The sequence below is a fragment of the Desulfurispirillum indicum S5 genome, from assembly GCF_000177635.2.
Taxonomy (GTDB): domain Bacteria; phylum Chrysiogenota; class Chrysiogenetes; order Chrysiogenales; family Chrysiogenaceae; genus Desulfurispirillum; species Desulfurispirillum indicum.
On sequence record NC_014836.1, the window covers coordinates 115,344 to 162,500 of the forward strand.

General features: G+C 57.8%; 48 protein-coding genes and 1 tRNA gene (2 of these 49 running past the window's edge). 31 read left to right on the forward strand and 18 right to left on the reverse strand.

Going from position 1 to position 47,157, the window contains the following annotated elements; genetic code table 11:
• A protein-coding gene (locus SELIN_RS13600) for an oxygen-binding di-iron domain-containing protein (protein WP_013504755.1) crosses the window boundary here: on the reverse strand, positions 1–31 show its beginning. Its footprint begins 1,943 nt before the window's first position; 31 of the gene's 1,974 nt are visible here — the first part of the coding sequence; the start codon lies at positions 29–31; its stop codon lies off the left edge, out of view.
• Between the two features lie 195 nt (positions 32–226).
• Between SELIN_RS13600 and SELIN_RS00540 the strand changes: the two genes are divergently transcribed.
• The 4 genes from SELIN_RS00540 (at position 227) to SELIN_RS00560 (ending at position 3,759) form a co-directional block, all read left to right on the forward strand.
• On the forward strand, positions 227–592 hold the full coding sequence (locus SELIN_RS00540; RefSeq protein WP_013504756.1) for a CidA/LrgA family protein: 366 nt from the start codon (positions 227–229) through the stop codon (positions 590–592).
• Positions 589–1,290, forward strand: a complete 702-nt coding sequence (locus tag SELIN_RS00545; RefSeq protein ID WP_013504757.1) for an LrgB family protein — start codon at positions 589–591, stop codon at positions 1,288–1,290. Before SELIN_RS00540 ends, SELIN_RS00545 begins: the two co-directional genes overlap by 4 nt.
• A 670-nt stretch (positions 1,291–1,960) precedes the next feature.
• Positions 1,961–3,361 (forward strand): dihydrolipoyl dehydrogenase, encoded by a 1,401-nt coding sequence (locus tag SELIN_RS00555; protein WP_013504758.1) that lies wholly within the window; start codon positions 1,961–1,963, stop codon positions 3,359–3,361.
• A 62-nt stretch (positions 3,362–3,423) separates the two neighbouring features.
• Positions 3,424–3,759: a hypothetical protein gene (locus SELIN_RS00560; protein WP_013504759.1), complete on the forward strand. Its 336-nt coding sequence runs from the start codon at positions 3,424–3,426 to the stop codon at positions 3,757–3,759.
• A gap of 19 nt (positions 3,760–3,778) precedes the next feature.
• On the opposite strand, the gene SELIN_RS00565 is transcribed toward SELIN_RS00560, so the two are convergent.
• Positions 3,779–4,426: an HAD family hydrolase gene (locus SELIN_RS00565; RefSeq protein ID WP_013504760.1), complete on the reverse strand. Its 648-nt coding sequence runs from the start codon at positions 4,424–4,426 to the stop codon at positions 3,779–3,781.
• Complete coding sequence (locus SELIN_RS00570) at positions 4,407–5,222, reverse strand: histidinol-phosphatase (protein ID WP_013504761.1); 816 nt, start codon at positions 5,220–5,222, stop codon at positions 4,407–4,409. The genes SELIN_RS00565 and SELIN_RS00570 overlap by 20 nt, the downstream gene beginning before the upstream one ends.
• 394 nt (positions 5,223–5,616) lie before the next feature.
• On the opposite strand from SELIN_RS00570, the gene SELIN_RS00575 reads away from it, so the two are divergent.
• Both SELIN_RS00575 and SELIN_RS00580 read left to right on the forward strand, forming a co-directional pair.
• Positions 5,617–5,868 (forward strand): RNA recognition motif domain-containing protein, encoded by a 252-nt coding sequence (locus SELIN_RS00575; protein ID WP_013504762.1) that lies wholly within the window; start codon positions 5,617–5,619, stop codon positions 5,866–5,868.
• 103 nt (positions 5,869–5,971) lie between these two features.
• Positions 5,972–6,226, forward strand: coding sequence for an RNA recognition motif domain-containing protein (locus SELIN_RS00580; RefSeq protein ID WP_013504763.1), 255 nt, complete (start codon positions 5,972–5,974; stop codon positions 6,224–6,226).
• 229 nt (positions 6,227–6,455) lie between these two features.
• Here SELIN_RS00580 and SELIN_RS00585 read toward each other — a convergent pair whose 3' ends face one another.
• Together SELIN_RS00585 and SELIN_RS00590 are read right to left on the reverse strand one after the other, a co-directional pair.
• A complete protein-coding gene (locus SELIN_RS00585) occupies positions 6,456–7,184 on the reverse strand; it encodes a FadR/GntR family transcriptional regulator (RefSeq protein ID WP_013504764.1) in 729 nt (242 codons plus the stop codon).
• A gap of 176 nt (positions 7,185–7,360) precedes the next feature.
• A complete protein-coding gene (locus tag SELIN_RS00590) occupies positions 7,361–9,058 on the reverse strand; it encodes an L-lactate permease (protein ID WP_013504765.1) in 1,698 nt (565 codons plus the stop codon).
• 281 nt (positions 9,059–9,339) lie between these two features.
• Here SELIN_RS00590 and SELIN_RS00595 point away from each other — a divergent pair, with 281 nt between their 5' ends.
• From SELIN_RS00595 to SELIN_RS00610, 4 genes are read left to right on the forward strand one after another with little or no spacing between them, the layout of a single operon-like run.
• Positions 9,340–9,819 (forward strand): LutC/YkgG family protein, encoded by a 480-nt coding sequence (locus tag SELIN_RS00595; protein ID WP_013504766.1) that lies wholly within the window; start codon positions 9,340–9,342, stop codon positions 9,817–9,819.
• Positions 9,820–9,825: 6 nt separating this feature from the next.
• Positions 9,826–11,940, forward strand: a complete 2,115-nt coding sequence (gene ldhH / locus SELIN_RS00600; RefSeq protein ID WP_013504767.1) for an L-lactate dehydrogenase (quinone) large subunit LdhH — start codon at positions 9,826–9,828, stop codon at positions 11,938–11,940.
• Positions 11,941–13,797, forward strand: coding sequence for a methyl-accepting chemotaxis protein (locus SELIN_RS00605; RefSeq protein ID WP_049871061.1), 1,857 nt, complete (start codon positions 11,941–11,943; stop codon positions 13,795–13,797).
• Between the two features lie 26 nt (positions 13,798–13,823).
• Positions 13,824–16,787, forward strand: a complete 2,964-nt coding sequence (locus SELIN_RS00610; RefSeq protein WP_013504769.1) for an FAD-binding and (Fe-S)-binding domain-containing protein — start codon at positions 13,824–13,826, stop codon at positions 16,785–16,787.
• On the opposite strand, the gene SELIN_RS15045 is transcribed toward SELIN_RS00610, so the two are convergent.
• From SELIN_RS15045 to SELIN_RS00630, 5 genes are all read right to left on the reverse strand, one after another.
• A complete protein-coding gene (locus SELIN_RS15045; protein ID WP_156787996.1) occupies positions 16,771–16,920 on the reverse strand; it encodes a hypothetical protein in 150 nt (49 codons plus the stop codon). The genes SELIN_RS00610 and SELIN_RS15045 overlap by 17 nt on opposite strands.
• The gene (locus SELIN_RS00615; RefSeq protein WP_013504770.1) at positions 16,898–17,668 is read right to left on the reverse strand and encodes a class II glutamine amidotransferase; all 771 of its coding nucleotides are present in this window, start codon (positions 17,666–17,668) and stop codon (positions 16,898–16,900) included. Before SELIN_RS00615 ends, SELIN_RS15045 begins: the two co-directional genes overlap by 23 nt.
• A gap of 1 nt (position 17,669) precedes the next feature.
• Positions 17,670–18,578, reverse strand: a complete 909-nt coding sequence (locus SELIN_RS00620) for an AEC family transporter (protein WP_013504771.1) — start codon at positions 18,576–18,578, stop codon at positions 17,670–17,672.
• Positions 18,579–18,642: 64 nt separating this feature from the next.
• On the reverse strand, positions 18,643–21,057 hold the full coding sequence (locus SELIN_RS00625; protein WP_083805851.1) for a U32 family peptidase: 2,415 nt from the start codon (positions 21,055–21,057) through the stop codon (positions 18,643–18,645).
• Between the two features lie 84 nt (positions 21,058–21,141).
• Entirely contained in the window at positions 21,142–21,552 is a 411-nt protein-coding gene (locus tag SELIN_RS00630) for a hypothetical protein (RefSeq protein ID WP_013504773.1), read from the reverse strand.
• 141 nt (positions 21,553–21,693) lie between these two features.
• Between SELIN_RS00630 and mnmG the strand changes: the two genes are divergently transcribed.
• From mnmG to SELIN_RS00660, 6 genes are all read left to right on the forward strand, one after another.
• Entirely contained in the window at positions 21,694–23,586 is a 1,893-nt protein-coding gene (gene mnmG / locus SELIN_RS00635) for a tRNA uridine-5-carboxymethylaminomethyl(34) synthesis enzyme MnmG (RefSeq protein WP_013504774.1), read from the forward strand.
• Positions 23,583–24,194, forward strand: a complete 612-nt coding sequence (gene rsmG, locus SELIN_RS00640; protein WP_013504775.1) for a 16S rRNA (guanine(527)-N(7))-methyltransferase RsmG — start codon at positions 23,583–23,585, stop codon at positions 24,192–24,194. Before mnmG ends, rsmG begins: the two co-directional genes overlap by 4 nt.
• 33 nt (positions 24,195–24,227) lie before the next feature.
• Positions 24,228–24,887 (forward strand): ParA family protein, encoded by a 660-nt coding sequence (locus SELIN_RS15390; RefSeq protein ID WP_013504776.1) that lies wholly within the window; start codon positions 24,228–24,230, stop codon positions 24,885–24,887.
• A gap of 15 nt (positions 24,888–24,902) precedes the next feature.
• Positions 24,903–25,649, forward strand: a complete 747-nt coding sequence (gene tpiA, locus SELIN_RS00650) for a triose-phosphate isomerase (protein ID WP_013504777.1) — start codon at positions 24,903–24,905, stop codon at positions 25,647–25,649.
• A gap of 150 nt (positions 25,650–25,799) precedes the next feature.
• Positions 25,800–26,087 (forward strand): preprotein translocase subunit SecG, encoded by a 288-nt coding sequence (gene secG / locus SELIN_RS00655; RefSeq protein WP_013504778.1) that lies wholly within the window; start codon positions 25,800–25,802, stop codon positions 26,085–26,087.
• 19 nt (positions 26,088–26,106) lie between these two features.
• Positions 26,107–27,267, forward strand: a complete 1,161-nt coding sequence (locus tag SELIN_RS00660) for a murein transglycosylase domain-containing protein (protein ID WP_013504779.1) — start codon at positions 26,107–26,109, stop codon at positions 27,265–27,267.
• Positions 27,268–27,290: 23 nt separating this feature from the next.
• Here SELIN_RS00660 and SELIN_RS00665 read toward each other — a convergent pair whose 3' ends face one another.
• The 7 genes from SELIN_RS00665 to SELIN_RS00700 all read right to left on the reverse strand — a co-directional run bounded on the left by SELIN_RS00665 (position 27,291) and on the right by SELIN_RS00700 (position 33,271).
• Positions 27,291–27,689 (reverse strand): hemerythrin domain-containing protein, encoded by a 399-nt coding sequence (locus SELIN_RS00665; RefSeq protein ID WP_013504780.1) that lies wholly within the window; start codon positions 27,687–27,689, stop codon positions 27,291–27,293.
• A gap of 83 nt (positions 27,690–27,772) precedes the next feature.
• A complete protein-coding gene (locus SELIN_RS00670; RefSeq protein WP_013504781.1) occupies positions 27,773–28,168 on the reverse strand; it encodes a secondary thiamine-phosphate synthase enzyme YjbQ in 396 nt (131 codons plus the stop codon).
• 63 nt (positions 28,169–28,231) lie between these two features.
• Positions 28,232–28,894, reverse strand: coding sequence for an isoprenoid biosynthesis glyoxalase ElbB (gene elbB, locus SELIN_RS00675; RefSeq protein WP_013504782.1), 663 nt, complete (start codon positions 28,892–28,894; stop codon positions 28,232–28,234).
• Between the two features lie 56 nt (positions 28,895–28,950).
• Positions 28,951–29,418, reverse strand: coding sequence for a protein-export chaperone SecB (locus SELIN_RS00680; protein ID WP_013504783.1), 468 nt, complete (start codon positions 29,416–29,418; stop codon positions 28,951–28,953).
• 1,518 nt (positions 29,419–30,936) lie between these two features.
• On the reverse strand, positions 30,937–31,662 hold the full coding sequence (locus SELIN_RS00690) for a GAF domain-containing protein (RefSeq protein ID WP_013504785.1): 726 nt from the start codon (positions 31,660–31,662) through the stop codon (positions 30,937–30,939).
• Positions 31,662–32,525 (reverse strand): HDOD domain-containing protein, encoded by an 864-nt coding sequence (locus tag SELIN_RS00695; protein ID WP_013504786.1) that lies wholly within the window; start codon positions 32,523–32,525, stop codon positions 31,662–31,664. The genes SELIN_RS00690 and SELIN_RS00695 overlap by 1 nt, the downstream gene beginning before the upstream one ends.
• Entirely contained in the window at positions 32,522–33,271 is a 750-nt protein-coding gene (locus SELIN_RS00700; protein WP_013504787.1) for a hypothetical protein, read from the reverse strand. The genes SELIN_RS00695 and SELIN_RS00700 overlap by 4 nt, the downstream gene beginning before the upstream one ends.
• A 186-nt stretch (positions 33,272–33,457) precedes the next feature.
• Between SELIN_RS00700 and SELIN_RS00705 the strand changes: the two genes are divergently transcribed.
• From SELIN_RS00705 to SELIN_RS00760, 12 genes are all read left to right on the forward strand, one after another.
• A tRNA-Leu gene (locus tag SELIN_RS00705) sits at positions 33,458–33,543 on the forward strand.
• Positions 33,544–33,595: 52 nt separating this feature from the next.
• Positions 33,596–34,372 carry a purine nucleoside phosphorylase YfiH/LACC1 family protein gene (locus SELIN_RS14365; RefSeq protein WP_013504788.1) on the forward strand — a complete coding sequence of 259 codons (777 nt, stop codon included), beginning with the start codon at positions 33,596–33,598 and terminating at the stop codon, positions 34,370–34,372.
• Complete coding sequence (locus SELIN_RS00715; protein ID WP_013504789.1) at positions 34,360–35,028, forward strand: YggS family pyridoxal phosphate-dependent enzyme; 669 nt, start codon at positions 34,360–34,362, stop codon at positions 35,026–35,028. Before SELIN_RS14365 ends, SELIN_RS00715 begins: the two co-directional genes overlap by 13 nt.
• A 40-nt stretch (positions 35,029–35,068) precedes the next feature.
• On the forward strand, positions 35,069–35,890 hold the full coding sequence (proC, locus tag SELIN_RS00720) for a pyrroline-5-carboxylate reductase (protein WP_013504790.1): 822 nt from the start codon (positions 35,069–35,071) through the stop codon (positions 35,888–35,890).
• Between the two features lie 19 nt (positions 35,891–35,909).
• The gene (locus SELIN_RS00725) at positions 35,910–36,167 is read left to right on the forward strand and encodes a YggT family protein (protein WP_156787997.1); all 258 of its coding nucleotides are present in this window, start codon (positions 35,910–35,912) and stop codon (positions 36,165–36,167) included.
• 15 nt (positions 36,168–36,182) lie between these two features.
• Positions 36,183–36,920: a DivIVA domain-containing protein gene (locus SELIN_RS00730; protein ID WP_013504792.1), complete on the forward strand. Its 738-nt coding sequence runs from the start codon at positions 36,183–36,185 to the stop codon at positions 36,918–36,920.
• Positions 36,907–37,185 (forward strand): DUF167 domain-containing protein, encoded by a 279-nt coding sequence (locus SELIN_RS00735; RefSeq protein WP_013504793.1) that lies wholly within the window; start codon positions 36,907–36,909, stop codon positions 37,183–37,185. The genes SELIN_RS00730 and SELIN_RS00735 overlap by 14 nt, the downstream gene beginning before the upstream one ends.
• Positions 37,182–38,225: an S-methyl-5-thioribose-1-phosphate isomerase gene (gene mtnA / locus SELIN_RS00740; RefSeq protein WP_013504794.1), complete on the forward strand. Its 1,044-nt coding sequence runs from the start codon at positions 37,182–37,184 to the stop codon at positions 38,223–38,225. The genes SELIN_RS00735 and mtnA overlap by 4 nt, the downstream gene beginning before the upstream one ends.
• Positions 38,226–38,338: 113 nt before the next feature.
• Entirely contained in the window at positions 38,339–38,722 is a 384-nt protein-coding gene (gene gloA / locus SELIN_RS00745; protein ID WP_013504795.1) for a lactoylglutathione lyase, read from the forward strand.
• Between the two features lie 6 nt (positions 38,723–38,728).
• Positions 38,729–39,127 carry a DUF1622 domain-containing protein gene (locus SELIN_RS00750; protein ID WP_013504796.1) on the forward strand — a complete coding sequence of 133 codons (399 nt, stop codon included), beginning with the start codon at positions 38,729–38,731 and terminating at the stop codon, positions 39,125–39,127.
• A 74-nt stretch (positions 39,128–39,201) separates the two neighbouring features.
• Entirely contained in the window at positions 39,202–40,494 is a 1,293-nt protein-coding gene (locus SELIN_RS00755) for an MFS transporter (protein ID WP_013504797.1), read from the forward strand.
• Between the two features lie 86 nt (positions 40,495–40,580).
• Positions 40,581–42,434: an SLC13 family permease gene (locus SELIN_RS00760; protein WP_013504798.1), complete on the forward strand. Its 1,854-nt coding sequence runs from the start codon at positions 40,581–40,583 to the stop codon at positions 42,432–42,434.
• An 81-nt stretch (positions 42,435–42,515) separates the two neighbouring features.
• Here the strand turns inward: SELIN_RS00760 and SELIN_RS13605 are convergent, their stop codons facing one another.
• The gene (locus SELIN_RS13605; RefSeq protein ID WP_013504799.1) at positions 42,516–44,498 is read right to left on the reverse strand and encodes a methyl-accepting chemotaxis protein; all 1,983 of its coding nucleotides are present in this window, start codon (positions 44,496–44,498) and stop codon (positions 42,516–42,518) included.
• Positions 44,499–45,003: 505 nt separating this feature from the next.
• Between SELIN_RS13605 and SELIN_RS00770 the strand changes: the two genes are divergently transcribed.
• From SELIN_RS00770 to SELIN_RS00780, 3 genes are all read left to right on the forward strand, one after another.
• Positions 45,004–45,276: a LapA family protein gene (locus tag SELIN_RS00770; protein ID WP_013504800.1), complete on the forward strand. Its 273-nt coding sequence runs from the start codon at positions 45,004–45,006 to the stop codon at positions 45,274–45,276.
• A complete protein-coding gene (locus SELIN_RS00775) occupies positions 45,269–46,591 on the forward strand; it encodes a M48 family metalloprotease (protein ID WP_013504801.1) in 1,323 nt (440 codons plus the stop codon). The genes SELIN_RS00770 and SELIN_RS00775 overlap by 8 nt, the downstream gene beginning before the upstream one ends.
• Positions 46,592–46,701: 110 nt before the next feature.
• A protein-coding gene (locus SELIN_RS00780; protein ID WP_013504802.1) for an ion transporter crosses the window boundary here: on the forward strand, positions 46,702–47,157 show its 5' portion. It continues 366 nt past the right edge of the window; 456 of the gene's 822 nt are visible here — the first part of the coding sequence; it begins with the start codon at positions 46,702–46,704; its stop codon lies beyond the right edge, outside the window.

Consider the following 47,157-nt stretch of genomic DNA (forward strand, 5'->3'; position numbering starts at 1 on the left):
CAGGGAGGCCCTGACTGAAGCTGGAGTGCATAATGAATCCTCGGGCAGGGAAAATCATGGTCGCGCAAAGTCGACACCTGATATACTCTTTATATGTACGCCATGAAATACATTGCGTCAATTCCTCTTGCCCAACGAAATCGGTAATAATTATTCCTGATTTTATAGGGGCAGGTGTTGACGCCCCAAGGTGCGTATCGTTACATTTCATTTCTGGAGGGGGCCTATGCTGGGTGGCATACTCTTGATACTGTTTTGTCAATTGGGAGGGGAAGTACTGGTTCGTTCCCTGGGGCTGCCGTTGCCCGGGCCGGTGGCTGGCATGGTGCTGCTGCTGGGTGTGGTTATTGTCTATCGCGATGTTCCGGCCACCCTGCGCAGTGCCACTGACGGGCTGCTGCGCTATCTTGCCCTGCTCTTTGTGCCCATTGCCGTGACAGGAATCATGGCGCACCGGGTCTTTATGTATGAAATCTGGTTTCCCCTGACCGTGGCCATTCTCGGCAGCACCATCCTGGGCATTATCACGACCGCCCTGGTTTTTCGCCTGCTGATGCGACGCCAGCAGCGCTCCGGGAGGTCAGCGTCATGATGGAATGGGTGCTCGAAAGCTCGCTGCTGTGGCTGGGCATTACCATTACGGCCTTCTTACTGGGCAGCTGGCTCAATATCAAAGCCAGGCGAAATGCCCTGGTTAATCCGGCGCTGATCAGCATTTTTCTCGTCTGCGTTGCCCTGGTGGCCACGGGGGTTTCCCATGAGGAGTACTTCGCCTCCGTCTCCCTGATCCACTTTCTGCTGGGGCCTGCCACGGTGGCTTTGGCCATTCCCCTGTACGACCAGTTTGCCCAGATACGCCGCCTGCTGGTGCCCATCATGGTGGCCTGCCTGTGTGGCCTGACCGTCTGCGCCGTTTCAGCGGTGGCCATCGGCATGTATTTTGATCAGTCCCGGGAGCTGCTGATTTCTCTGGCGCCAAAATCGGTTACCACCCCGATTGCCATGGGCATCAGCGAAACCCTTGGTGGTCTTGGATCACTGACCGCGGCTCTGGTTATTATCACGGGCGTCTCCGGCAGTATTGTGGGGCCGCTGGTGCTGAAGCTGATCCGGGAGAAAGACGAGAATACCCAGGGCTTCACCATGGGTCTGGTGGCCCACGGCTTTGGAACTGCTTACGCTTTCAGCATCAGCCCTGCGGCCGGAGCTTTTGCTGGTCTGGCCATGGGATTGACAGGCCTTTTCAGCGCTTTCTTGCTGCCACTGTTTTTACAGTTGATGGGAGTGTGAAAACCCGCTCTTCAATGGTAAGTTTCTCAACTTTCGCACCCCCGAAACGGCAGGTTGTCGGCGCTGACCCACATGCAATGCTGGAATGGCCGAAATGGTTCTGCTCAGACTGCATTTCTTTTGCCACTTTGGACCCGCCCAAAGTGGCTGGGAAGCGTTCCCCAGTGCTGTCCTTTTCAGCCGTCCGCTTGCCTGGAACTGGGGACCGCAAACAACCGCCCTCCGTGGCTTTTGGTTTGCGGTTGCCGCCCTCGTGGCGGCAACCCTGCGGATCCATCGCGTTATGCAGGCAAGACCCGAACGGGACACCTGCAGGAAGCAGGTGGTCCGGCAGCACTGCAGGGAAGCAGGGGTCAGGCAACGCAGCAGATGGGGCTCTTTGAGCAGCCTGCTGCCGGATCTCCAGGACAGGCGAGCAGGCGAACCGGAAGAACGGGCGTTCGGGGGGCGCGTTTTTGTACCCTTTTTGACCGCGCAAAAAGGGTAATATCTGGAAACAGAAAGAGGAATACCAGATGATTCAAGTAATTAAAATCAATACGGTTTTAGTGATGTAAAGGCTAGGATAATAATGCCTTAGTCCAAGGCAGCAAGATGCGAAACTTGAGTAAGTTTGTCATGTTTAATCACCCGCTGGGCGAACCAGCAACGGAAAGGGAGGGAAGAGGCCATGCGTGAAGTTGATGTAGCCATTATCGGAGCCGGATCTGCCGGATTGACGGCTTTCAGCGAGGTCAATCGGGTCACGGAGAATGTGGTGATCATAGAAGCCGGTGTGGGGGGCACGACCTGTGCCCGTGTCGGCTGCATGCCCTCCAAGGTGATGATTCAGGTTGCCGAAGATTTCCACCGGCGCGAATACCTGGCCACCGAGGGCATCATGGGTGCTGAGCACCTGCGTCTGGATATTCCTGCTGCCATGGCCCATGTGCGCAAAATGCGTGACCGTTTTGTGGCCAGTGTCATGGGCGGTACGGTGGCACGGGCGGGGGATCGCTATATTCGCGGTAAGGCCCGATTTTGCGGGATGAATATCCTGGACGTAGACGGACAGAAGATCAAAGCCGGCAAAGTCATTCTTGCCACCGGATCACGCCCCTTTGTCCCCGAGGGCTGGGAGCGCTTGCCAGTGCCGGTCTATACCAGCGATACCCTTTTTGAGCAGGAAGACTTTCCCGCCTCCCTGGCGGTCATGGGAACCGGTGTTATTGGTCTGGAGCTTGGCCAGGCACTGGCACGCATGGGAGTTGAAGTTACTGCCTTCGGACGCTCTGGACGGGTAGCCGGCATCACGGATCCCGAACTGAACACCTCTGCTGTAACAGCCTACAGCAGGGAATTTCCACTGCGCTTCTCGCGCGATATCCGGGTTGAACCCATCGCGGGAGCTTCAAAGGTGCGTATCGTCTGGCCGGAAGGCTCGGTGGAGGTCGATGGTATCCTGGCGGCACAGGGGCGTCGCCCGAACCTTGATGATCTGGGACTGGAGCCGCTGGATATCCCCCGTGACGAACATGGCATTCCCCTGTTTGACCCCCAGACCATGCAGGTGGGTGATCTGCCACTGTTTATCGCCGGCGATGTGACGGGCAGCCTGCCGGTGCTCCACGAAGCCTCCGATGAAGGGCGCATTGCCGGTTACAATGCCGTGAATTCCGTGCAGCGTTTCCGGCGCAAGACGCCTTTGCTGGTGGTCTTTACCGATCCCAATGTGATGCAGGTGGGGCAGACGTACCAGCAGCTGCGTGATGCTGGTACCCCTTTCGAGGTGGGGCAGGTGAGTTTTGAAGGACAGGGGCGCAGTCTGGTTATGGGTAGAAATTGTGGGTTGCTGCGCGTTTATGGGCACCGTGACAGCGGTGCGCTGCTGGGAGCGGAAATGATGGGCCCGGCTGGAGAGCACATCGCCCATGAGCTGGCCTGGGCTATGGAGCGTGGGCTGGACGTGTTTGAGATGATTCGTCTGCCCTTTTACCATCCTGTGGTGGAGGAAGGTCTGCGCACAGCGTTGCGGGAGCTGGCCGCCCGGGTGGATAGGCGAAAGGCCCGCTGGGAACTTTCTTTTGCCTGAGCTTCCCCGGCCGTGTATAATCCGCTAAGATTCTGTGACCAAAGCTTTCCGGAGGGCGTATCATGGGACTTTTTGAGCTTGGTGGCTATATACTCTTTGTGCTGATGATGGCCTTTGCCGTCATTGTCATCCATCTCAAGGACAAGCGCATTGCCCAGTTGCGAGACGATCGAAATCGCTATCTGCAGGAGCGCAACGAAGCGGTGGACTATGCCAACAAGCTCAGTGGTCAGGTGGATCTGGACTTCTCCCGTCAGGAGGAGAAGATTCAGCGGTTCCAGCGAGAGCGCGATGTCCTGCTGGAGCTGGCCAAGGAGAACCTGCCCGGTGATCAGTACGGTGTCCTGAACCGCGCCTTTGAACAGCGGGTCAGCAAGATGAAGCCGGTCAAGGACTGAGCGCTTCTTTCAATCCCACTCAGGGTAGCAGATGTAATAATTCTTCAGGGGTTTCCAGGATGGGAACCCCTTTTTTCTGAAAAAAGGCCCTGTCATAGGCACCCCAGCCAGCGCAGATGAATTCGGCACCGGCGCTGTGAGCACTGTGCAGATCATTTTCGGAATCGCCGATATACACGGCTTTGCGCGGTGAGATACTCCATTGGCGGCACACTTCCAGCATGGGGTCCGGATAGGGCTTTGGCCGGGCAATATCATCGACACAGATAGCCGGGTCGAAAAAGCGGTCAAGGTCAAAGCGGTTTTCCATGAGCTTGTACTTGAAACGCAGATTGTTGGTAACAACACCCATGCGCCCATAACGCTGCCGAAGCCGCACCAGCACCTCTTCCATTCCATCGTAAAACCCCAGCTTCTCTTCATGGTTCGCGTAATTTTCGTACCACTGGCGTATACCGTGCTGGGGGTCGTGGTATCCCAGTTTTTTCAGGGTAACGGCTCCTGGACTGCCCATGACCCAGTCAAGCTCATCGGGATCCAGCTCCAGGTTCAGCAGCTGGCGGGCGGTGTCCACCAGGGAGTAGACGATGACATCCCGGCTGTCCAGCAGGGTTCCATCCACATCAAAAATCAGACCTTCCAGAGGCTTATGCCAGAAGTGGGACATACTGTCGTTTCCTTTTCTCAAAACGTACCAGGGTGGTGATGTCCGCTTCGCGGGCCATCCGCTGTGCCAGGGGGAAATCGCGACCCACATGCTCGGGGCAGTGGGCATCACTGGTGATAATGACCGGCAGCCTGTACTTCCCGGCCATCTGCAGGATCTCCGGCGCGGGATAGATCTGCCCGGCAGGCTTGTACAGGCCGGCGGTATTGATTTCCAGTACCATGTCATAGTCTTTCATCAGGCGTATCGTACTCTCGTATACCGCTGTCATGATGACATTGCGGGGTGGCCGGTAGCCGAATACCTTGATCAGGTCGAAGTGGCCGATGATATCAAAAAGCTGGCTGCGGATGGCCATCTGCAGAATTTCATAGTAACTGTAGTAGACATCCACCACATCGCGTTCTTTCCACTCATGGGCAAAACGAGGCAGGTCGAATCCCCAGTCGCCGATCCAGTGGACACTGCCGATGATATAATCCCAGTGGACTGATTCCAGGAAGGCGCGTATACCCGCTTCGCGGGAAGGGATATAGTCCATCTCTATTCCGGTTTTCACTGCCATGCCCTGCTGGCGGGCCTGCTCAACGGCATGTACGTACTCGTGAACATCGTAGTGAAAGGCTGCGTCCGCCCAGGAGGTTTCCAGCAGGCTGCTGGCCTGGCTGAATCGGTAGGCGTGCTCGCTGAAACCCAGTTCGCTCAAGCCGCGTTCCATGGCAGTGTCGTAGTACTGGCGGATCCACTGTGCCGTGTAGGGGCCACTTTCGAGGTGGACATGATAGTCGTGCAGCATCGGGCGTCCTGTCAACAGGCTGCTGAAACCATTTACGGTGCTGTCCGCCGGACGCTCACGCGCAGCAGCGCACTTTGCGTGCACTTCGCACCAAGCCTGGCGTGCGCCTGCATCTGTGGGTTTTCAACGGCCTGCCTGATGTAAAGTATTCCAAGTGCTCAGGCAAGGTTCTGTGATAGCCGCAGATCATAGCGGCAAACCCGTGGGAATTCAAGAGAGCTCCCTGGAAAGACGCTGCCAGGAAAATATTTGCATGGATTACGGTTTTTTGGTGACAGCTGACATTCTTTCTGTTACAAGATGTACCCATGTTGTTTTTCCGCTCGCAGGACAAGTCTTTTTGCCTTTCTTGTATCGTGAACACCAACGATTACACTTTTTAAGGATCTATTGAATGATGAAATCTATCTATGCCGGTAACTTGCCTTTCACGACGACTGAAGACGAACTCGGAAACCTCTTTGCTCAATACGGAGATGTTTACTCTGTAAAACTCATCTCTGACCGTGAAACTGGCAGACTGCGCGGCTTTGGTTTCGTTGAAATGGAAGAGAAAGACTGCGAAGCGGCAGTTGAAGCTCTCAACGGTTTCGAATTCGGTGGCCGCAAGCTGCGCGTCAACGAAGCTCGCCCTAAAGGCTTCTGAGCAACACTTCTCCGTAACCTCAAGGCACTGGCTCAGCTGTTGGGCCGGTGCTTTTTTTCTTTCCCACCTGTCGCCCCGGCGATACTACTCCCAAGGATTCAGAATGTCTGTGAAATCTATCTATGCTGGAAATCTGCCTTTCACCACTACCGAAGACGAACTCGGAAACCTCTTTGCACAATACGGTGACGTGTACTCCGTAAAACTTATCTCTGACCGTGAAACTGGCCGCCTGCGTGGTTTTGGTTTTGTTGAAATGGATGAGAAGGATTGTGCTGCTGCAGTTGAAGCTCTCAACGGCTATGAGCTGGGTGGCCGCAATCTGCGCGTCAACGAAGCTCGCCCCAAAGGTTTCTGAGGAAAATTTTCCTGAAATCATGAAAGCCCTGACTCTCCGGAGTCAGGGCTTTTTTTGCGTGTGCTACGGGGTGCTGAAAAATTCCTGTATGGGGCGCTGCTTGCTGGACACTGCGCGAGCAATGCTTCATTTTGGCGACCTGAGTGTTTTCAATTGCCTGCTTGTTTTGAGGTATCTGAGCAAGCTGCCTCATGTCGCAGTTCTTTCTCGTCCTCAGGAGGAGATGTCGTCACTCTTTGGGGGAAAATATTTTGCGGGTTTGATCCTCAATGTACTTCATATGGTCCAGCATGGCCAACGTGGCTCGTTCCGGGTCGCGATCCCGTATGGCTTCGAAGACGGCACGGTGTTGACGGTAGAGTAGATTGTGATGGTTCGGATCCTGAAACATCCGGGAGCGTACCTCAAAGGAGACCTGTTCCACCCAGTGGTGGATGGTGTTCATAATATGTACCAGCAGTACATTGTGGGTGGCGTGGCTGATGGTGGAGTGAAAGCTGGCATCCGGCTCGTGGCCTACCTGGGTTTGCTCGCAGGCGATGCGCATCTCCTCGAGATACTCCTCCATCTGCGCTATTTCCTCATCGGTTGCCCGTTCAGCGGCAATGCGGGCGGCCCAGGTTTCCAGCACTTTACGCATTTCCACCGCATCAAATATGGATTCGTCACGCTTGAAAAACTCATCAATGGCGATACCCATGGAATTTTGTGTCATGGAGCGCACAAAAGTGCCACTGCCCTGAACATTGTAAACAAACCCCTGGGCCTCCAGGCGATGAATGGCTTCGCGCAGGCTGGGGCGGCTGACCCCCATATTGGCAGCCAGCTCCCGTTCCGGTGGCAGCTTTTGTCCCGGCTGCAGCTTGCCTGACAGAATAAGTTCTTTTATCTGCTTGTATATTTCGTCGCTGATGCGCTTTGGTTTGATTTTTTCAAACATTTCCATGGTCTGGCTCATTGGTGGCTCCGAAGACAGTTCCCGCGTGGGTATTCAGTGCATGTAGAGAGAGGAATCCTCAAAGATTAGACCTGGAGCCGTGGGCTGTCAAGCAATTTGCCGATGCTTTTCGGGCCCGGCAAGCGACACTGCTGCTTACCGGGCCCGGGTGGTGGGTGGGTTGTTTTTGGTAGTTTTTAGCCCATCAGCGGATCGGCTACCCCCAGCACGAAGACGGCAATCAGGGCGATAATGCCGGCAAAGACCAGGTAATAGAGTGTGGGTATGGCGGTCATGCGCAGGGTGCGCCCTTCGCGGCCCAGCAGGCCAACGGTGGCGGAAGCGGCAACCACATTGTGGATGGCGATCATGTTTCCGGCGGCAGCGCCTACGGCCTGCATGGCGACCAGCAGCGCGCCAGAGATACCCAGCAATTCACCGACACTGAACTGGAATTGCACCAGCATCAGGTTGGATACGGTGTTGGAGCCGGCAATAAAGGCTCCCAGGCCACCGACAGCAGGGGCGAAGAAGGGATAGATATTGCCCACGGAGTTAGCCACCAGCTGGGCCATGGCAATGGGCATGGAGGGCAGGTCGGCTGCATTGACGCCGGAGTTTATGAGGATGCGCACCATGGGTATGGTGAAGATGAGCACGAAACCTGCGCCCAGCAGCGTGCGGGAGGACTCGCCCACGGCTGCCTTCATCTCCTTGAAGCTCATGCGGTGCAGGAAGTAGGTGATGAACACCACCATCACCATGATACCACCAGGCAGGTAGAGGGGCTGAATGCTACCGGAGACACCCGCTTCGCCCAGAATATTGGACCAGCCAAAGCTCAGGAAGCTTGTGAAGAATGACTTGACTTCAGGCACCACGCGGGAGATCACCAGGATAAGCGCCAGCAGCAGGTAAGGAGTCCAGGCCATGACTCCGGACATGGGGGCGCGTCCAGCCAGGGCGTCCAGCTTGATTTCAATGCTGCCCATCCAGTCAACGGGCCACTCTTTGGGGGCGGCAAAATCCCATGACTTCTTGGGCACCAGGAATCCGGCTTTGGCGGCGGGAACAACCACAGCCAGGCCTACCAGGGCGCCGATCAGGGAGGGGAACTCTGGTCCGAGGAAGACGCCGGCAGCGGCGTAGGGCAGCACAAAGGCGAGTCCGGCAAAGATGGCAAAGGGTGCGATGGAAAGCCCTTCGGTCCAGGACTTGTTCTTGCCGAAGAAGCGGGTGAGCATGATGCACATGAGCAGGGGCATGAACAGGCCCACGATGGCGTGAGTGATGGCGACCTGGGAGGTGATGAGCTGGTAGAAGACTTCCCAGCTGGACTGATTTTCGATCAGGGTGGCGCTGATGCCTTCGCGGTCAAGGCCAGCACTGACGCCAATGACGATCGGTGTTCCCACGGCACCAAAGGAGACGGGGGTGGACTGGATCATCATGCCCATGGTGACGGCTGCGAGGGCGGGGAAGCCAATGGCCACCAGCAGGGGCGCCGCGATGGCGGCGGGAGTGCCGAAGCCGGAGGCGCCTTCAATGAAACAGCCGAAGAGCCAGGCGACAATAATGACCTGAACTCGGCGGTCGGCACTGACGCTGGAGAATCCGCCCCGGATGGCCGTGACGGCTCCGGAGTGTTTCATGGTGTTCAGCAGCAGGATGGCGCCGAAAATGATCCACAGAACTGAGGCGGTCAGGATCAGACCTTGGAGGGAAGAGGCGACAATGCGGGTGAAACTCATCTCCCAGGCGGTCAGACCAATGGCTGCAGTGGTGAGGAAGACGACGGGCATGGCGCGGCGTGCCGGCCAGTTCAGTCCCACCAGCAGCACAGCGGCTAAAATGAGTGGGGTGAAAGCGAGGAGTGACAATAGAGTCTGGTTCATGGGCTCTTTCCTTGTCCGCGGGCGTTTGCCCGGCTTAAATTGGTAATACCAATAGGTTGTTGATGGGAAAAATAGGGAATTGCCGTGGCGATGTCAAGAAACTTTTTTGCAAAATAAAAATTGGTTCTATTTTTTCATATTGGAGAATGTGGTGCCTGCATTGTAGTTAGCGGCTATTCTGTGCGGTTCGGCTGAACTGTTGGGGTGTTCATCGAACGGTGTTGACAAAATAATCATGGGGTATATCATGTTGGTATTACCAATTGAAACGGCGGTGCCCTATGCTTGAAAAATTTCTCCAGCACTGTGCAGTGGCTGCCATGCAGACCCGGGTTATCCCGGCGGCAGAGCTGACATCATCCATAGAATCCTTTCTGCAGGAAGGGGGTGTGGTCTGCGCCCCTCGCTTTGAGATACCGGAAGTCTCCACCCCAGTGGATCGTGCCGGTATCCCTGTATGTATTCTCGAAGCCGACTGGGCTATCGGTGAAACCGGTACTTTTGTCATCAACCAGCGTAATCCGGAAGTTCGCCTGGCCAGTTGTATGGCCGAAACCCTGGTGGTGATCCTGGAGCGCTCACGCCTGGTGGAAAAGCTGGAAGACGTGGCTGCCTATATGGAAGAGAAACTCTCCGGTGCCGAAGCGGGCTTTGTGGCCTTTATCTCCGGTGCCAGCCGTACCGCCGATATCGAGCGGGAACTGACCATCGGCGTGCATGGGCCGCGCTACATGCATGCCCTGATTCTGGAAGACAGGTAGGAAACCATGAAGAGAAATATCCCCCAGCAGATCCGAGAAAAAATTGACGACAAGGTTCTCTACCAGGCGCTGCGAAATTTCGGGCGCAACTATCGCATCTCCCGTGACAAGGCGTACAGCGCCCATGACTTTGCCGCCCTGCGTACTGAGCTGTCAGCGGTAAAGCAGAACTCCTGCCACAACATCGACACCCTCTTTCAGCAATTCAAACAGAACGCCGAAGCTGGTGGGGCCATGGTCCACCAGGCAGCCACTGCTGAAGAAGCCAACCGCATCATTGCCACAATCTGCCAGCAGGCTGGTGCCACCATGGCGGTGAAATCCAAGTCCATGACCAGTGAAGAGACCCACCTCAACAGCGCCCTGGAAAAAGAGGGTGTGGAGGTGGTGGAGACCGATCTGGGCGAATACCTGCTGCAGGTGGGCAAACAGCATCCCTCCCACATGGTCATGCCGGCCATCCACATGACCCGTGGCCAGGCCCGTGATATTTTCAACGATGGCCTGCAGGCAGGTCTCAGCGAAGATATCCCCGCCATGGTGGAGTTTGTTCGTCACCACCTGCGCCCATCCTATTTTGAAGCCGGAGCGGGCATCACCGGTGCCAATGTGGCCGTCGCTGACAGCGGCGCCATCGGCATTGTCACCAACGAGGGCAACGCCCGCCTGACCACCACCCTGCCCCCGGTGCACATCGTCCTGCTGGGCTACGAAAAGCTGGTCCCCAGCTTCACCGATGCCCTCAAGGTTATCCGCATGCTGCCCAAGTCGGCCACTGGGCAGACCATCAGCACCTACGTCACCTGGATTCAGGGGCAGGAAGTTACTCCTGCCGGTGAGGCCAAGCAGATGCACTACGTTTTCCTGGATAATGGCCGCCTGAAATACAAGAATGATCAGGACGTCAACCAGGCCCTGGGCTGTATCCGCTGTGGCAGCTGTGCCAACGTCTGCCCCGTCTATGAGCTGCTGGGCGGCCATGTCTTTGGTGACGTGTATATTGGTGCCATCGGCCTGATCTACACCTCCATGTTCGGCGACGCCAAGCTGGCCAATGCCCTGCAGAAGCTGTGTTCTTCCTGCATGGCCTGCAGCGCCAATTGCCCCGCCGGCATCGATCTGCATGCCATTATCGCTCATCTTCGCTTGCGATATGGCAAGGAACACGGCGTACCTCTGCTCAAGCGCGCCATCTACGGCGGCATGCTGGCCAACCCCTCCCTGTTCCGCGCTGCCATGAAAACCGCTTCCTTTGCGCAGAAGCCCTTGGTGGACAAGCACAGTGGACTCATGAACCTGCCCCTGCCCGGCAGCCACAACTTCCGCAAGTTGCCGCGCTTTGAATCCGCCACCTTCAGCGATCGCATGAAGCAGCATCCAACGAAAATATCCACCAAGAAGGTTTTCTTCTACCCCGGCTGCGCCGTGGAATATTTCTATCCCCAGATGGGAACCGCTCTGGTGAACCTGCTGGAAAAGGCGGGCTATCAGGTGGATTACCCCGACAAGGCCGTCTGCTGTGGCCTGCCAGCCCACTTCGGCGGCGATGCACAAAGCGCCGGGAAAACCGTGGACCAGTGCCTGGATCACTTCCGCAATCCCGATGACTACGAAGCCATCCTGGTGCTCTGCCCCAGCTGCGGCTCAGCCATGCAACATGAGTTTCCCCACTACGCCGCCGCCGGGCAGCACGAAGAACTCAGCCAGCGCGTTGCCGCCAAGACCATGACCCTGGCCTCCTTTGTGGAAAAGGCCGGACTGCAGTTCCAGTCAGGCGGCCACCAGAAAGTCACCTACCATGTCCCCTGCCACATGGGTCGCGGCATGGGCTCCAGCGCTGCCGACCTGCTGAAGTCCCTGCTGGGTGAACAGTTCGCCCCCATGGAACACGCCGATGTCTGCTGTGGCTTTGCCGGCTCTTACTCGGTAGACTACCCGCAGGTTTCCGCTGGAATCCTGGGCAAAAAACTGGAGCACGCCGCTGCCACTGGTGCCTCCACCCTCATAACCGACTGCCCCGGCTGCGTCATGCAGATCGGGGGTGGTGCCGCCAAACAGGAGATGGACATGCAGGTGGTGCACCTGAGCACCTTCCTGGAAAATCTGGAGAGCAGGGGCTAGGTGGCCCCTGAGGGCAGCCCCATGACGCGCATGGCTCAGGTATTCTACCAGTGGCTCGAAAAGCGATTTTTCTCCACGTTAACCCGTAAGATCGTCGGAAATCTCAGCGTACTGCTGATTCTGCAGGTGCTGACCTTTGTCGTCTACACCCGCGGGCTTGGCGCCATCGAGGCAGCGGTGGTGACCGCGCCAGGGGGCGCTCCGGAAGTCGGGCAGCAGGTGAGCTCTCTGGTGGGCGATCTGTTTATCCGGGGAGCCGTGTTGACTCTGGTCAGTGTGCTGGCCATGGCGGGGGCCGCTCTTTTCCTGCGCTACCTGATACGTCGTCCCATCATCGGAATGACCCGCAGTTTCCGTGAGTCCACGGAGCGTCGTGACCTGTCCCGGGATATCGTTCCCTACACGGTGGATGAAATCCGTACCATGGGCACCGGGTATAATGGCTTCATGACCATGCTGCGCGCGATGATCGGTTCTTTGCGGGAGCAGGGTGTCAGAACGGCAATGGAGACCATGAAAGTGGTGTGGAATATGGGCAGGACTATCCAGAACACCCAGCACCAGGAAGAGTATGTCAGGGGAGTCCTGATCGCCAGTGACGAAAGCGTCCGCGCCATTGAGGACATCTCCAGCAGCGTGCAGGGAATTTCCCAGTCAACCAGCCGCAACCTGGAGAGCGCCCGCAGCTCCCTGGATGAACTTTCCGAAGTATCCCACGGTATTGCCCGGGTGTCGTCCATGCTCAACGAGTTCGGTCGGACGGTGGATCGCCTGGGGGAGAACTCCCGCACCATCAATAACATCGCCCTGATCATCAACGATGTTTCCGAACAGACCAACCTGCTGGCACTCAATGCTGCCATCGAGGCCGCCCGCGCTGGTGACAACGGGCGCGGTTTCGCCGTGGTGGCTGATGAAGTGCGCAAGCTGGCCGAGAAGGTCCGTGAGGCCACGAGTGAAATTTCCGCGAACATCCAGAATATGAATGCACTGGTACAGCGCACCGCAGAGGAGACCTCCGGCATTCGCACCCAGATGGGAGCGGCCAGTGTCGTGGTGGAAAAGACGGCCGGGGAATTTCGCCATATGGTGCAGGATTTTGAGCAAACCAATACCCAGCTTATGATGATAGCCTCTGCCATTGAAGAGCTTTCCACCACCAACGGCGAAGTTCGTCGCCAGGTGGCCGACATCAGTGCCCTGAGCAGCAGCGTGAAGGAGCAGATGGAAGACGCCGGCATCTGTCTGGATGCGCTTTCGGCTATCACCGAAAGCATGCAGGCCGATGTGCTGAGTTTTCACCTGGGGCAGGGGGTGTTTGAGGAAATCCTGCAGGTCACGCACCTCTATCACCAGGAGGCACACGCTATCATGACGGATCTCCTGGAGAGTGGTGCCAACCTTTTCGACCACACCTATGCCCCGGTTTCCGGCACCAATCCCCAGAAGTACCGCACCTCGTACACCGATGTGTTTCTGGCCCGCCTGCAGGGGTTGTTTGACGAAGCCCGCGCCGCCATTCCCGGCTGCTGTTACGCTCTGTGCATTGATGCCAACGGCTATCTGCCCACCCACCACAGCAACGTCTCTTTGCCGCCAAGCGGTGATCGGGAAAGGGATATTCAGTACAGTCGCCATATGCGCATCTACAATAACACGCCGACCGAACGTCGTCGCGCCAGCCACCAGGAACCCTTTTTGCTGCAGACCTATCTCAGGGATACCGGGGAAATTCTCAATGATCTTTCCATACCGATTTTCCTTGAGAATCGCCACTGGGGTGCCTTTATTGTGGGTTTTGAACCGCAGGCGCTCCTGACTTCCGCCACCGTGACCAAACCGTTGCTGACCAGCTAACACATTACATACAATAAGGAAATGACATGAACCTTTCGGTGAGACCAGGCGATATCGCCAAACTCCCCTCCACCTATCAGGAGTTCTATCGGGAGATCGCCCCCCATTTTGCTCCCCAGGACATTATCGCTGACCCCTTGCGCACTCTGGCCTATGGCACTGATGCCAGCTTCTACCGCCTGATTCCCAAACTGGTGGTGAAGGCCGGCTGCAACGAGCAGGTGGTTGTCCTGCTGCAGGTGGCTTCCCGTCTGAACATTGCCCTGACGTTCCGCGCGGCGGGTACCAGCCTTTCGGGCCAGGCCATCTCCGATTCCATACTGGTCATGCTCGCCGAGGGATGGTCCCACTGTGATGTGGACGCCCATGGCTGCGCCATCACCATGGGGCCGGCGGTCATTGGCGCCGAGGCCAACCGTGTCCTCAAACCCTTCAGCCGCAAAATCGGCCCCGATCCCGCCTCCATCAACCACGCCATGATCGGCGGTATTGCCGCCAACAACGCCAGCGGCATGTGCTGCGGCACGGCTGACAACAGCTACAAGACCGTGCAGGACATGACCATCATCTTCCACGATGGCACCGTGCTGGATACGGCCGATCCCGATTCCGTGGCGGCCTTTCGCCTGAGCCATGGCCACCTGATCAGCGCTGTGGAGAGCATGCGCGATGACATTGGGGCAGACGCCGAACTCAGCGCTCTGATCCGTCACAAGTTCAAGATCAAGAACACCACCGGTTACGGCATCAATGCCTTCGTGGACTTTGATGACCCCATTGATATCATCAAACACCTGATGATCGGCTCCGAAGGCACCCTGGGCTTTATCGCACGTATTACCTATCGCACGGTCCACGACCACAGCCACAAGGCCTCGTCCCTGGCCCTCTTCCCCGATATCCGCCAGGCGTGCCTGGCGGTCATGCGTCTGAACCGCGATCTGGTTTCGGCGGCGGAGCTGATGGATCGCAAGTCCCTGCAATCTGTCGAAGACAAGGCGGGCATGCCCGAGTACCTGCGCACCCTGGACAGCGAAGTGTGCGGACTGCTCATCGAAGTGGAAGCCGAAAACCACGACGCCCTGCATAGGAAGATTGACGCCGCAGTGGCCGCCCTGGAAGGCATTCCCACCGCCCGCCCCCTGGAGTTCAGCACCGACAAGGCCGTGTGCGCCCAGCTGTGGAATATCCGCAAAGGGCTCTTTCCCGCCGTGGGCGCCATGCGCACCATGGGTACCACCGTTATCATTGAAGATGTGGCCTATCCCATGGAGCACCTGGCCGACGCCATCAGCGGCCTGCGCGCCATGCTGGATGAATACGGCTACACCGATTCCATCATCTTCGGCCACGCCCTGGACGGCAACGTACACTTTGTCTTCACCCAGGACTTTGCCAAGGAAGAGCAGGTACGCCAGTACGACGCCCTGATGCAGGAAGTGTGCAACACGGTGACTGGCCAGTACGGCGGCTCCCTCAAGGCCGAGCACGGCACCGGGCGCAACATGGCTCCCTTTGTGGAAATGGAGTGGGGCAAACAGGCATACAGCTATATGCTGCGCATCAAGCAGACCTTTGACCCCCAGGGTATCCTCAACCCCGGTGTTATCATCAACGAAGACTCCCTGGCCCACCTCAAGGACCTCAAGCACCTGCCCGCCACCCATGAAATCATCGACAAGTGCATCGAGTGCGGATTCTGCGAAGTGAACTGCCCCTCCCGCAACCTGACCCTGACACCGCGCCAGCGCATCACCACTCAGCGCTATATCACCAGCCTGCGCGCCATCGGACAATCCGGCGAGCTGCTGAAGCGGGTGGAAGATGACTACCAGTATATGGGCGAAGCCACCTGCGCCGCCGACGGACTGTGTGCCACCACCTGCCCCGTGGCCATTGACACCGGCTCCCACACGAAAAACCTGCGCAGCACTCAGAACAAGACCATGGGCAGACGCATTGCCGGCCTGTGCGCCCGCAACTTCGCCCCCCTCACCAAGGGCATAGCCCTGGCCCTGGGCTTCTCCCACATTGCCCACCGCGTTCTCGGCAAATCCCTGCTGGGTGGACTAAGCCGCGCCGTGCGCAGCCTCAGTGGTGGGAAAATTCCCGCCTGGGATCCCTGGTTTCCCAAAGCGGCCTGGTTTCGCCCAGTCAATACGAAAAAAGTTGAAGCAACCCATGCTCCGAGAGTGAGCCAGGATGGCGAACGGCAGACACTTGAGCCAGGGAAGGAAGCGAACGTGTCTGGGAGGAGCATGGGTGACGAAGCGCCCAGGCAGGTCGTATACTTCCCCGCCTGCGTAAGCCGCAGCATGGGCCCCGCCCACGGCGACCTCGACCAGCGCAGCCTGACCGAAGCCATGCTCAGCCTGCTGGAAAAGGCGGGATACGAGGTGATTTATCCGGCAAACCTGGACGCTCTGTGTTGTGGAACTCCCTTTGAGAGCAAGGGTTTCATGGAAGAGGCCGATGCCAAGAGCAGCGAGCTGGAAAAGGCCCTGCTGGCAGCCAGCGACAGTGGACGTATTCCCGTGCTGTGCGACACCAGCCCCTGCCTCTATCGCATGCGCCGGGTCATGGATGCCCGACTGAAGTTGCTGGAACCCGTGGAATTCATTCACGACCACCTGCTTGGGCACCTGAACATTGAGCCCCTGCCCGAAACCGTGGCCATTCACATTACCTGCAGCGCCACCAAGATGAACCTGCAGCCGAAATTCCAGGCCGTGGCAGCCGCCTGTGCCCGCAGCGTGGTTTCCCCCCCGGAAATCAAGTGCTGTGGCTTCGCCGGCGACCGCGGGTTCAACTACCCCGAGCTCAACGCCTCGGCCCTGGCGCCCCTGAAGGCAGCCCTGCCCGCGGACTGTAAGAGCGGATACTCCAACAGCCGTACCTGCGAAATCGGCCTGGCTCGCCACAGCGGCATCAGCTACCAGTCCATCGTCTATCTGGTGGATCGGGTGGCACGGCCTAGAAGCGATAGTTGAGGGAAGCTGTTATCAGCGTTTTTTCATAGCGGTAGAGGGGAATGTTGGAATCGTTCTCCAGATACTGCACTCTGCCATCCAGGGTGATGGCAGGCGTCAGCTCACGGGAGTCAGAATTTTCGGGGAATACCATCCTGGAAGAGCAGCAGTTCGCCGGGCCAGATCATGGTCCAGGATTCGTTATAGGTAAGTGGGGTGGTGGCGATGACGGTCACCCGGTCGGCGGGGGTGGTCACCTGGCTGAAATCCAGGGTAATGTCCTGATCCACCAGGTGGGCGGACTGGAAGGGATGCTCGCGAATAATATAGTTGAGTTTGGTGCTGCAGTGGGCAAAGAGCCACTGTCCGTTGGAGAGCAGAAAATTGAAGATGCCGTGGGTGGCAATGTGGCGGGTAATTTCGGCCATGGCCCTGTACAGCGCTTCCGCGTTGGGGTTTCCCTGGGGAAAGCTCTGGAACAGGTGCTCCAGGATCAGGCAGAAGGCGCGCTCGCTGTCGGTGTCGCCCACGGGGTTGTAGCGTCCACCCAGGGTCGGATGGAAATGGTTCAGTTCGCCGTTATGGGCAAAGAGCCAGTATTTTCCCCACATCTCCCGCACGAAGGGGTGGCAGTTCTCCAGGGTGACATGGCCGTGGGTGGCTTTGCGGATGTGGGCAATGACATTTCTGGATTTGATGGGATACTGTTTCACCAGGGCGGCGATGGGCGACTGACTGGCGGGCAGGGAGTCCAGGAAGGTGCGGCAGCCGCCGTCCTCAAAAAAGCCGATGCCCCAGCCGTCGGTGTGGTGGTCGGTCAGCCCGGCCCGGGCGGCGAAGCCCTCGAAGGAAAAACAGATATCGGTGGGGACATTACAGTTCATTCCCAGGAGTTGACACATACTACACCCATCCCAGAGCCAGCCACCACAGGGGCAGCGTGATAAAGGAAAACACAATCCCAACCCCAAGAAGCAGGGGAACCAGTTGAGGACGCAGGCCGTACTCCATGGCCAGGATGCCTCCCACGATCATGGGTGGCATGGCTGCTTCGAAGATGGTGACCTGCACGATCTCCCCTCTGCCTCCCAGCAGCAGGACAAAGAGGACGAATATAGCCAGGGGAGCCAGCAGCATCTTGAAACCAAGCCCCAGGGCCAGCTCCCGCTCAAGGCCCCGGAGTCCCCGCACGGTAAAGAGGGTGCCCACCGAGACCATGGCCAGCATGGGAACGGTGCTGCCGATGGTGCTGAGGGTATCCGTCCACCACAGAGGATAGGCAATGGGTCGCAGGAGCAGGGCCACAATGGCGGCAATGGCGGGTGGGAAGGTGAGGATCTTGCGGGCAATGGCTGAGGGGCGGATGTTGGCGCGGGAGGAAAAGATTCCTGCGGTGACAATGCCGGCGGTGGAGAGCACCAGAAAGCTGCCGGCCTGATCGGCGATAATACCCACCGCCAGCATATGGGAGCCGTAAAATGCGTCGATCATGGGCAGGCCGATAAAGGAAGTGTTGCCCATGCCCCCCAGCAGAATCAGGCAGCCCACGGTGGCGCGATCCAGCTTCAGCAGTTTGCCGACGACGAGGAAGAAGGGGATGGCCAGGCCGAAGGTCAGCCAGGGCATGGCCACGGTGAACAGCAGTTCCCGCTGAAACTCCAGGCTGTGTATCTGCAGCAGTACCAGAGCGGGCAGGCTGATATAGATGATGACGGTGTTGATCACCTGGGGGGCATTCTCGGCGATGCGCCCGGTGTGGCGCAGGATGGCTCCACCCATAAAGCACAGCACAACCATCAGCAGGCTCTCCATGGTACTCCTTTCGTCACTCTTCGCGGTACAACGGCACTTGCGCCCATATTATCCAGGTTCGCCATCAAGGCATTGGCGCGAACGCTCCTGCCTGCTGCAATGCCTTGCCTGTCAGCAGGCGGGCGGCCTCTTCCAGAATGCCTCGTGCCTGTGCCGGGGTTTCGTCCAGGAACTCCAGTCGAATATCACGAACCCCCCGGCCAAGCAAGCCCGGAAGTGTGTGCAGTTGGTTCAGGCTTTGGCCGTGGTAGATGGTATTGGCGCAGGTGGCGTCGGCCTGAACCATGTGCCGTTGCCCTTTGCGGTCGCGGATTTCCAGGAGATGGTGCTGGCACAGGAGCCCACAGGCGGGTTTCGGGCGGCCAGCGGCCAGGTGCCCGCTGAAGAGGCAATAGCCCATGTGAAACATGGCCGGGTGAAAATGCACCGGTACTTCCATGCGACCGGGGTCTGCCTGCTCAAGAAGCAGCCAGAGCTGGTTCTCCTCCAGCTCTGGCGAGGGGCAGAGGCGATGGAGCCCCTTTTCGAGGAAATACCGGAAGCTCAGGGGGTTGGTGATGTTCAGGCGCATATCGCCCACCAGGGTGGGGTGGGCATTCTGCCCCAGCACGAAGCCCAGGGAGCTCAGGCTGCGAATCAGCAGGGTATCGGGACTGTGGTTGAGAATCGCCTCCATGGATGGCCCGTCGTGGGGCTTGAGCAGGGCTGGAGTGCACAGGCCGGTGGCATATCCCAGGTCGCGCAGCCGCCGCAGGGCGCTTGTGGGGTCCTGGCCCGCAGGCAGGTCAAGGTAAACGGTTCCCATGGGCAGCTGGATTCCTGGCAGGGCATCCAGCTGCGCTTCATTCCGCAGCAGCAGGTGCAGGCGGGGTGCAGCACATTGCGGAGCATGGGTCACTGCCGGAAGCGGCAACACCACGCATGGAGGTGGGGTGCCGTGGGAGCGCCGGGCGATGAGCGCTTCCACCGCAGCACGGCGGAGCTCCTTCAGCTCGCTGTTGGGCAGAAAGAGTCCCGGCTCCACATCCACCTCCCACTGTTCGATGGCAAAGGGGGTGCGGCCCAGGGCACCCAGGTGCTTGCGCAGGGTGGTTTCATCCAGGGGAGCGCGGCTGGCGGGTTCCAGCGCAATTTGGCTGCTGTTGCGCACATGGTGGCCATCTTCATCGTGCAGGTGCAGTTCCAGTGGCGCTCCTGCGCGGCCCTGCAGACGGGCGCGCAGGGGAATGGTGCGCTGGCGCTGCTGATCTGTCCAGCTGCGCTCCAGCTCTTTTTCCACCGCCGGGGCGCTGGTGATAAAGACATCGGCCCCTGGCGTAATGGTGTGGGCGGGGAACTCCCGTCCCATGGTGAGGGTCAGCTGTGTGCCGGCCTGTGCCACACCATAGACAGACCCGCCGTGCTCGGCCTTGCCCTGGACCAGCAGCAGGCCATCGCCAGCCTGGGGGGTGTAGCGGCACACCTGATGGATCAGCAGCTGCTGTCCCTGTACGGCGTGGACAGAACCCAGGCGCAGTCCGCGATCGCCGGAGTAGTCCGGTTCCATGAGGGTGCGCTGGAAGGTCTCTTCCAGCCAGCCGCTGGAAAACCGACGGCCGAAGGTCAGGGCCATGGTTTCGTGGGGGGGTGGCATATGCGCTTGCCACTGCCATCTCCCCAGGGCCGACCCATAGGCCTGCAGCACGGCGGCCACATAGTGGGGGGATTTCAGGCGGCCTTCAATTTTCAGGGATTGGATGCCCATGCGGGCCAGGGTGCTGGCCTGGCCTGTGGTGCACAGGTCGGTGGGGGAGAGCAGATAGCGCGCCGGACCCTGCTCCTGGCCGTCCAGGAGCAGATCGTAGGGCAAGCGGCAGCTTTGGGCGCACTGGCCCCGGTTGGCGGAGCGCCCTCCCATGGCGAAGGAGGCGAGGCACTGCCCCGAGCAGCTGATGCACAGGGCGCCATGCACGAAGACTTCCAGTTCGCGGGTGGTGTGCTGACGGATGGTTTCCAGCTCCCGCAGGCTCAGTTCACGGGCCAGGATAAAGCGGCGGATGTCCAGATCCTCCAGCGCCTCCATGGCCCAGGAGCTGGTGATGGTCATCTGGGTGGAGGCGTGAATGATCTGGGAGGGGCAGATATGGCGGATCAGGCGGGCCAGCCCGATATCCTGTACGATGATGGCATCGGGGCAGAGTCCGATGAGTTCCGGGATCAGGTGGCGGGCGCTCTCCAGCTCGCCGGGCAGCAGCAGGGTGTTCCAGGCCACATAGGCCTTCAGGCCGTACAGGTGGCACAGGGCAATGCTTTCCCCCAGTTCCGCCATATCCATGGTGTTGGCGCGCGCGCGGGCGTTAAAGCCGGGCATGCCCATATAGATGGCATCGGCACCGTTGTGGATGGCCGCCAGCAGCATCTGTCTGGTGGATACGGGGGCCAGCAGTTCCGGCATCGGATGGGAAGGCCGTGCTGGTGTTGCGGAAGACTTCAGATCCATACTTCTGCCATGGCGGACAGGTTCCGGGAGCAGCGTCTATTCATGGGCGTGGTTCCTCAGGAAGGGTATGGCACATCCGGCTGCTCACGATGCCAGGTGCAGCAGGATGCGCAGCAGGAAATAGGCATAGGGCAGGGAGGTCAGTACCAGGGAGAGGCGCACCGTTGCCATGAACTGTTCAGCACCGGCCTGACGAAACGCCTCTTGCAGGACCAGCGCCTGGTCAATCCCTTTCATGGAGTAGAAGAAATACAAAAAAGAGATCATGAGGAACAGAATGCCCAGGGCAAAGGCTTCCAGGGCAATAAAGCACACCAGGGCAAAGAGGATGTGGATGAAGGTGCCGTGGACTGGCTGGGTGAAGCGGATATGTTCAATGGAGAGGCCTTCAGAGGAAGGGCGCGCCATTTGCTGTTGCAGGATGCGATAGTTACTGAAGCTGGCGTACAATTCCATGATGGCGAAGTACGCTGCACCGAGGACACTGATGAGCATTGAGGTTCTCCTTGCAAATTCGGGCTGAATATACCATAACTTATGGCGCAAAGTAACCGGGCAGTTGTCCGGTTGAATTTTTTGCCCATGCTCCCGGCCCGTCACGTGGCCGCGAGGCTATTTTCCGCGAAGGAAACACCTATGCTCAACTATACGCGCACCTTTGACGTCATTGTGGTGGGAGCGGGCCACGCTGGCTGCGAGGCGGCCCTGGCAGCGGCCCGCATGGGCTGTTCCACCGCCCTGTTCAGCATCAATCTGGACACGATTGCTCAGATGAGCTGCAATCCTGCTATTGGCGGCGTTGCCAAGGGCCATCTGGTCAAGGAGATCGATGCCCTGGGGGGTGAGATGGCCCTGAACATCGATGCCACGGGTATTCAGTTTCGCACCCTCAACACCAGCAAGGGTCCGGCGGTGCGTTCTTCCCGTGCCCAGGCCGACAAGCAGCTCTACCGCAAGCGCATGAAGCAGGTGCTGGAGCTGCAGCCCAATCTGCATATCACCCAGGATATGGTGACGGGCATTTTTACACAAAACGGGGTGATTGCCGGCGTTATCAGCCAGATCGGCGTGCGTTACCACGCGCGGGCGGTGGTGCTGACGGCAGGAACCTTCATGAATGGCACGGTGCATATCGGATTTGAGAGCTTCCCCGCTGGTCGCCTGGGCGAGCCTCCCGCCCTTGGACTCTCCGAATCCCTGCAGGAGCACGGGTTCGAGCTTGGGCGCCTGAAGACCGGCACCCCGGCCCGGGTCAACCGGCACTCCATCGACTTTTCCAGAATGGAGGAGCAGCCGGGTGATCCTGACCCCAGGCCGTTTTCCTTTATGAATACCCACATCCGCCAGTCTCAGGTTCCCTGCTGGATCAGCTGGACCAACGAACGGACCCATGAGATCATTCGCCGTAATATTGAGCGCAGTGCTCTCTACAGCGGCAAGATCACTGGCATTGGCCCCCGCTATTGCCCTTCCATAGAGGACAAGGTGGTCAAATTTCCCGACAAGGATCGTCATCAGACTTTTCTGGAGCCCGAGGGCTACGATACCAATGAGTTCTACATCAACGGCATGAGCACGTCGCTGCCTGTGGATGTTCAGATGGAGTTTTACCGTACCATTCCCGGCCTGGAGCGGGTGGAGTTGATGCGCCCCGCCTATGCCATTGAGTATGACTTTATTCCCCCCACGCAACTCTGCGCCACCCTGGAGACCAAACCCGTGCGGGGGCTCTTTCACGCCGGGCAGATCAACGGCACCAGCGGCTATGAAGAGGCGGCGGCCCAGGGTTTGCTGGCGGGGATCAATGCGGCGCTGCGCGCCAGCGGGCGTGAACCGGTGACCATTGGTCGCGAACAGGGCTATATCGGGGTCATGGTGGACGACCTGGTGACCAAGGGTACCCGTGAGCCCTATCGCATGTTCACTTCCCGGGCCGAACATCGCCTGGTGCTGCGCGAGGACAACGCGGATCTGCGTCTAACAGAACTTGGCCGTCGTGTTGGTCTGGTGAGCGATGAGCGCTACCGGCGCTTTGAGATCAAGCGAACCATGGTGGAGGCGGAAAAAAAGCGCCTGCAGAATCTGACTGTCAAACCAGCTCCCGAAGTGAACCAGCTTCTGGCGGAACTGGGCACAGCGGTGTTGGCCGAGCCTTTGCGGGCAGCCGCTCTGCTGAAGCGTCACGAGGTGCACTACAAACATCTGGTGCAGATGGGAGCGGGCCTGGCGGGCTTGCCCGCCGATGTGCGGGAGCAGGTGGAAATTCAGCTGCAGTATGAAGGCTATATCCAGCGGGAAGAAAAATTTATCCAGCACCAGATGAAGCTCGACCGGGTGCAGATTCCCGCCAGTTTCGACTACGAAAGCGTCTCCGGCCTTTCCCGCGAAGTGCGGACCAAGCTTCTGGAGATTCGCCCCGCCACGCTGGGGCAGGCGTTGCGTATTTCCGGGGTGACCCCGGCCGCCGTTTCCGTGCTGAGCATCCACCTGGAAAACCTGCGTCGTCAGCAACGCGGAGCCCAGCAGTGAGCGCCTTTGAAAATTTTCTGCGTGATCTGGGGCGCGAGGAGCTGCTGCCACTATTCGAGCTGTACTGCCAGGAACTGGTTCGCTGGAATCGGGCCAAAAAGTTGACGGCAATCACGGAGCGCGCGGAAGTTTACGATCGTCACTTTCTCGATTCGGTTCATGGGGTGGATGGGCTCCTGCCCCAGGGGGCGCTGGTGATTGATATTGGCTGTGGAGCCGGATTTCCGGGGCTGCCCCTGAAAATGCTGCGGCCCGATATCCACCTGATCGCCGTTGACTCCATTTCCAAGAAGATTGCCTTTGTGCGCCATATGGCACGCAAGCTTGGCCTGCAGGGGGTGGAGTGCTTTGACCGGCGCGCCGAGGAGCTGACCCAGCTGCACGCCAAGGCTGATGTGGTCACTTTCCGCGCCGTTGCCGACAGCGCGTTGCTGGTCAAGATAGGCTTGCCATTCCTGAAGCAAACAGGTAAGTTACTGCTCTGGAAGACGAAACGGGAAGTTCCCGAAGCCGAACAGGTGGCTGGCCGCACTGGACTGCAGATGACATTCCACGCTACCCCTTTTGGTGAAGAGACGGGCATTCTCGAGCTTTCATACGCCCGCTGACTGGCCTTTCGAGCTTAAGTGGAGGAGCACACGATGATATTTGCCATCACCCATCCGCGCAACGGCAGCTTCAAGACGACGACAGCAGTTAATATTGCCGCAAATCTTGGTATATACGAGAAGAAGACTCTGCTGGTGGATGTGGCCGGGGGCGATGCCTCCACACTGCTGGGCTGCGAGAGAAGCCTGCCGGGTATCACGAATATCTATCGCGGTGGCGAGCGCATCGTCGATTACGTGGTGCCTACCCGCTCGCCGGGGGTTGATCTGCTGCCTTTTGGCACCGGCAGCTTCGGATTCGGCATGTTCTGGGAGAGTCTGCTGGAGGAGCTGCAAAGCGAGCCCTACACCTATATTGTCCTTGACGTCAACCTCAACCAGTACCCTCCCCTGGGTGCCAGGTACTGGAACTGGATGTTCTTCCTGAACCACCGTTCGCCCTTTCAGGTGGAGGACGCCAGGGCCATGGAATCCATGGCGCATCTGGTCAGCAGTGTGGCGGATCTCTCCTTCCGGGTTATCAACATGGGGGAGCACGCGCCGGCGTTGGAAGGTCTGGATATCTTCGAGACGAGTCTGCCCATTGACTCCAGCATTCGTCGCTACACGACGCCAGTGGCCAACAGCCAGATCACTTCGCACCTTTCCCGCAGCTTTACCCAGCTGACCAACGAAATTCTGACACTGTCATAAATTGGAGTAGTTTTCATGCGTACCACGTATCTTGTCGGCAACTGGAAAATGCACTATGCGCCTGCGGATACCCGCACCTTTCTGGCGCGTTTCCTGTCGCGTATTGGCACCGTCACCGCCGGACGTGAAATTGTCTTCTGTCCCCCTGCTCTCTCTTTGGAGAGCGCCCTTGAGGCGGTAAAAAGCACGCCGGTGTCCGTCGGCGCCCAGAATGTTCACCACAAGGAGTCGGGAGCCTATACCGGAGAGATATCCGCACCCATGCTGCAGTCCATGGGGGTGAAATACGGTATTGTTGGTCACTCGGAGCGTCGCCAGTATTTTGGTGAAAGTGATGTGCTGGTGAACCAGAAGGCTGTTGCCCTGCTCAACTGTGACATTACTCCCATCATCTGTGTGGGCGAGACCCTGGAGCAGCGTGAAGCCGGTGAGGCGCAGGTGATTGTGCGGCAGCAGGTGGAAGCAGCCGTTGCCGGCATGGATATCACCCGCCTGATTATTGCCTATGAACCGGTGTGGGCCATTGGCACCGGCAAGACGGCAACGCCCGCTGACGCTCAGGAGGTTCACGACGTGATTCGCGATACCCTGCGCTCCCTGGGAGACAGCCAGCGGGTGCCGATTCTTTACGGTGGATCAGTAAAGCCGGAGAATATTGACAGCCTCATGGCTCAGCCCGATATCGACGGAGCCCTGGTCGGTGGAGCGAGCCTTGAAGTGGAGAGTTTCCTGCGTATCTGCCAGTATAACGCCGGAAGTTGACCTGCCAGGCGAATCAGTATATTCTGCATTGTTTTTCTGTCAGGCGACTGCATGATTTCCATGGCACAGTGGAGGGCAGGAGCTGATATCGGCATATGTGCGGATATTTCTGAAGCAATTTCTGAAGAGTAGAGAAAGGTATAATTTCCCATGACCACACTGTTAGTTATTCTGCATGTTCTGGCGGCTATTGCCATTATCGCGTTTGTTCTGATTCAGAAGGGCAAGGGTGCCGATATGGGCATGATGGGTGGCTCCGACTCCATTCTGGGTACCGGTGGTGCCAATTTTCTCATCAAGATCACCGCGTTTGCTGCGGTTATTTTCCTGGCCACGGGCCTGATTCTGGCCATGGTGCAGACGCGCGCCTACACCGAAGGTGGCAGCGTTATGGACAGCGCTGAAGTTCCGCAACAGCAGCAGCGTGCCGCTGATTAATCGTCCAGGGCCTGGCCCGATGCCATCTCACTCCTTCTGGCAGACATCATTTCCCCGGCGCGCGGTTCTGCTGTCCCTGGCGCTGCTGCCCCTGAGCGGCTGCTCTTCCCGGGAAGTGCGCCGCCATTTTGAGCAGATGGGAAAGGCCGCTGTGGATGAGGGGCTGGACACGATTTCGTCGGGAATCCCATCGACGGGGAATACCGTGATGGACGAGCTGGTGCGTCAGCAGTTCCGGCAGCTGGCCGACAGGCTGCGGGCCAAGTGGGGTGATGAACGGATTGCCAGTCCCACCGAGTATGTCAAGTATACCGACGACTACAACACCCGTGCCATTGTCAACTTCGAGACGGGCAGTATCCGGGTGGAGACCATTGCCAGCGATAATCCCCGCACGGTTCTGGAAAAGGCCATCATCACCACTCTGCTGACGCCGGAAGATCCCGGCAAGGTTGATCTGCTCAGCGACCGGGCGGTGGAAGTGGGCAGTCAGCCTTTCCTCTACAATCTGGTACTGGATCACGAGGGCCAGCCCATCCGCTGGGAGTGGCGCGCGCAGCAGTACGCCAGCTACCTCATCCAGACCGCCTACCAGCAGGATCGCTCCCAGAGCCTGGTTCGTCATTTTGTCAGCTTCGCCATGGTGGACGGTTATCAATCAAATCAGCAGCGCCACTATCAGGAATATGTCAGTACCAACAGCCAGCGTTTCGGCATCCGGCAGCCCCTGATCTATGCCATCATGGAGGCGGAGAGCAGCTTTAATCCACACGCCATGAGCCATATTCCCGCCTACGGCCTGATGCAGATTGTCCCCACCACTGCCGGGCGCGATTCCCATGAACTGATTTACGGGCAGCCAGGCACGCCCACCAAGGAGTACCTCTTCGTGCCCGGCAATAACGTCCGCATGGGCGTAGCCTACCTCTCTATCCTCAACGACCGCTACCTGGCGCGCGTTACCCACCCCCAGTCACGGGAGTACTGTGTGATCGCCGGATACAATACCGGCAGCGGCAATGTCCTGCGCGCCTTTGACAGCGATCGCAGCCGGGCCTTTGACCGGATTAACGCCCTGTCGCCCCAGCAGGTATACCACCATCTGGTGCAGCACCTGCCCTACCAGGAGACCCGCGACTATATGCGCAAGGTGACTACCTTTGAGCGCAAGTATCTGTGACACTCGGACTGCTGAGGGGCTTTTCAGGTGCTGAGCTTTTCAAACTCCCGGTAGAGGATTGATTCCTCACGGCTGATTCTCTGGCGCAGGGTTGCGTAAAGTTTGCCGAAATCCCGTGCGAAATCCAGGCGGTTCTTCTCTTCCCAGGGGTGCTCAAAAAATGCCACGGCGAACCTGGATATTTCATCCATCTCACTGGCAAAGCTGGAGTATATTTTCCCCAGGCGCGGGTCCTGGCGGGATGCCTGCTCCAGCTTGGGGTAGAGGTGGCGATCCTCCTTTTCCAGATGCGCCAGCAGCGCTTTTTTCGCCCCCATGAGCTTTTGACGTCCGGTTTCATTGCCGACTCCCAGCTGCCGCACTTCGTCCAGCAGGCAGAAGAGTTCCTTGTGATCGTGTATGAGTTCCTGAATCAGTGCCATGATAGCCTCCTTGAAGAGTATTCTGGAGGAAATATAGCTGCGTAGAAGAAAGTTCCCTTGAGCTACGTCAAAAGAAGGCGAATTCAGGCGGGACAGAATTGCAGATAGACCTGACGCTGGCGTGGGCCGTCAAATTCGCAGAAGTAGAGCCCCTGCCAGGTTCCAAGCTGCAGAGCTCCTCTGGCGACGATCATCTGCGCGGAGCAGCCCAGCAGGCTTGATTTGATGTGGGCGTCGGAGTTGCCTTCCATATGCCTGAAGGAAGGATCAGCAGGAATTCTGCTCTTGAGGAAGTGTTGCAGGTCTACCGCGACATCGGGGTCGGCATTTTCGTTGATGGTCAGAGCCGCCGTGGTGTGGGGCGTGAAAGCGAGGAGAATTCCATCTTTCCAGCCGTTTTCCCGCACAGCCTCGTGGAGAGAGCGGGTAATTTCAATGAACTGGGTGCGTTCGTGGGAGTGGAGTGTCAGGACGTGCATGGTGACCTCAAAAAAAGAGCCGGAAAAGGCTTCCGGCTCAAGGGGGGATCGTGAAACGGGGGGTTATGCCAACTCGAGGACGTTCTGTACCAGCTTGTCGATGCCCGATTTCACTTCAGACATCCTCTGCCCCAGCATGTAGGCGGGGGTCGTGACGATGCGGTGTTCATTGTCAACGACCACGTCAGTTACCCGTGCCTCTATGTGATTCGCACCGGTTCTGCTGATCTGTTCAGCCGTGGCGCTATCGCTGCCTATAGTAAGTTTCACATTATTGTCGCCGAAAACCCTGGCGACAACAGCTGGCGCTATGCAGATGGCTCCCAGCACTTTTTTGGCGGAGTACGCTTCTTTCAGGACCCGCTCCACTTCAGGATGTATGCTGCACTCAGCGCCCTGTGTCGCGAAGGTGGAGAGATTCTTGGCCACACCGAATCCACCTGGCATAATGATGGCGTCAAAGTCGCTGCCCTTGACATCGGCGATGGGAGTGATATTGCCGCGCGCCACCCGGGCCGATTCCACGAAGACATTGCGTGTTTCACCGGCAGCCACTTCACCGGTGGCATGGTTGATGACGTGCATCTGGGCCACATCCGGTGCCACGCAGGTGACGATTGCCCCGGCCTTTTCCAGGGCCAGCAGGGTGAAGACAGATTCGTAGATCTCAGCACCATCAAAAACTCCGCAGCCAGCAAGAATAACGCATACCTTTTTTGTGGACATGTTTACCTCCTTTTCGGGCTTTCAGCAGGGGTTACGATTATCGATGATTCTGGGCTTCAGCTGGTGGTTTCCTCATCGGAGGGCTGCTTCGGTGCCTCTGCCGGGCGATTTTTTTTTGCCTGGTACAGCTCCATGAAGTTGACGCTGGGCAGGGTTATGGCGCCGTATTCGCTGCGCATGCTGAGGTTTGCCACACATTCGCGGCTGTACGGAAAGAGGATTGATGGGCAGTTCACGTTGAGGATAATTTCACGATCCTCTTCGTCAAAGTCATCCTTCAGGGCGAAAATGCCGGAAAGTACGACTTCCATGACAAAGGGGGCAGTTTTCTCCTCGGCAAACACCAGGGCGGTGATCAGGGTGACCTTGTACTTCTCGTCATCCAGACGGGTGTACTTGGTGTTGATGTTCATCTGCATATCCTGCTGCCCTTTGACATCCTTGAGGGCGTAGCGCGGACGGGTCCGGTAATGGACTCCCTCCAGCATGGTTCCCAGCAAGTGTACGGCACCGATTCCGCTCATGTTCTCTCCTTTGACCGTATGGCGATTCTGGTCAGTTGATTTTCTGTGACAGCCTATACGAAAACCATAAAAAATGTACAGTGAAAAGGCGTTGGGGTGTTGTGGAAAAACTGTTGATGTTTTCATTGTTTTGAGGGGAAGAAGTCGATGCTCCAAGGGTCAGTGGGCAGGTGAGTTAGGGTGGCTGCTCCATCGGGTGTTCTTGGGAGGTCGTAAATTCAACGGACACTTTTGCGTATTTCTTGAGATTGCCCGCTGATTATCTTCTTTATTTGGTGTAGGTTAGCGTGGGTTCGGCAGTGGCGCCTCAGGGTGGCAGTTTCCCAATGGAATATGCCTGTGACTTTTTGCCCGTGCCGAATACGCTCTCCAGGTTCTCCCGTGTTTTGTTACCAAGTGCCTGTTGATAACATGTTGATAGCCTTGGGGTGTTAGTGGCAACTCCAGATACATGTAGCTTTACGGTAAACTGAAGTTTCGCACTCCCGAAACGACAGGTTGACTGCGCCGATCCTGGCACTATGTTGGAATGGAGGAAATGGTTCTGCACAGACTGCGTCGCTTGACATTGCCCTCACCCTGTTTATGAGTTTCTTTTGCCACTTTTGGGTCGCCAAAAGTGGCGTAAAAGCGACCCCCAGTGCTGTCCTTTTCAGCCGTCCGCTTGCCTGGAACTGGGGACCGCAAACAACCGCCCTCCGTGGCTTTTGGTTTGCGGTTGCCGCCCTCGTGGCGGCAACCCTGCGGGTCCATCGCGTTATGCAGGCAATTGAAAAGTTCTCAGGTGCAAGGCGCACGCAAGGTGAGGAGTGAGACGTACTTCCTGTACGTCGCAGTGACGAGCACTGGTGAGCAACGCCGCAGATGAGGCTTTTCAGCAGCCTGACAGTCGGCGCGTTCTGGCTGGGAAAGTACACGGGGGAGAGACAGAAGCAGACAGTTCCCCCCTGAGCCCGTCCGGTGAGTGCGACGCCTGGCTGGCAAGACCCGAAGGGACACTCACAGGAAGTGAGTGGTCCGGCAGCACTGCAGGGATGCAGGGGTCAGGCAACGCAAAGAGGCCCAGGTGCAAGGCGCGGGCAAAGCGAGAAAGGAGGCGTACTTCCCTGTACGTCGCAGTGACGAGCGATGCCCTGCAACGCAGCAGATGGGCCTCTTTGAGCAGCCTGCTGCCGGATCTCCAGAACAGGCGAGCAAACGAGCCGGAAAAACGGGCGTTCGGGGGGCGCGTTTTTGGGTCCTTTTTGCGCGGTCAAAAAGGACAATATCCGGAAACAAAAAGTGGAATACCAGATAAGTCAAGCATTCAAAATCAATACGGTTTCCGCGATATAAATGTCAGAATAATAACACCTTAACCTAAGACAACAAGATGCGAAACTTGAGGGTAAAGCGATCCAACATTGGCGGACTCTGGAAATCACCCATCTGTGGCTTTGCCCGCGGTGCCTCATTGCCGCAAGCGCAGGGGAAGCGCCCTTGCTCCTTGTTCGCGGGCAACCTGGCACCTTGGGTTATTCAGTTGCCTGTGTCTTCCCCGGGGCTGGATTGGGCATTGTAGATGAGTACGTTGTGGTAGAGGTAGTAGGCCATGAATTCGCCGAGGGTTTCAAAGATGCGGATATCGTGTTCATGGAAGAAGCCCTTGATATGATGGGAGAAGCACAGAACCCCCAGCAGCTCCTTGCGGCAGATGAGTGGAGTGCAGATAAGTGAATTGATGGGAGTACCCAGCGCATCCTTAGCGGTGAAACGCGTGTCCCGTGTGACATCACCAAGCAGGGCGGTTTCACGGTGCTGGGCAACCCAGCCGGTCAGACCTTCGCCCATGGCGAAAGTCACGGGTTCGGTATCCTTTCCAGGAAGACTTATCTTCTGGTGCTCGCGATTATAGCTGGAGATCATCTCCAGCGAGTCCTCGTTGCAGAGGAAAAGGGCCATATTATGGAAGGGCATCTCCAGAGCCACGACCTCAAGGGCGTGCCTGGCGGCATCTTCCTTGGTGGGGAAGTTGCGGTCACTTTGCAGCAGGACTATGGCGCAGGAGAGCGCGTTGATGATTTTATCGTAATTGATGCGCAGGTCATTGAGGGAGCGGTAGGCAATCTGCTTTTCCAGCACCAGGAAGGATATCTTCTGCAGCGCGCTGCGGAACCCGTGATCTGCAACTTCATCCAGATCCTTGCGGGTTTTGCGGCCTTTCAGTACATCGTCGATCAGTGAGGTAACCTGTTGCATTTCCATTAGAGCAGCTCCGATACCAGTGATGAGATTTCTTCCTGGAGAGCAGATGTTTTGTGCAGCACTTCCTGTATCTTCTCTTCAGTGGTTCCCGTAATTTCCTGCACCAATACTGTATAGGATTCGGAATGCGGTGCCAAGGTTATAATGGGCTCTTCTGCGAACACGTGCCTGGAGAGGATATCGCCCATGGCCACAATGGCTGACAATCCGCGATATGGATCCTGGCTGTCCATGTGGTCAACCCGGTGGTGGTTTTCAATGGCGGCGCAGATGGGCTTGGGAAGTTTCCAGCGCATGGCGATATGGTGGCCGAGATTCCAGTGATCCACTCCATACAGCTCTTCTTCCGCTTCCTTCAGGGCGCTGCCGGCACGGACTTTCAGCTCCAGGGCGCCGTAGCTGCTGTCATCAAGCACCTGCATGGCGAGGCTGCCGATGTTATGCAGGATGCCGGTGACATAGGCAAGTTCACTGTGGGGCAGGCGGCTGTCCCGGGCAATGGTCTTGCTGAGTATGGCCACGCAGAGGCTGTGACGCCAGAACTGGCTCAGGTGCTGCTGGGCCATGTTGGAGCGCTCGCCAAGCTGTGCGGCAAAAGCGCCCAGAACCAGACCGCTCAGGGAGTCCATACCGATGCGCATGATCGCGTTCTGTACACTGCTGCACTCCTTGCCGCGGGCGTAGTAGGCGCTGTTGGCCATACCGAGAATGCGCCCGCTCAGGGTCGGGTCCATGGAAATTGAACGCGCGATTTTCTCGAAATTGACATTGTCGTCGTTCAGGGTTTCCACGACTTCTGCGATGACACCTGAGGGGCTGGGAAAGGATTCTGTGGAGTCAAGAAGCTGGACGATACGACTCATGGAGTACTCTCCTGTAAAAGTTTCTCGATATTCTGCTTCAGCCGTGTTGCTTCGTTAAAGTGCACCGAGTCCGGGTGTACCTTGTTGAGCCAGAAGAGGATAAAGCGCACCTGGTGGGCCGCGATGTTTTGCTCACTTTCCGTCAGCAGCAGGGTGATATCCCTGCGGGCGATTTCCATGGCAAGCCGTGACTGCAGCATCTGGACCTCATGGTCGACGGGCCGAATTTTTTCAGAGTACGAGTACGCTAGGCGCAGCTCTCCGGCGCGGGCATAGGACTGTGCCTGTTGGATATAGTGCTGGCGGGCCAGGGCCCGTGCATGGTCGCGCTTGCGATATATCTGCTGTTCCAGAGCGTCAATGCGAGGCAGATCGCCAAGTTCCCTTTTGCGGACTTCGACGATTGCCAGCAGCGCCGACTCCAGAAGTCGCTCCACCCGGTCAAAGTCCTTTTCCGCTATGGCGGCGTCGGATTTCTCCAGGAAATCCTCTATGGTTTCCGCCACTTCCAGCGTCATCAGGGCAAAACGGGAGTTGCGCTGCATCAGCAGCGCCTTTTGATTGTAGCGGTAGGAGTCCACTGCCTGTACAAAAAGCTGGTGGGCCTGACGATAGTCCTCCTGGCGGTAGTGCTCCATTCCTTCACGGTACAGTCGGAAGGATTCATGGGTCATCAGATGAAACAGTGCGTACAGTAATACGCCAAAAAAGACTATGGGGAACAGGAGTTTTCGCACAGTACCCATGGGAAGCCTCTTTCATTCATCCTAATCCCTTAAGTTACCATATGAAGAATGAGAAATCACAGGGAATATTGAAAAGTCGCTGCGAGAATTCACTCCCCGTGCGCCTCGACAATTTTCTTGTATTTGCCGAATTCGTCTATTGACATCCCGTGGCGATTTGCCTATATATGTCAGGCATTCAAATTCGGGGCTGTGGCGGAATTGGTAGACGCACTGTCTTCAGGTGGCAGCGGCCACAAGCCGTGGGAGTTCGAGTCTCCCCAGCCCCACCACTTTTTCTCTTTTTTCTCACCGCAATAATTGCTCTTCCCATAAGGATTATCGGTGTACCTTCGCTCCTCCCACTCGCCTGTGGAAATACTCTTTTCTTCTCTTGCCTCATCCGATATCAGTCACGGGTTTACCACTGCCCGAAACGGATTCAGTTCTGGTGCCTATGGCCGGGGGAACCTGTCGTGGCGTGTTGGCGATGATCCATCAGCGGTTCAGCGCAACTGGGATGGCCTGCTGGGCTCTCTGGGTATTGCTGCGATCTCCCTTCCGCTGCAGGTGCATGGCATTCATAGTGCCTATGTTGGCGCGCCCCTTGAGGGTGAAGTCATTGAAGCTGACGCCCTCTGGACCGATCAGCCCGGTGTTGCCATTGGAGTGCTGACGGCCGACTGCATGCCCATTCTTCTGGAACTGCGTGACCAGAGCGACCAGCTGATTGCCGTGGCGGCAGTGCATGCTGGCTGGAAAGGCGCGCTCGGCAATATTCTGGCAGCTTGCTTCGGGGAGGTGAGCCGCCAATGGCCCCAGGTGTATGCCCCGGCCTGTAAAGCCTTCCTCGGGCCGTCGATCTGTGGGAATTGTTACGAAGTGGGTCAGGATCTGGCGGAAAAATTCTCGGCCAGTGGTTACGGGGGGGCGGTGCAGTGGCAAAATGGTAACTCTTTGCTTGATTTATGGAAAGTTGCCGTATTACAATTGTCGTCGTTGGGCTTTTTATCAGGCAATATAGATATTGCCGCAGAGTGTACCAAATGCTGTGCGGGATACTTCTCCTACCGACGGTGCTCCGATACCGGAAGGGAGCTTGCGTTTATATGGATGAAATAGCCCTTCACTACACCCGTATCTGTGCCGAAATCCATGCCCTGAGCCAGCAGGCCGGGCAGGAATCTCCGGTGCTGGTGGCCGTATCCAAAACGTTTCCGGCCTCCGCAGTTTTGGAGGCCTATGGTGCAGGGTGTCGCGATTTTGGTGAAAATCGACTGCCGGAATTTCTGCAGAAAGTGCGGGAGCTTCCCCGGGACATTCGCTGGCACTTCGTGGGCCAGCTGCAAAGCCGCAAAGCGCGGGACGTGGTGGGCAAAGCGCACCTGATTCACTCCCTTGATCGCCTCTCCCTGGCAGAAGCTGTGGAAAAACAGGCTGCCAGCCTGAAGCTGGTGCAGGGCTGTCTGGTGCAGGTGAATATCGGCGACGAACCCCAGAAGGGTGGAGTGAAGCCCGCAGACCTCAGTGGATTTATCGGCCAGCTGCGCTCGTTTCCCCATGTTGAGGTACGTGGACTGATGTGTATTCCCCCTGCCTCCGAAGACGCGACCCTGTACTTCCGTCAGATGAGGCAACTGCGACAGCGCATGCAGGAGGAGTTTCCCGGTCTGGGCGGCGAACTGTCCATGGGCATGAGTGACGACTATAGCCTGGCTGTCCGTGAGGGCAGTACTCTGGTAAGAATAGGATCAGCCATCTTTGGCCAGCGCGGATAACGACAGTTTCCCCGCTGCCAGGACGCTGTAAGGAGAGCATGTGTATCAGTATCAATACGGGTTTATCGGCTCCGGAAATATGGCAGAAGCCTTTGTGCGTGGAATTCTGCAGAAATCTGCGACGCAGCCGCAGCAGGTACTCTGCTGCGACATCGATCCCAGGCGCCTGGAAGCCCTCGCTCAGGCTTTTCCCGGCATCGCTACCACGAATGACCTGGCCGATATGAATGCCTGCCGCATACTCCTGCTCTGCGTGAAACCGGCGCAGATAGCAGCTGTCTGCGAAAAACTGCATGGCCTGCTGAGCTCAGAAGAACATATCCTGATCTCGGTGGCCGCCGGCATTCCCATGGCAGTGCTGCAGCGGCATTTGCCCGGCCGCAAGGTGGTGCGGGCCATGCCCAATACGCCTGCCCTGGTGGGAGCCGGTGCCACTGGCTACTGTGTTGACAGTACCCTGAGTGAGTCCAGGCGCCGGGAAGTCCAGGAACTTTTTGAGGCGGTGGGAGTTGCCTTTGAACTGGAAGAAAAGCAGCTTGATGTCGTCACCGCCCTTTCCGGCGGTGGACCGGCCTATATCTGCCTGGTGACTGAAGCTCTGGCCGACGCTGGCGTACGCCTGGGGCTCAGCCGCTCCGTGGCCCAGGCCCTGGCGGCCCAGACACTTCTTGGAACCGGCTCCATGATTCTGCAGACGGGCGAGCATCCTGCGGTGCTGCGCGAAAAAGTTTGCAGTCCGGGGGGAACCACTATAGAAGGTATCTGTGCCCTGGAAATGGCCGCGGTACGCGGGGCGTTTGCCGAAGCAGTGGCTGCGGCATACGACAAGGCAAAACTCTTGGGAGAGGTTTATAATGGGTAGTGTTGGCGGAAGCTTTTTGATGACCTTGGTCAGTACCATCAGTTTTGTTATCAATATATATACCTGGATTCTCATCGCGCGGGTGTTCATGTCGTGGATCAATCCCGACCCCTATAATCCCGTGGTGCAGTTTATCTATCGCATAACCGAGCCGGTGCTGGAGCCGTTCAGGCGCATAATCCCGCCCCTTGGCGGCGTCGATCTTTCACCCATTGTGGTGTTTATTCTCATACGTTTCCTGGAGAACCTCATTCTGGGCTCTTTCCGAATGTACTAAGTGGAGGATTGGCATATGGAACCAGCAATTCCTGAATTTGAAACCTCGTTCCGGGGGTACGACAAGGAGCAGGTGGAGGCTTACATCACCGATCTCCAGGAGAAGATCATTCAGTTGAACCAGCAGAACAAGGAAATTCAGGAACGTCTCGACGCCATTGTCGGCGACGAGAAAATGCTGAAATCCACCCTCTTCCAGGCCCAGCGCTTCTCGGATAACGCAAAAAAAGAAGCTGAAGAACACAAGAAAGCCATTCTCCAGGAAGCCAGCCAGCTCCAGAAAAAACTGCGCGATGAAATTGAGCAAAAGCGCCAGTTTATGGAACAGGGCCTCCACGAGATGATGAACCGCTACAGCAGCGCCCTCAAGGAGCTGAAGTTTGTCTTTAACTCCGGCGTGGTCTTTACCGAGCAGATGGAGTCGAAGTTCAAGCGCCTGTGTACGGAGACAAAAACCGAGACCTCCCTGGAAGATGAAACCCGCTTTGCCTTGGTGGACAGCGATCTGTCGGCGGCAAAAGCCCAGGATGAAAACGTACTGCCCGACGACCTCTCGGCCGATCTCGACCGCGCCCTGGAAGCCATTGACGCCATTGAGGCCCTGGAAGAACTGGAGCAAACTGCCGTTTACGATCCGCCCGCCAGTGAAACCCCTTCCAATCCCATCTCCGCTTCCGATGAAGGCGAATACAGCGAAGAAGAGCTGGATCGCTTCCTGCGCTCCCTGCGAGACGGAGAGAATGAAAAAAGGTGATGGCCCGTCACTGACCCTGCAACTGAAAGTGCAACCCCGCAGCTCGCGAACCGAACTGCTGCGGGAAGCTGATGGACAACTGAAGCTGCGCCTGAACGCCCCTCCCGTTGATGGTGCAGCTAATCAGCAGGTAATCGAATTTTTCTCCCGGCTTCTGAGTATCCCCAAATCCCGCATATCCATAGTCCAGGGCCAGCAGAGCCGCCGCAAGGTCATTGCTTTGCTTGGTGTTGAGCCCGCCATCCTCGAAAAGGTACTGCCATGACGGAAACCCTGCGTTTTGACTCTTCCTCCAGCGAACTGCACCTCCTCGATCAGCGTATCCTGCCCCATCAAACCGCCTATATCCGCTGTCGCACCCATGGGGAAGTGGCTGACGCCATTACCACCATGGTCGTACGCGGAGCACCCGCCATCGGCGTGGCCGCAGCCTATGGTGTTTACCTGGGCGCCCTGGAGGCGCTCAAGAACCAGGAGAGCATCAGCCATACCATGGAGCAGGTCTTTGCCCTGCTGGCCGCTTCACGCCCAACGGCGGTCAACCTCTTCTGGGCCATAGAAAAGATGCGACGCGTCAGTGAACGCCATATGACCGCAGATCCGCAAATATGGCGACAGGCGCTTCTGGAGGAAGCGCTGCGCATACACGCCGATGACGTGGAATCGAACCGGCGCATGGGAGCGTACGGTGCGCCTTTGCTGCCCGCGGGTGGTGGAGTGCTGACCCACTGCAACGCCGGAGCGCTGGCCACCGCCGGCTATGGCACCGCCCTGGGTGTTATTCGCAGCGCGGTATCCGCAGGCCGTGGCATTCAGGTTTATGCCACCGAAACTCGACCTTTTCTGCAGGGAGCCCGCTTGACCGCCTTTGAGCTCCTGCAGGACAATATCCCCGTCACCCTGTTGTGCGACAACATGGTGGGCTCCCTGATGGCCCAGGGAAAAATTCAGGCCGTGGTGGTGGGAGCGGATCGCATTGCCGCCAATGGCGACACTGCCAACAAGATCGGAACCTACACCATTGCCATTGTCGCCAAAGAGCACGGTATCCCCGTGTATATCGCCGCTCCCTGTTCCACCATTGATCTGCAGATCGCCTCCGGCGATCAGATTGTCATCGAGCAGCGCGACCCCGCTGAAGTCACCCATCTGCAGGGGCACCATATCGCCGCAGCGGGTGTGCAGGTGGAAAACCCCTCATTTGATGTAACCCCTGCTCGCTTTATCAGTGCCATTATTACCGACAAGGGTGTGGCATATCCTCCCTACCGGGAAACACTAGCCCAGCTGGTTGGCTCCGACTGAAATCGGAGCCTCTCTTTATTTCTGGCCATGCTGCGCGGAATTGTTATCCGGACCAGACTTGGGTATCATATTCATGAAATTTCCCTGAACGCGCAATGAATGAGGAGGAAACCATGCGATTTCTGCACACCATGATTCGGGTCGGCAACCTGGAAAAGTCCCTGGACTTCTACACGAATATCCTCGGTATGCGGCTGCTGCGCAAAGAAGACTACCCCGAAGGCAAGTTCACCCTGGCCTTTGTGGGATTTGGCAGCGAGGCGGAGAACACGGTTCTGGAACTGACCCATAACTGGGATACCTCATCCTATGAGATGGGCAGCGGATTTGGCCATATCGCCATCGGTGTGGAAGACGTGTATGCCGCCTGCGAGAAAATCCGCGCCAAAGGCGGCAAAATAATACGCGAAGCCGGCCCCATGAAGCACGGCACCACCATCCTGGCCTTTGTGGAAGACCCCGATGGCTACAAAGTTGAACTGCTGGGCCTGAAGTAACCCGCCATGGTCATGGACACCATCGTTCTCATCAAAGACATCATCTACTACATCATCAGTTTCATTGGCATCGCCGTGGTGCTGTGGGCCGTCCTGGAAGCCACTATCAAGTTTCTGCGGGTCGAGCTGGTATGGCGTCACGATCTCAAGCGCTTTTCCTATGAAACGCGCATTATTCGCGAGCGCCTTGGAATACATCTGATTTTCAGCCTCGATATCTTTGTGGGTGCCGATATTATTAAGACCGTTGGCGCCCCCACCATGGAAAGTGTGATTATTCTGCTGGTCATCGTCAGTATCCGCATCGCCCTGAGCTATTTCCTTGCCAAGGAGATTGAGCGCAATAAAGAGATGATGAAGGAGCTGGATGAGCGCTATCGCGATAATGAAAGTAATGCGAAGTAGTTATTCTGGTGCGCCCCTGGATATTGGGAGTGCGCCTTTCTGTAAATGGAACTTCGCTCTGGAAAGGGAGTCTTTTGTTTCCCAAACAGGATATATACCGGCTGCTGATAAACCACGAGGAGGAGGCTCGCGCCTGTCGTGATCTTCCCGAGAGCGCCTGTCGTGAGGTGCCTCGCAACTTCTTTCTGCAGCTGATCAGTCAGGTGATGGCGTCCCTGGGTGATCTGTTGATCAATCCCAAAACCGTGCTGGCCTGGTTGCTGGGCGCGGTGGGTGCTCCAGGGCTGGTGGCCTGGCTGGTGCCGGTGCGGGAGTCGGGCTCCATGGTTCCCCAGATTGTGATTGGTGCCTGGATGCGGCGCAGACCGGTGCGCAAGTTTTTCTGGGTGGCGGGGAGTCTGGGGCAGGCCCTCTGTGTGCTGGGTATGGCTGCCAGTGTGTGGCTGCTCAGTGGTCTGTGGGCCGGTCTGTCCATTCTGGCCTGTCTGGTGGCTTTTTCCCTGGCGAGGGGCTTCTGTTCGGTGGCCCAGAAGGATGTGCTGGGCAAGACCATTCCCAAAGGGCGGCGGGGCCGTCTGACGGGGATCGCCACCACGGTCAGCGGACTTTTGGTTGTTCTTTTCAGCCTGCTGCTCTTTCGTGATCAGGGGGAGCCGTCTCTGACGTTTTACCTGACCTTGCTGGTGGTGGCGGCGGTTCTGTGGATACTGGCTGGTTGGCTCTTTGCCTGTATTGATGAACAGCCGGGGGAGACGGGCGGGGGAGTGAACGCCCTGGGGGAGGCTTTCGGAAATCTGCGCCTGGTGCGCGACGACCTGCTTTTTCGACGTTTTGTCATCGCCCGTGGCCTGCTGCTCAGCTCGGCTCTGGTGGCACCCTACCTGGTGGTGCTGGCCCAGCAGCAGAGTCCGGGGGCCTGGCTGCTGGGGGTGTTCATGGTGGCCAGTAGTCTGGGGAGCGCGGTCAGTGCTCTGATCTGGGGCCTGATGGCCGATCAGTCGAGCCGTCGCGTGATGCTGTGGGGCGGGATCATGGCCAGTGCTGTCAGCCTGCTGGTGGGTGCCGTGAGCCTGGGGGCGCAGGAGCCTTCGGCACTGGTGTGGTTCTATCCGGCGGCCTTTCTGGTGCTCAGTATCGCCCATGCTGGTATCCGGCTGGGGCGCAAGACCTACCTGGTGGATATGGCCGGTGGCAACAAGCGCACTGATTACACGGCGGTCAGCAACACTTTGATTGGTGTCCTGCTGCTGGTGATGGGTGGGTTGACGGCGCTGGTTTCCCTGCTTTCGGTCAGTGCGGTGGTGATTTTCCTTGGGGTGATGGGCGTGCTGGGGACCCTCATGACAGCGCAGCTTCGGGAGGTATAGACTCTCTGCGAGCACTGTTTTCCATTGACGACTGATTGAGATAGACACCGTGCAGCTGCGGTTCATTTCCTATGGGGAGAGTGAAAGTGCCAACGGAGCAGTGGTTTATTCTGAGTATTCTTGCCGGCACCCTGGCGATGTTTCTCTGGGGGCGCTGGCGTCACGATATGGTGGCTGGAGGTGCTTTGCTGGCTTGTGTGCTGGTGGGGCTGGTGCCCGGTGCCGAGGCGTTCAGCGGCTTTGGTCATCCGGCGGTGATCACGGTCGCCTGTGTCCTGGTGCTCAGCCGAGGCCTGCAGCTGACGGGGGCAGTGGATGCCCTGGCCCAGCGCATGCTGCCTTCCAACCCCGGCCCCATTGAAGCCATTGCGGCTTTGACTCTGGTGGGGGCAGTTCTGTCGGCTTTCATGAATAATGTGGGAGCCCTGGCCTTGCTGATGCCCATTGCGGTTCAGCTGGCCCGGCGGCTGGAGATTCCTCCGGGGCGCGTGCTCATGCCCCTGGCTTTTGGAACCATTCTGGGAGGCATGACCACCCTGATCGGTACGCCGCCCAACCTGCTGGTTTCCGGCTTCCGTGCCGAGAATGGCTCCGGCAGTTTCAGCATGTTCGATTTTTCTGCGGTGGGAGGCGTGGTGGCCCTCACCGGAATTGTGTTTATCGCCCTGATTGGCTGGAGGCTGGTGCCTCGTCGTCAGCAGGCTGGTGGTGACAGCTTTGAGACCAGCACCTACTTCACTGAGGTGCGGGTGGAGGAGAAGAGCAAGGCGGCGGGCAAGACCCTGGAGGAGATAGAGGCGCAGCTGGAAGAGGCCGATGCCCAGATTGTGGCCCTGGTGCGCAATGAGTACCGCGTCACGGCCCCCAATATGCGTCAGCTGTTGCGGGCAGGGGATATCCTGATTATCGAAGCGGACCCGAAATCCCTCTCTGCGGCTCTCTCAGGCACTGGGCTGCAGCTTGAGGAAGCGGTGGCGGTCGACGGTGGCGAAGGTGATGAAGAAGCTGTCCTCCAGGAGGCCTCGACACAGGAGAGTGATGCCGGGAATGGCGAAAAGGAGCAGCGCGGCAAAGAGGACGACGAAATTGTCCTGCAGGAGCTGGTGATTATGCCACACTCTGCCATGGTGGGTCGCAGCGCCAGCGACGTACAGATTCGCACCCGTTACGGTTTGAATCTGCTGGCTATTGCCCGTCAGGGTAGCCGGACTATCCGGCGCCTGCGTTCAACTCCAGTGCAGTCCGGCGATGTTCTGCTGATGCAGGGGCGGCCTGAAGCTCTGTCAGCCTTTGCCAGTGAGATCAGTGGCGTGCCTTTGGCCCAGCGTTCCATCGATATTCCCGATAAGCGCAAGGCGACCATCGCCATGTTGGTCATGGCGGCGGCGGTTGCTGGGGCCGCTTTTGGGCTGCTGCCAGCGGCCATCTCCTTTGCGGCGGGTATGCTGGCGTTTATGGCGCTGCGCATTGTACCCCTGCGCTCGGTGTATAACTCCATCGACTGGACGGTAATCGTTCTGCTGGGGGCCATGATTCCCGTTGCCGGAGCCATGGCCGACACGGGGGCTGCTGATATGCTGGCGGGGCTGCTGCTGGAAAATATTGCCCGTGGCAGTGCCGTTGCGGCGGTGGTGGTTCTTCTGGTGGTGACCATGACCCTGTCGGACTTTATGAACAACGCGGCCACGGCTGCGGTGATGTGCCAGATTGCCATCAGTACGGCCCTGCAGCTTGGCGTGAATGCGGATACTTACCTGATGGCGGTGGCGGTGGGGGCATCCTGTTCGTTCCTGACGCCCATCGGTCACCAGAACAATACCCTGATCCTGGGGCCGGGAGGATTTCGCTTCGGCGACTACTGGCGCCTGGGCCTGCCCATGGAAATCCTGGTGGTGGCGGTCGGGGTGCCCATGATCCTGTGGGTGTGGCCGCTGGTATGATTTTTTCCCCCGCAGGGGCATAGAGAAAAGGGGGTTGCGCGTTTTACGCGCAACCCCCTTCTGACGTGGTGCTTTGTGTGCTCAGGCGGGAAGCCACGGGCGGTTGGATTCGCCTTTGAGGCGGAAGCGCGATGTCTGGGAGCTGAGATCTTCAGCGATGCGGCTCAGGTCAGCGGCTGCCTGGGAGATGGCGGCTGCCTGGTGAGCGTTTTCCTCGGTGATGCCCCGGATGCCTTCGACGCTGCCGGCGATCTGATTGGTGGTGGCGGCCTGCTGCTGAGCTGCTGCGGCAATCTGGGCAATCATGTCGGCCATTTCCTGGGTCAGCGCCGCAATTTCGTCCAGTTTCTGTCCTGCCTGGCGGGCCGTCTGGGTGCCGGTTTCCACGTTGCGTACACTGGCTTCAATGCTGGTGACCGCCGAGGATGCCTGCCTCTGCAGGCCTTGAATCATGGTGTTGATTTCGCCGGTGGCGTCCTGGGTTCGCTCCGCCAGTTTGCGCACTTCATCGGCGACTACGGCAAACCCTCTGCCGGACTCTCCGGCCCGTGCGGCTTCAATGGCAGCGTTGAGGGCCAGGAGATTCGTCTGGTCGGCTATTTCGTCTATGACGCCTGTGATTTTTCCGATTTCCCCTACGGTTGCACCCAGTGACTGTATCACCCGGGAAGAGTCGGCAACGTTGCCGGCGATTTCGTCCATTTTCTGCACGGCAGCCAGAACGGCCTTGCGACCTTCCAGGGAGGCCTCACTGGCATTCTGGGCCCGGTCGGAAGTCTGGTGGATATTCTGGGCGATCTGCTCTACGGTGGCGTGCATTTCGTTGACAGCAACTGCCAGCTCCCCGGTACTCTGGGACTGGTTGTCGGCGCCCTGGGCGAGCTGGGAAGCAGTGGCCGAGAGCTCTTCGGAGCTGGATGAGACGGAAGAGACGGCCATGTTGATTTCACTCAGGGTGCCACTGAGCTGCTCGTTCATCGTGTTGAAGGTGTCAGCCAGCTGGCCTATTTCATCGCGGGAGAGTACGGGAACCTCCTGGCGGAAATCCCCCCTGGCGATGGTGCTGGCGACCTGAACCGTGCGCTGTATGGGAGGGGCGATGACAGATTTTAGCAACAGGTATACGACTGCGATCATGATGACGACCGCTGCGATCATGGCCAACATCAGGGAGTTCTTAATGCGATCCGATGATACAAAGGCGGCGTTAAATACGTCCAGGGGCTGCCCCACCAGCTGCATGCCGATCAACGTACCCGTATAGTCAGTGAGGGGAGCAAAAGTGACAAAATACTCGTCAGTAAAGGCGTAACCGTGTTGCTGGAGAAACTGATAGTCGACTTTCTGAGCAAAGGCGATAGTCTCAGCGCAGAACCAGGTATCGTTGGCCACCACAAAGGGGCCGATTTTCTGATTGTTTCTCAGCCCGGTACTCACCTGAAGAGCGCGCTCGTTCAGCAGCACAATGTAGCGGTCGCCACGGGACAGAAAGTCTCGACTGACGCTGCCAAATCCAGTGGATATTTCCACGGCGCCGATGTAGCTTCCATGGTTGAAAACCGGAGCCATGGCGCGCAGGGTCACCTCGCTGGCTCCCGGCTCCAGGGCCGTGAAGGGCCTCTGCTCTGTGCGAATGCGCTGGGCGGTTGGGCGAAACGAGGTCAGGTCGTCACCAAAGAGATCGGGTCGGAAGGTTCTCAGGATTGTGTAACCCCGCTCGTCGTGCAGGTGGACGCGCAGGTTATTGACTTCGGTTGCGTCGCGAAAGACCTGAGCGAGCTCACGCAGCTCCTGGAGCAGTCCGGCCCGCTCGTTCAGGATCATGCCCTCTTTGATGCTGCTGCTGGATGCCAGGGCAATGGCGATTCCAAGGGTATTTTCCTCTTTGTCGCGCACGCTGTCTTCCACTTGTTGCTGCAGCACGTCCGCGATTTCTGCGATGCGCTGCTCGACATAGCGCTTTTTTTCAAAGCTGGTAAAGACGATTGCCGAAACCAGCACCAGGACGCCAACGGCGATCAGGCTGGCCATGAACTTCAATTGCATGGAAAGATTCTGAAACATAAAGGGCCTCGTTACGGGAGTTTTGCTCAAGGCTGGATAAGCCGTTGAAAAAGGGCAGTGTGATGTTGGCACTGCCCCTGGGGAGTGGCGAGGCGATGAAGCACTGGCTGAGGTGTTGCTCAAGCGGCAGCTCCATGCCTTGTTTGCCATATGGGAATTCTATGCGGAAAACGCTTCTTGGTAAAGAAAAATCGAACTAATGATACGATGCGTACCATTTTCGCGCAACAACGTGGTGGTCTCAGGTGGCTTAGCATTGATCGCCTGGCGAGCGCGTCCTGGTAAGATAATTTTTTGAAAGAGCTTATGTGGAGTCGCTGAGCGGTTGCCTCCCTGTCTGGCCAGGCAGTTGGTATGCTGCAGATGGTCTTGCTGGTGATGGTTCGGGTATCGATGCAAAGCTGTTGCGCTGAAAGCCCTTCAGGCTTATAGTAGGAGGCGCGCCAGGAGATGGGCGTCTCAGAGGAATTTTGGCTTGAGAACCTCTTGCACAGGAGAGTGAGTCATGGATGGGAAGTTTGATCTCAGGAAACTTGACGTAAAGACCCTCAAACGCATCGGGCTGGGGGCAGCGGCCCTGCTGCTGGTGATCGTGCTCTTTCAGAACATTCACTCCGTTGATACCCGCCTGCTCTTTATCAAAATCACCATGCCCCATGCGGTCTGGGCCATACTCTTTCTGGGTGCTGGCTTTATTGCCGGATGGCTGATGGGCCGCGCGCGCCTGCGGCGCGAAGAGCCCCAGGAATTTGAAGACCTGGAAAAAGAAGATGACTAGAAGTGTCTGTGAGATGAGTGTTTGCCTTCTCCGACGAGACTTTCTGTATCTGGGTGTTGCTGCTGGCACTCTGGCTTTCCTGCCCGGCTGCTCCAAGAATCCGGTCACGGGTCGCCGTGAGCTGATGCTCATGTCAGCCAGCCAGGAAGTGGATATTGATCGGGAAAATGCGCCCCATCAGATATCCGCTGACTATGGTGTCGTGCAGGATGCGCGCCTGGCAGAATATGTCTCCGGGGTGGGTCAGGCTATGGTTCCCAGGACCCATCGGCCGGACATGCCCTACAGCTTCAATTGCCTGGGCGCCACCTATATTAATGCCTACGCCTTTCCCGGTGGTACCATCGGCATCACCCGCGGAATTCTCCTGACCATGGAGAGTGAGGCCGAACTGGCTGCCCTGATCGGCCATGAGATTGGCCACGTCAGTGCTCGCCACACCTCCCAGCGCATGAGCCGTGGCATGCTTGCCAGCCTGGCCGTCGCCGGGGCCGCTGTTGCCTTTGTCGATGAGCGCTATGCTGGCGTAGCGGCTGGACTGGGTGCCATCGGGGCCGGAGTGCTGCTGGCCAGCTATGGTCGGGATCAGGAACGGGAAGCCGACGCCCTGGGGCTTGAATATACGGTCAGGAGTGGCTACAGTCCCGAGGGGTTCGTGGGTCTGATGTCCATGCTCAATGACCTTTCGGGCAGCCGGGAATACAATCGGGTGGAGTTGCTCTTTTCCACCCACCCCATGAGCCGTGAGCGCTATGAAACTGCCCTGCGCCAGGCGCGCAGTGGCCGTTACGATGCCAGTAAGCCTCTGCACCGGGAGCGCTACATGGATAATACCGCATCCCTGCGGGCTATCCGTGGCGCCATCGAGGCCACCCAGCGTGGTGACGCCGAAATGGCGGGCAAGCGTTACGATAAGGCCCAGGAACACTATGCCACAGCCCTGAAAATTGCTCCCCGCGACTACGCCACCCATCTGATGATGGCCAAGTGCCTGCTGGCGCAGGAAAAGCCAGCAGAAGCCGCCGTCTATGCCCGCAACGGTCGCGACCTCTCTCCTGCAGAGCCCCAGGCCCACCATGTTCTGGGCTTTGCCTCCCTGCAGCAGGGACAGTTTGAGCAGTCGCTGCAGGCGTTCAGCAGCTACCAGCAGATGCTGCCTGGCAACCCTAATACCATTTTCTTTATCGGCTACAGCCATGAAGGCCTTGGCAACCGCCCTGCAGCTGCCCAGCATTACGAAGCCTTTCTCAAGCAGGTTCAGGATGGACCCAACGCGCAGCATGCCCGCCAGCGGCTGGCGCAGTGGAGCAGTTAGCAGGCGGCTCCTGTCAGGGATGTCGAAAGCCACCGTTATCACGGTGGCTTTTTTCTTGCGCTCAGCCGGAAATTTCATACTATATGTCGGCGAAAATGGAGGTCACCAGCATGGGAATGATTCAGCATATAGTTCAGCATCAGCGGTTTCAGCAAATCGTTATCGGCCTGATTTTCACCAACGCTGTGATTATCGGCATGGAGACCTACCCTGCGCTGTATGATCCGAACCCTCAGCTGTTTTTCTGGCTTGAGCAGGCTTTCCTGTGGGCCTTTACTGTTGAAATTGCGCTGCGCATGGTTGCCGCCGGCTCACCAGTGCGCTTTTTCAAGAGCGGCTGGAACCTCTTTGACTTTGTAATTGTCGCCAGCGGGCACCTCTTTGTGGGCGGGTACTTTATCTCTGTCCTGCGTATTCTGCGTGTCCTGCGCGTATTGCGGGCGATAACCGTGATTCCCTCCCTGCAGCGCATGGTGGCCGCATTGCTGCGCACCATTCCCGCCATTGGCAATATCATGATTCTGCTCAGCATACTCTTCTATCTTTTTGCCGTGATTGGAACCATA

Coding starts and splice junctions, on each gene's coding strand:
- SELIN_RS00715 (WP_013504789.1), top strand. CDS start 34,360: ATGGATGAAATAGCCCTTCACTACACCCGTATCTGTGCCGAAATCCAT.
- SELIN_RS00620 (WP_013504771.1), bottom strand. CDS start 18,578: ATGGAGAGCCTGCTGATGGTTGTGCTGTGCTTTATGGGTGGAGCCATC.
- SELIN_RS00560 (WP_013504759.1), top strand. CDS start 3,424: ATGGGACTTTTTGAGCTTGGTGGCTATATACTCTTTGTGCTGATGATG.
- SELIN_RS00775 (WP_013504801.1), top strand. CDS start 45,269: ATGACTAGAAGTGTCTGTGAGATGAGTGTTTGCCTTCTCCGACGAGAC.
- SELIN_RS00555 (WP_013504758.1), top strand. CDS start 1,961: ATGCGTGAAGTTGATGTAGCCATTATCGGAGCCGGATCTGCCGGATTG.
- SELIN_RS00585 (WP_013504764.1), bottom strand. CDS start 7,184: ATGAGCCAGACCATGGAAATGTTTGAAAAAATCAAACCAAAGCGCATC.
- secG (WP_013504778.1), top strand. CDS start 25,800: ATGACCACACTGTTAGTTATTCTGCATGTTCTGGCGGCTATTGCCATT.
- elbB (WP_013504782.1), bottom strand. CDS start 28,894: ATGTCCACAAAAAAGGTATGCGTTATTCTTGCTGGCTGCGGAGTTTTT.
- SELIN_RS00665 (WP_013504780.1), bottom strand. CDS start 27,689: ATGGCACTGATTCAGGAACTCATACACGATCACAAGGAACTCTTCTGC.
- SELIN_RS00590 (WP_013504765.1), bottom strand. CDS start 9,058: ATGAACCAGACTCTATTGTCACTCCTCGCTTTCACCCCACTCATTTTA.
- SELIN_RS15045 (WP_156787996.1), bottom strand. CDS start 16,920: ATGGTATTCCCCGAAAATTCTGACTCCCGTGAGCTGACGCCTGCCATC.
- SELIN_RS00540 (WP_013504756.1), top strand. CDS start 227: ATGCTGGGTGGCATACTCTTGATACTGTTTTGTCAATTGGGAGGGGAA.
- SELIN_RS00695 (WP_013504786.1), bottom strand. CDS start 32,525: ATGAGTCGTATCGTCCAGCTTCTTGACTCCACAGAATCCTTTCCCAGC.
- SELIN_RS00690 (WP_013504785.1), bottom strand. CDS start 31,662: ATGGAAATGCAACAGGTTACCTCACTGATCGACGATGTACTGAAAGGC.
- gloA (WP_013504795.1), top strand. CDS start 38,339: ATGCGATTTCTGCACACCATGATTCGGGTCGGCAACCTGGAAAAGTCC.
- SELIN_RS00570 (WP_013504761.1), bottom strand. CDS start 5,222: ATGCTGCACGACTATCATGTCCACCTCGAAAGTGGCCCCTACACGGCA.
- SELIN_RS00615 (WP_013504770.1), bottom strand. CDS start 17,668: ATGTGTCAACTCCTGGGAATGAACTGTAATGTCCCCACCGATATCTGT.
- SELIN_RS00700 (WP_013504787.1), bottom strand. CDS start 33,271: ATGGGTACTGTGCGAAAACTCCTGTTCCCCATAGTCTTTTTTGGCGTA.
- SELIN_RS00670 (WP_013504781.1), bottom strand. CDS start 28,168: ATGCACGTCCTGACACTCCACTCCCACGAACGCACCCAGTTCATTGAA.
- SELIN_RS00625 (WP_083805851.1), bottom strand. CDS start 21,057: ATGGATCTGAAGTCTTCCGCAACACCAGCACGGCCTTCCCATCCGATG.
- SELIN_RS00545 (WP_013504757.1), top strand. CDS start 589: ATGATGGAATGGGTGCTCGAAAGCTCGCTGCTGTGGCTGGGCATTACC.
- SELIN_RS00680 (WP_013504783.1), bottom strand. CDS start 29,418: ATGAGCGGAATCGGTGCCGTACACTTGCTGGGAACCATGCTGGAGGGA.
- SELIN_RS00595 (WP_013504766.1), top strand. CDS start 9,340: ATGCTTGAAAAATTTCTCCAGCACTGTGCAGTGGCTGCCATGCAGACC.
- mtnA (WP_013504794.1), top strand. CDS start 37,182: ATGACGGAAACCCTGCGTTTTGACTCTTCCTCCAGCGAACTGCACCTC.
- SELIN_RS00575 (WP_013504762.1), top strand. CDS start 5,617: ATGATGAAATCTATCTATGCCGGTAACTTGCCTTTCACGACGACTGAA.
- mnmG (WP_013504774.1), top strand. CDS start 21,694: ATGCTCAACTATACGCGCACCTTTGACGTCATTGTGGTGGGAGCGGGC.
- SELIN_RS00770 (WP_013504800.1), top strand. CDS start 45,004: ATGGATGGGAAGTTTGATCTCAGGAAACTTGACGTAAAGACCCTCAAA.
- SELIN_RS00610 (WP_013504769.1), top strand. CDS start 13,824: ATGAACCTTTCGGTGAGACCAGGCGATATCGCCAAACTCCCCTCCACC.
- SELIN_RS00580 (WP_013504763.1), top strand. CDS start 5,972: ATGTCTGTGAAATCTATCTATGCTGGAAATCTGCCTTTCACCACTACC.
- SELIN_RS00735 (WP_013504793.1), top strand. CDS start 36,907: ATGAAAAAAGGTGATGGCCCGTCACTGACCCTGCAACTGAAAGTGCAA.
- SELIN_RS15390 (WP_013504776.1), top strand. CDS start 24,228: ATGATATTTGCCATCACCCATCCGCGCAACGGCAGCTTCAAGACGACG.
- SELIN_RS00730 (WP_013504792.1), top strand. CDS start 36,183: ATGGAACCAGCAATTCCTGAATTTGAAACCTCGTTCCGGGGGTACGAC.
- SELIN_RS00630 (WP_013504773.1), bottom strand. CDS start 21,552: ATGCTCATCAGTGTCCTCGGTGCAGCGTACTTCGCCATCATGGAATTG.
- SELIN_RS00725 (WP_156787997.1), top strand. CDS start 35,910: ATGACCTTGGTCAGTACCATCAGTTTTGTTATCAATATATATACCTGG.
- SELIN_RS00660 (WP_013504779.1), top strand. CDS start 26,107: ATGCCATCTCACTCCTTCTGGCAGACATCATTTCCCCGGCGCGCGGTT.
- SELIN_RS00750 (WP_013504796.1), top strand. CDS start 38,729: ATGGTCATGGACACCATCGTTCTCATCAAAGACATCATCTACTACATC.
- SELIN_RS00565 (WP_013504760.1), bottom strand. CDS start 4,426: ATGTCCCACTTCTGGCATAAGCCTCTGGAAGGTCTGATTTTTGATGTG.
- tpiA (WP_013504777.1), top strand. CDS start 24,903: ATGCGTACCACGTATCTTGTCGGCAACTGGAAAATGCACTATGCGCCT.
- SELIN_RS13605 (WP_013504799.1), bottom strand. CDS start 44,498: ATGTTTCAGAATCTTTCCATGCAATTGAAGTTCATGGCCAGCCTGATC.
- ldhH (WP_013504767.1), top strand. CDS start 9,826: ATGAAGAGAAATATCCCCCAGCAGATCCGAGAAAAAATTGACGACAAG.